The following is a 56,029-nucleotide window of genomic DNA, read 5'->3' on the forward strand; positions in this document are numbered from 1 at the left end:
CAGCTCAACCAACTCGGCTACCAAGTGACCCTCCAAACAGAAGGAGCTGCCTGACCGGCGGCTACAGACACGAGACCGGGGGATTTTCGAATCAGCCGATGGCGATGCGGGGCTGCGCGCCGGGCTTGATCCAGCCCATGATCCGGTCCATCGTGGCGCGCGGCACAGACACGCAACCCGCCGTCGCACCCTTGCCGTTGACGTGCAGGAAGATCCCGGCTCCGCGGCCCGGCGTGGCCGGCCAGCGGTTGAAGTTGATGACCAGGGCCTTGGCGTACTGCGTCGGGTAGTTGATGAGGTGCTCACTGCCCCGCTCGCCGCTCTCGGTGAGCGGGAAGTCGGCCCCCGCCTCGGTGTGCATCTGGTTGTAGAACTTCGACTCGGGGTCCTGGACCCACCAGTGGCTGGAGTTGACCCGCGTGTACGGCATGCTCGTGCCGCTGGACTCGACGCCGAAGCCCTCGGTGATGGTGTAGGTGCCCGACGGCGTGGTGTAGGTGCTCTGCCTGCGGGTGGCGCCGTCGACAACACCGTTCGATCCGACGCGGCCGCTGTCGGAGATGACGGACTTCCAGCCGGACGAACCCTTGGCCCAGGCGGTGACGGTGGCGTACGAGCCGCTGGCCTTCACTGTGATGAGCTGGGTCGCATTGCCCACGTCGACGCGGACGGGAAAGTTCGGCGTGTGGGCCGTCGGGGCCGCCTGAGCCGTCCCCGCACCGCCGCTCCCGGTGGCGCTGGAGCCGCTGGGCGCCGGCTTCGCGCTGCCGGACGGCTTCGCAGAGGCGGAGGCGGAGTTGGAGGGGGAAGGCGACGCCGAGGCGGAGGCTGAACCGCTCGGCGAGGCGGGCGCGTCCGACGTCACGCTCGTGGCGGTGGCCGCGGCAGCATCCGCAGCCGGGGCGTCCTGGCCCTGGTGCCCGCAGGCCGTGGCCAGGAATATCGCGCCGGTGGCAGCCAGAGCGGCGGAGAAGTTACGGGACGAGGGCAGCACGAAGTAACCCTTCAGGGTGATGGGGAAGACGCGACGGCCGATGTCGGCACGGCGAGGTGGGCCGGTTCTATATCAGAACGACGCCGAAACGCGAGCCGCCGGACCTTTCGGACGAATCCCCCTGGCGGCCTCGCCGTCGGGGCGGCCGGGCATGTCAGGACGGCTCCGGATCCATTGTCGAAGCCAGGTGTTACCGTCCAAGTCGTTATGACCGGTCTGAGAGCCTTTGAGATCCCGCGGTCCAAGAGGGGTGGGATGGGAAGGTCCCGTGTCCGCATCGGGACTGGAGTTGGTCGGCCGTGCCCCACCCCCCTCCCAAGCGTCGACCACGCACCAACGCGTAGCGCCCCGCCCCGGGTTGAAGCCCGGGGCGGGGCGTGTGGCGTCAGGCAGGGGCTCAGTCACAGAGTCACCGCCACGCAGACCCGTGGGCGGCCCGGCATGCCCCTAGTCACCCGAGAAGCCGAAGATGCCCACGTGGGTCGGCTCCTTCCCGGCGTACAGCAGGACATACAGCCCGGTCCACCTCATGCGGCACTCCCCGAGCAGACTCTGCTCGTACTCCTGGTGGTCGGTCGCCCCGTGCGCAGCGGCGAGGACCTTCTCGTACTGCCGCACAGTCGGCCGATTCGTGCCGAAGTGATGGACGATGCGATCGGCGGCCAATGGGCGCAGGGTGCCGTAGTCGCTGGCCTTGCCTCGTTGCGGGGCATCGGTCGTGTGGACCACGCGGTCGATGTCCAGTATCGAATGCGTGCCTTCCTGTCCCATGAACTCGTGGTCGGCGTGCAGGTCCGCCAGGCTCCGGTACGTGGCTCCGTCTCCGTACTCCTCCTGGAAGACCTGTGCGTGCAAGGCATCCAACGACGCCTGAATGCCGCCTTTGTGCTCCGTTACGTAGTCCCATCCGCTGGCACCCATCGCGCCGCCCTCCCTTTGCGTGATCCAAGGTCGGCGTCACCCTAGGCGAGGAGTCTGACAGCGCGACCGCCTCAGAAGTGCGCCCCATCTGCCAGGAGTTTCACCGCTTCCTGAGCGTCAGCTTCCGATCGCGCCGACGACCATTCCTCGTGAACCGTCATGAATGCTCTGCATCTCGCACCACACCGTCTTGCTGCCGGGACCCTGCTCCACGCCCCACCGCAGCGTCACGGCGTCGAGCAGGGCGAGGCCGCGGCCGGTCTCGTCGTCGTCAGCGGCCTTGCGCAGGAGAGGCAGGGCCCGGGGGTCGGGGTCCGTGACCTCCAGTCGCGTACGGCCCTGCTCACAGACCACACGGACGGTCACGGGGACGCCCTCCCCGAGATGGCGGACCACGTTCGTGAGCAGCTCGCTGGCGCACAGCTGGAGGTCGGCGCAGGGACCGCCCATGTACGTACACAGGGCCCGGCGGACCTCGGGCACAGCCTTCGGGGTGGCGAGCAGTTCCAGGGTGAGCGGTGGTCGCATCACGCAACTCCCTTGCGCAGGGCGGCGACCAGGGCGCGGGCGGTGGCCAGGTTGCAGTTGCCCAGCGCGATGAGGGGCGGGGTGCGGTAGCGGGCGGCGAAGGTCGGCAGGTCGACGCCCAGGGATGGCAGCGTGATGCCGTGGGCGGCGAGGGCGGCCCGCAGCTCCTCGGCGCAGTCCTGTACGTCAGGGTGGTCGTGCATGGGTGTCACACCTTCCAGTGCGCTCTGTGATGAACTGCTCACACCCTGACGCGGTGCCGCGTACCGTGAAAGAGGTTCGGGCTCCCCGCCGTGAACTGCGGTAATGCGCACCGGGGTTGGTATCGGCCGGGGATACGCCGGGAAACGGGCGGTAACGGCACCAGGAGCGGTGAACGATGGGACAGCGCAAGGACATCGACGGGTCGGCAAGCGTCCCCACCTTCTACGGCAAGGAGTTGCGCTGGAAGCGGGAGGAGGCCGGGCTCACCCTCCAGCAGCTGGTCGATGGCAGCTTCTACGGCCCCAGCCACCTCAGCGAGATCGAACGCGGCGAGCGCCGCATGCCGGCGGAACTGGCCGATCACGTGGACAAGGCGCTGGGGACGGACGGCTTCTTCAAGCGCCGCTGCGAGGACGTACGGAAGGCGAAGAGGCGAGGTCACGCCAGTTACTTCGAGCGGGTACTGGAGGCGGAGAAGCACGCGGAGACCATCGACGAGTGGTGTCCGACGCTGATTCCGGGCCTGTTGCAGACGGACGCGTACGCACGGGCGGTCGTACGGTCGGCGCACCCGCTGGCGCCCGAGGATGAGGTGGAGGAGAAGGTCAGCGCGCGGATGGCCCGTGCCCGGCTCTTCGAGGACGACCACAAGACCCCGGAGTATTGGGCGATCCTTCCCGAGTCGCTGCTTCGTCAGCCCATCCTTCCGCCGGAGCAGACGGCCGAACAGTTGGAGCGGATCGCTGCCCTGGCGAGGCGCCGCCGGATCGTTCCACAGATCCTGCCGTGGAACCGCAGAGCACATCCCCTCATGCTCGGCACGGCCAAGATCATGACCTTCCCGGATGCCCCGCCCCTGGTCTACACGGAGGCGCAGTACAGCGGTGACACCATCGACGATCCGGCCCTCGTGAAGCAGTACCGCAAGGCATACGATCGGCTGAGGGCCGCCGCACTTCCGCCGGAGGCGTCCCTCGCCATGATCGAGGAAGCGGCTGAGGATGACCGAAATGGCAAGCAACGGGATTGACTTGAGCACCGCCGTCTGGCGCAAGAGCACCTACAGCAACGGCGACGGCGGCGACTGCGTCGAGGTCGCCGAGGCCTTCCCCGGCGCGGCCGCCTGGCGCAAGAGCAGCCACAGCAACGGCGACGGCGGCAACTGCGTCGAGGTCTGCGACGCCCACACGGGCATCGTCCCGGTCCGCGACTCCAAGCTCCCCCACGGCCCGATCCTCACCCTCACGGCCCCCGCCTGGACGTCGTTCGTCGTCTCCCTCAAGGACGCCCCAGCGGGCCGCGCTTCATAACGGCCCCGCACGCACTCACCGGCCGGGCGGCTGTGTGCCGCCCCTCCCGTGGTGGGCCGGGTTCGCGGTCACACGAACTCGCATCGCCTGGCGTCCGGAGCCACATGCTGGCTCAAGGTCGTCCGCTTGGAACCATGTACCGAAGTCGGGGCAGCCGGAGAGAGTGCTCGTCCGTGGCGGTCGGTGCGGGGGCGTGTGACAGATTCGGGGTTCTGCGCGCTGGAACCAGCGTGATCACTGACGCGAGGTACGAAGAAGACAGAGACGCCGAGTCCCGCGCTGCCTTGGACTTGCAGCAGCCTGTGACCCGGCATGCTCGAGATGGACGCCCCGTGTACGTATGGGCGTTGAAGACGGTGGCCTGCATCGCCCTGCTCACACCGGCCTTGGGATGCGTCCCGGCAACGGATGAAGTCGCGCCCGCTGCCTCATCCCTATCCTCGCCCTCCTTGTCGGACGATGCCAAAACTGCCAAGGAGATGCCTTCGATAGAACCGAGCTCCATAACGGTCCTCATAACTTTTGTCGGTGGACCAGCCGACGGCCGCACCCAGCACATTCCGCTAACCCGGCTCAAGGATGAGATAACTGTTGCAGGGGTGCCGTATCGAACGAAGAGGGGAGGTATGCCGGAGGTGACGACCACCCCCGAGGGGGCAGCGCAGATCTTCCGCCCTGTCTGATGCTGCCTGGACGGCATGCCTGAGCGACGTGCGGAAGAGCGCCGCCACCATGGGCGGATACTCCGACGCCCCCCGCCGTTCTGACCTCGATCAGCCGTACACGCGCTTGGTCACCGCATGCCCCGCGGCCGACGCGTCGCGGTAGAACGTCCTCATCGCGTCGATGTGCCCCACCAGCTGGCTGACCATCCAGTCCGGAGCGCCGCCGACGACGCGCAGCTTGCCCTTGTTCCGTTCCAGCAGCTCGTCGGTGTCCACTCTCTGGAGGAATTCGGCCGCGGCCCGTACCAACTCGGGCTTGAGGACCAGCAGGACGTCGAAAGGACCGCCCAGCGTCGCCACATGCTCGCCGCCGAGGACGGGCAGACACTCGGCGCCCGTCGCCGGGAAGTCCTCGCCGGTGAGGAGCACATTGACCATCTGCCAGTCCTCACCCGGATTGCAGAGGATTCCGGTCTCCAACTCCTGAAGGAATGTCTCGTCCTCCAGGGTTTCCGTGAACTGGCTCTCCAGATATTCCGCGCCCTTCGCCACCTCGTCGGAAGTAACGCGACGCATTCTCAGTGACGTTCCCACAACTAAACTCCTGACTCGCCCGAATCGGCCACCCGGTCCACCATATGCCGTGGCCCGGACGGCCCCCGGAAGGGGGCCGCCCGGGCCACAAACGTTCCTACGCTAGCCGAAGGCCAAGGCACCTCCGGTGATCAGTCCGCCGGCCACCGGGAACAGAATCGGGTCGTCGGCGATACCGATTCCGGTGACATCGTCCGCGGCCGCGACGGCTCCGACCACGACGCCCGCACCGATCATCAGCGCACCGGTCAGCCAGCTCGGTCTGGTCGCGGGCTCCTTCTCCGCTGCCGGCTCCGGGAGCTTCCTCGTCTCGATCTTCTTCATCGAGTAGGCGATCACGGAGGACGACCTGGCGGACGGCCAGGCAGTCACCCATTCGGCACCGTTCTTCCAGTTCACACCGGACTGCTGGGGGAACGAGAATCCGGCCTTGACCGTGCGATTGTCGCCATTGGCCTTCAGCTGCTTCTGAAGGGCGTTGACCTTCTTCTCGACATCCTTCTTGCCGCCCGCTTCCGCGGATCCTCCGGCGTGCTTGGCGTCCCAGACGTACACGGTCGTATCGGTCCAGTAGAGAAGGTCCGCGTAACCAGTGTTCAGGCCCGGGTTCGCGGCCGATCCGCCGCTGATCGCGTTCCGCGGATTCCGCAGTCCTCCGGACTGCAGGAGGTCCATCGTCACCTCGCCGCCGCCCTCGGGCTGCGTCGACCTCAGCCAGCCGGCCACCAGCAGGATCGCGGTGTCGTGGGCGTTGTTGTAGATGCCGAAGTTGCACGCGGCGCACATGTCGAACGGGTTGTACAGGAACGTGTTCTCACGGGAGCAGAGGGAGCAGGTACCTCCACCGCTGCCGTCGTCGACCCGGTGACCGTCGAGCTCGACCATGCTGGTCGGGTTGCCGCCGGTGAACGCGTACCGGTTCCCGGTGAAGGGGTCCGCGCCGAGCTTCATGTCGGCCAGGGCACCGTTGTACATGTCCCGGCTGGTGAAGCGGTTCAGGCCCGGGTTGTAGTCCCGGAAGCCCATGTCGTACGTGCCGGCCTGGGCGTCCCACCGCTTGGCGTTGTAGCGGTAGGGGTTGTACGCCTCCTGGGAGGGATCGGCGGCGTCGGGCTTGTCGATGCCGGTGAACTCGGCCTCGTCGTCCTTGCCGTAGGCGGTGTAGCCGTAGGTCGCCTTGGTGTCGCCGTTGCCGTCGGTCAGCGTCTCGACGTCGGTGTGGCTGTTGTAGCCGTAGTAGCCGTCCTCCGTCGAGCCGTCCGTGTTGTGCTTGACCTGCGACAGCCGCTCGCCCCAGGGGCTGTACTGGTACGACTTGGTCAGCTCACCGGCGACCTTCTCGTCCAGCACCTCCTTGGAGAGGCCCAGGTACTGGAACTCGGTGGTCTTGCCGTCGGTCGTCTTGGTGGCGGTCCGGTCCAGCGGGTCGAAGGTGTACGTGGTGGCCTTCAGCACGCCCGCGTCGTCCATCTTCTCGGACTTCACGACGTGGTCGAAGCCGTCGTACTCACTCCTCTCGATGACCTCGCCGCCCGCGGTGACCGATTGCTGGCGGCCGAACGGGTCGTAGTTGTAGTTGACGGCCGTGCCGGAGACCGCTGCCTTCAACAGGCGGTTGCGGTCGTAGGTGAAGCCGGTCGTGGTGCCCTTGACCGTTTGGTTGACGACGTTGGCGTTGTCGTCGTGGACGTAGGTCTCGGTGCCCGCGCCGTTGCCCGTCTTGACCGACTTGGCGAGGCGGTTGACCGGGTCGTACGAGTAGTCCGTGGTGGAGTCGAGGTACGCCGCGTGGTTGTCGGCGTTCATCTTCTTCGCCACGTCCTGCGCCTTGTTGCCGTTGGCGTCGTAGGCGTAGGTGTGGGACGAGACCAGCGTCCCGTTCGGCTTCTTCTCCGAGGAGGACTTCAGCGAACGGTCGAGGTGGTAGGCGTAGTCGACCGTGTTGCCGTTGGCCTTCGTCTCCTTCAGCTTCAGGCGCCGGTCGGTGTAGGTGTAGGACGTCACCTTCGGTGCTGCGTCCGTCGCCGACTTGCCGATCGAGACCGTCTTGACCAGTTCCCGCAGGTCGTAGGTGTACTCGGAGTACTGGTCGGGGTGGCCGATCGTCTCCGTCTGACCGTTGGGGTCGTAGGTGAGGGTGGTGGCCTTCTTCTCCTGGCCGGCAAGCGCCTCGCTGATCTTCGCGACCTGGTTGAGGCCGGTGTAGCTGATCGTGTAGGCGTCGACCCGGGCACCGGAGGAGGTGTCGTCGATCGAGGTGAGGTTGCCGTTGACGTCGTAGCCGTAGGTGAAGGTGTGCTTCTCGGCGTCCGTGTCGGCGGAGTTGTCGCGGACCAGCCTGACGCCGTCGGCGACGACCGCGCCCGCGCTGTTCTGGGACAGCTGGAGCTTGGCCTTGTTGCCCTGGGTGAGGGCGTACGAGCCGAGGCTGACCCAGGTGCCGGCGCCGGCGTTCTGGTCACGGGTGACGTCCGTCGTGGTGCCGTCGGACTTGGTGACCGTGTACTTCGCCGCCGTGGCGGCCCCGGTGACCTTCGGGTACTTGACGTAGGCGGTGTAGGTGCCGTCCTTCGGGACGTTGAGAGTCCAGGTGAAGGCGTCGGTACCGGCGCCGGCGGCGTGGACCTGGTGGTCGTAGCCCTGCTGGTCGCTGATGTCGCCCTTGGTCCAGGTACCCGTGGCGGAGGTGTTCTGACTGTCGGAGTTGTCGACGAGCACGACGGCGCTGCCGACCGGGACACCGTCGTCGGACTTCGACTTCAGCTTCCCGTCCGGGAAGTACGACCACGTCATCGTGCGGTTGGACGAACCGGCCGCCGAGGTCAGCGTCCGGGTGGTCTGCTTGCCCAGATCGTCGTAGTCGTACGAGGTGACGACGTCCCACGGGTCCGTGGACGACTTGGTCCAGCCGTTGTCGAAGTACGCGTAGGTGGTGTCGTTGCGGACCGTCTGGCCCTCGGACGGCGGCGCCGAGGTCTTGGCGACCCGGCCCACGTCGTCGTAGGACGTCTGGGTGTAGACGTCCGCCTTGTTGTAGCGGGTGTCCGCCGGGTCGTAGGGCTGGAACTGCTTGACCGGGCGGTTCAGCGCGTCGTACTCGGTACGCGCGGCGAAGTCGTCCGCGGCCGCCGAGTCGACACCGCGCGGAGTGATCGTCTTGGTGGTGTTGCCGACCTGGTCGTACTCGTACTTGGTCGTCCGGTAGGTGATCGGCGAGGTACCCGTGTGCGGCACCTTGACCTGGGTTTTCTGGCCCCGCTCGTCATAGGTGACCAGCGTGGTGTTGTTCTCGGCGTCCGTGCTGGCGACGACCAGCGAGTCCTTGTCGTAGGACGTCTTGGTCGTCTTGCCCGCCGCGTCCATGACCTGCGTGACGCGGTGGTTCAGGTCGTAGACGGTCTTGTTGGTGTAGTCGGTGGTGTCGCCGGTTGCGTTCTTCTTGGGGTCGACAACCGTGACGACGTTGCCGACGTTGTCGTACGCGTAGCTGACCTTGTCACCGAGCGCGTTGACGACGGACGTCAGCTGGTAGTTCTCGTCGTAGCCGTTTGTGGTCACGTAGTCGTTCACGTCGGCTGTGGTCAGCGTTCCCTTCGGCTCCACCGTCGTCAGGACGTTGCCGACCTTGTCGTACGTGAACGTCGACTTCCGCTCGTCTGAGGTGGCCGTGAACTTCGGTGCCGTGGCTTCCTTGAGCTGGTCCGCGGCGTCGTACACGGCCGTGGACACCGCGCCGTTGGGCGCCGTCGAGGTCGTGACGTTGTCGTTGGCGTCGTAGACCGGGGCGGGGGTGCTGATCAGGTCGCCCGCGCTCTGGTCCTTCGGCACCGTCTTGACCAGCGGACGCCCGTAGACGTCGTAGGTCTGCGTGGTCTTCTTGCCGAGGGCGTCGGTCACCTCGGTGACCTGGCCGCGCTCGTCGTAGACGAACAAGGACGTCTTGCTCAGCGCGTCGGTGATCTTGGCCGGGTAGCCGTTCGGGCCGAAGTCGCTGTTGGTGGTCGGGTTGCCGTTGGCGTCGACGACCTTGGCCACCTGGCCGTACGCGTCGTACTCGTACGAGGTGGTGTAGTCACCGGCGACGGACGGGGTGGCGACACCCTTGGGGTCGGTGACCGTCTTGAGGTTGCCGAAGCCGTCGTAGACGAACTCCCACCTGCGGCCCTCGGGAGACGTCTTAGCCGACAGGTCGGCCGAGAATCCGTCCAGACGCAGTTGGTACTCGTACTTCTGCGCGTTGGCCGGGTAGACGCCCGGAGCGCAGTCGCTCTGGGCCGGGATGCCGGCCTTGTTCTGCTCGGCATCGCGCTGCCAGAGCGGGTAGCCCGTCTTCTGGTCGTAGCAGTACGCCGTCTTGGCCCCGTTCGCCTCCTCCATGTAGGTGACGTTGTTGTCCGCGTCCCAGCTGACCTTGCTGGTCTGCAACTTGGCGTTGGTGTTCTGCACCGGACGGCCGAAGTCGTCCGCCACGTAGTCCGTCACGTGGTTCTCGGCGTCGGTGACCTTGGCCGCGACGAAAGTCGGGTTGGCCGGGTCGGGCTTGTACGCGAAGGTCGTGGTGCCCTGCAGACGGTCGGTGATCGTCTTTGTCCACCAGTGGTACTTCGGGTCGTCGCCCGCCTGCGGCGCGTAGTACGCGAGCTGCGTGTTGTTGCCCCGCGGGTCGGTGGCCTTGACCAGCTTGACGTTCTTGTTCCCCTGCGTGGCGTCGTAGGTGAACTTGAAGTCCTTGGGCTGGCTTGAGCCGACACCGTCGGTGAACTGTCCGAGCAGGCCCTTGTCGGTGTAATAGAAGTTGATCTTGCGGCCCGAGATGTCCGTCATGGACTTCACGTGATCGTAGATCTTGGAGTTGTTCAGGCTGGTGCCGGTGACCTTGGCGCCGGTGGCGTCGATGTACTCGTAGGACGCGTCACCCTTGTTGAAGTAGGTCACGGTCAGCGACTGCCGACCGGCCGGGTCGGTGATGTACTTGAGGAACTTCGTCGGCTTGTTGTTGGACTTGCGCTCCTCGTACGTGAACGTCTGGGTGTTGCCGTTCTTGTCGACCGTGGAGGTCATGTAGCCGTCGCAGCCGAACAGGAACCGCGTACCGTCGGGGCGGGTGAGCGTCCAGGCGTCAGGGACCGGGTCCTTGGTCGGCTTGCAGTCCAGGCCCGACTTCATCGTGACCTTGTAGTGGACACCCGCCGGGGCCTTCCACGAGCCGTCGGGCTGCTTGCTGAAGACGTGCGTGGTGCCGTCACCGTCCGGGAGACGGATCTCCGTCGGGTTCGGGTTGGGGTGGAAGTCCAGCGGCGCGCCGAGCCGGATCGGCCCCGCAGCCTGGAACGACCAGCCGTGACCGGCGACAGTGTCGCTGGTGTCCAGCGAGTTGTACGCGAACCTGGCGAAGGTGCTCAGGCCCCGGCCCGGATTGGTGAAGGCGTTGTACGACCAGACGCTGTTGCCCGAGGCCAGGTTGTTCATGACCGTCGACCCGGCGCCGGTGTTCTTGCCGGTGTAGGAGTAGAACTTCTCCATTCCGAGCGAGTTGGAGGTCGGGTCCTCGACCGCCACGTTCTGCTTCAGCGAGGGAATGCCGCCCGTCCCCGCCGACAGCCAGCTGCCGTCCGAGATCTTGCGGACGTCCCACCCGAGCACGTACTCGTTGCGCTTGTTGCCCGAGTCCGAGTTGATGGGGGTCTTGACCTGCGCCTGGATCGTCGCGGACTTGCCCGGCAGCAGCGCCGGGATCGCGGTCGAGAGCTGGTTGCCGCCGGTGGTGACGTCCGTGCCGTCGGGGAGCTTCCAGGTGTACGACAGCTGCCGCTCACCCGCCGCCCAAGCGGTCGCGGTCGTGTTGGTGACCGTGAACTCGACCGTGTACTGCGAGTTCGGGGTCATCCGGGCCGGAGTGGTCGGCGCGTAGTACGTGTCCTCAGTCGTCGAGTCCACGTAGATGACCTGCATGTACGGGCGCAGCTGCGGGTCGGAGGCCTCCGCCGACAGGAACAGCGTGCGCTCCTGCGGGCCGGTGGTGGTCTCGTCCTTCAGCTTGACCGCGACACCCTTGTTGCCCGTGGGCGTCTTGACCCAGGACTGCATCAGGCTGGTCGCGTCCCACCAGTGCCGTCCCACCTCGTCGGTGATCTGCGGAACGGTGTCCGAGACGGTGGCGGACATGTCGCCGCCGGGCGTGGTCCACGGCGTGGTGGCGTTGGCGTTGTTCCACGTCGCCGTGGTCTCGGTGAAGTCCCGTGTCAGCGCGTGGAGTTCGTAGATCGCACCGTTGGTGGTGCTGGTGGTCTCCGCTCCCCACATGTACATCTTGTTCTCCAGCACCGTGGCGGTGGTGGGGATGCCTGTAGTGGGGAACTTCAGCACCGCGCGCGTCTTGCCGTACGTGGTGGAGTTGTTGCCGACGCTCAGCCAGGTCTGGCCCACGTTGAAGGACTGGATGGCGTCCTGGTTGGTGGTCGGCTGCTGCGAGGACAGCGTGGTGTCGGTCTGACCCGCCTGGATGATCTTCATCGTGCGGCCGGCCTTGGGGATGCCCACCACCCGGGTCGGCGACCCGAGCAGTTCACCGCCCTTGGTCTTGACCGCCAGCTGGTAGAAGTACGACTTGCCGATCTCCGCAGAGCTGGAGTCCGGGGTCGGTACCGCGGTGGTGTCCGTGTAGGCGGTCGTCGTCGACGCGATCGGGGCGATCAGCGTCGCCGCGGACGGCGTGAAGACCTGCTGCGTGGAACGGTGCAGCTGGTACTCGGCGATCGCGTCGTTCGCCGCGCCGCCGGTGTTGACGTACGCCGGCCAGGACAGCTCCGGACCGGTGCCGTGCACCACGGTCGGCGAGTTCAGCGCGGTGCCGACCTTGCCGTAGGTGACGGTCAGCCGCGGGATGGTCGACGTCTCGCCGCCGTAGCTGTTGCCGTCGCCCGCCTCGTAGCGCGGGCCGCCGGTCGGTGCGGTGCCCGACTCGTCGGTGGCCTTGAGCACGAAGCCGTGGTTCGTGGCGGTGCCGGACACCCACTTCTGGACGGTGTCGGTGACCGGGAACTTGTGCCACAGGTTGTACTTGCCGACCGGCTTCACGATCTGCGCCGGGTTCACCAGCCGGACCGAGTCCGCCAGCGTGCGCGTGGTGGAACTGCCGGTGTCACCGAGCACGATCTTGCCGGCGTTGCCCTTGGCGAAGCTCAGCTCGGCGGCGTCCAGCGTCTTCCAGACCCCGCCGGTCCCGGTCTGGTTGACCGTGTAGTTCTTCGTGCCGCCGTTGTGGTTCACCGTGTACGGGGCGGCCGTGGCGGCGTCCGACGCGGCCGGGTAGTGCACATCCACCCGGTAGCTGTCGGTCTCCGCGACCTGCGGCTGCCAGGTGTAGGACTCGCCCGTGAGCGCGTTCTTGTTGTACGCGAAGTCGTCGTTGGTCGCGGCCCCACCGGTAGTGGTGCCGCCGGGCCACTCGCCGACCTTGGCCGTACCCGTATCGCCGTCGTCCTGCTGGACGGTGGTGCCGGACAGCTCACCGAGCAGCGCACTGGTGTTGGTCCAGGTCGCCGTCGACTCGTCCCAGGCGCCGGTGGCCCGGTGCGCCTCGATGGTGACCTGGTTGCCGTTGGTGGTGTGCGACTGGTCGTAGTACATCTCCAGCCGCGCGGCGTCGACCTTCACGCCCGCCGGGATCTCGGTCAGCGGGAACTTGATCAGCGAGCGGGCGATACCGGTGTCGGTCTTGCCGGCCGACAGCTTCCAGGTGGAGTTGAAGTTCACCCCGGCCTGGTCGGACAGGACCATCGTGTCCTGCGAGGCCGACGGCGACGGCGCGACGGTGATCGTCGGGTCGATCACCACCGGATACTGACGCTCCTTCGCCGCAAGCCACTTGGCGTCCGGCGCGAGGGTCAGCTTCCAGTTCTTCCCGTCACGGGTGAGCTTCTGGCTGACCTTGGTGGAGTACGTACCACCGGTCGGCGACAGCGCGTCCTTCTTGGCGTCCGTCATATACGGCGCCGGAATCACCAGCACCGGAGTACCGGGCGCCTCACCGAACAGGGCGACCGAGCCGTCCTTGCGCGCCTTCGGCGTCAGGCCCTCGGTGTTCAGGGTGAACGTGAAGGACACCGGGCCGGCCGGAGCAGCGTCCAGGACGATGTTCTCCTTGACCTGCCCCCGGCCCACCTTGTACTGCAGATCCGCACCGGAGACCGCGTCCGGGTAGGTGACCGTGTCACCCTTGGCCGCGGGCTTCAGCGCCTTCGCGCCCACGAGCCCCAGACTGACCGACCGGCCGTCCGGCGCCTCGAAACGCATCAGCTTCCTGGCGTCCGAACCGAACCAGCTCCGCCCGGTGTTGGCGGTGTTGGCGAAGTCGAAGCCCTTGTCCTCGGTGGCGCGCACCGCGGTGTCGATCGGCTTCCACGTCTTGCCGGACCTGTATGAGACCGGCACGGCCGACAGCTCGGCCTCCACCCTGCCGTCCGACAGCTCCCAGAACCGGGCCTGCGAAGTGCGGCGGTCCGTCAGCTCCTTGACCCGCTTGGCCTTTGGGAGCTTCTTGCCCTTCGGCAGCTTCTCCCGGCTGGCTATCTCCAGCTTTCCGCCGACGGGCGGCTTGGCCGACGCCCTGTCGTCGTCGTCCGAGAACCAGCCCTTGACGGTGTCGACAATCCCCTTGTCGTCGTCACCCTTTGCCGCCGAAGGCGGCGCCGCATAAGCGACCTGCGGCAGCAGCGTTCCCGCCACCGCCGATACCACCAGACAGGAGATATATCTCCCGTACGGAACTTTCACCTCGATGCCTTTCCGCATCGACGCCCCATTCGCCGTACGCGAAATGGGCACGCCGAATGAGCCCGCGCGGAGGTTTCCGGCTGGCTTGACTCACTGCGCCACGACCGAAAACCGGAAGGTCACGGGCGTGGCGGTGTGATTTCTAATCACTCGACTGACCCCACGTCAACCGCCGGGACATTCAGGACAGTTGACTCCTGAAAGCGGCACCGATTCGCCCGTTTCATCCGCTAGCTCGCGCGCGGCGGGTCGCATGGGGTATAACCGCCCGGTTCCACACCGAGTCAATTCATCGAAAGCCGGGCCGTCATGCCATCCACTGAATCCACCGAAGCCAGCGAATCCACGGAACCGACCGAAAACGCGGAGCCGACGGAAAGCGCGGGGGCGACCGAAAACGCGGGGGCGACGGAAGGCGCGGGGCCGGACAACACCGGGCCGGACAACGCCGGGAAGCGCGTGCTGGACCGGGGCGGCCTGGCCATCGCGGCCGCGGTGCTGCTCGCCTGCGGCGGGCTCATCGGCTACGGAATCTTCAGCACCCCCGACACGCCGAAGGCCCGCGCCGTCCCGACCGCCGAGGTGACCTACGAGGTCACAGGGACCGGCACGGCCGAGCTCTCGTACCTCGCGCGCAGCGAGTCCGGCAAGGCGACCGTGGAGAAGAGCGTCGCGCTGCCCTGGAAGAAGTCGGTCCAGGTACCGCTCGGCAAGGCACCGACCATCGCCATCGTCCTGGGCGAGAAGGGCGGCCAGGCCAGCTGCACGCTCGCCATCCGCGGCAAGCACGTACAACTCGCCACCGCGTCCGGCAGCTACGGCCGAGCAACCTGCACCGGCGAGCTGCCGGCGGGCGAACTGGCCGACGAGCTTTCGGCCGGCGAGCCTTCAGCCGGCGAGCGCGGCGAGAACTGATACCCGCTCTTCTCATATCCGGCACACCGGGCGGGGTTCGTGCCGGGCACCGAGACAGGGCGCGGAGAACTCACGCCCGGCACCACCGAGCATGCTCAGCTTGAGAACGGACGCCCCGGACTCGCAGTCCGGGGACACGATCACCGTGGCGGCCGCTCACCGGCTGTGGAGTGCTCCGGGCCGACGGACACGGCCCGCCCGCCGCTCTCGGCGAGCTCGGTCTCGGCGAACGCATTCTCGGCGAACGCGGCCCCGTGGCCCAGCCGTCCGCGGTGACCCCGAATCTGCCGCGCCGACGCCGAACTCCAGCGCCCGACCCTCAGCGCTGGACGCGCGCCCGGCGGGAGACCACCGCGCGCAGGACCCGCTGCCCCTCGGTCGACACGTCCAGCGCCTGACGCAGCCCGACGCCGCCCTCCGCGTCCGCCAGGATCTCCAGGATCTGCACCTGGCGGCGGAGTTCACCGGAGACGAGCGGGCCCGCGCCGTCCGGCTCGCCCTCCCGACAGCGCTTGAGCACCTCGACGACATCAGCGGCGGCGGGCTCGTCGGCCCCTGGGCCCGCGTCGAAGCGGTGGTGCAGTTCGAGCGCGGCGACGGAGCAGTCGTCCGCCCACTCCCGCAGCGGGTCCGCCTCCCATTCCGAGGGCGCAGCGCCGAGCATCTGACGTACGAGCGCCGCCGCTTCGTCCTCGACGGCCGCGCCCTCCATCGTCTCGCGGGCCTCGGCGAGGCGAGCTGACCAGTCCTCCTCGCCCTCCACCAGACCGGCCCACAGCGGACGCAGCACGTCGGCTTCGGACGCGAGCAGCGGCAGACAGCGGTCCAGGCAGGCGAGCCCGCTCGCGGCCAGGCCTCGCTCATCCGCCTGTGCGATCAGTTCCCTCAGGCTCTTCGAAGCCACGGACGCCTCCCATCGCGGACGCAGTACTTCCTCTTACTGCGCCCCGTGGCTCAAATGCGTCACTCCGACGAGCCGGAAATCCCCAGATCCTTCCGGAAATCCTCAGATCCTTCCGGCAGTCGGAAGCGGAGTCCGCCGGCTCGGGCCTCGGGCCGCATGGCGCAAAGTACCCCCTTCGGCACCGGGCCGCCACCGTTGCGCCGCGTCCGACCGAGCAACAATCTCGAGCCACTCGCACACATTTAAGCCACAGCTCTGTTACATTCTGCGCACCCGGAACTCGGCCTGCAGAGCGCCCCGTTGGGACCGCCGCGGCCATGGACCCGCGGTGTGAGCCCGCACACCCCCGGGCAGGCTCGCACCGCGACTTTCTCCGCTCTCCGCATCGCCTTGGTGCACTGCATTCGCTGCCCCGGTCCAGCGCGAATCCGCAGCTCAGGCCAAGCCCAGCGTCCGCGCCAGTTGCTGGAAGCTCTGCCAGCTGCGGGTCGGCTTGCGCGGGTCCCACAGTTTCTGGGACGTCGCCGCCAGCGGCATGGCGATGCCGCGCGCCACCTGCTCCGGGGTCTGCGACTGGGACAGGTCGCACCAGACCGCGAAACGGCCACCCAGGATCTGGTCCGAGTACTTCCGCGGCACCGGCTGGGTGCCGCGGATCACGAACGGATTCCACTGCTCGTATATCCGCCGACCGGTCGGATATACGAAGGTCTGCGGCTGGCCCAGCACGTAATAGAGGTACTCGTCGTTGACGTTCACCAGCCGTCGGCCCTCGCGCAGATACTCCACCGGGGGGCGCGCGCCGATCTCCTTGCCGGTCCAGTACTCGACCTCGATGTCCTTGTCCACGGTGACCACACCGCCGCGGAAGAAGCCGTCGTTCCATGCCTTGAGCTTCTTGCCCTTGGGCCGCAGCACCGCCGCGCGGTCGTTCACCCAGGCCGTCGCCAGGTCCTGGACCCGCCCCTGCGGTCCGTACTTCTGCCGGGCCAGGGCCGCCAGCTGCGGAAAGGACGCCTCCGGGTTCTGCCGGACCAGCGCCTGGTACTCGTCGCCGCCCAGATGCCAGTACGCGCCGGGGAACAGTTCCGCGTACTCGCGCAGCAACTCGTCCACGATCCGCGCGGACTCGTCCTGCCCAATGTCGATCGCGCCCCGCACCGGCCGGCCGGCCACGTCCTTCAGCTGGAGCTGGGGATGCGCGGCGAGCACCGCGCCCAGATGGCCGGGAGAATCGATCTCGGGGATGACGGTGATGTGCAGCCGGGCCGCGAGCGAAACGATCCTGCGTACCTCGTCCTTGGTCAGGTGCTGACTCGAGACCATCTCGGGATGCGAGTCCGATGCGATACGGAAACCCTGGTCGTCGGAGAAGTGCAGGCCGAGCTGGTTGAGCTTGAGATCGGCCATCTCGCGCAGCCGGTCCTCGATCCAGCCCGCGGTGAAGTGCTTGCGTGCGATGTCGATCATCAGCCCGCGCTGCGGCCGGTCCGGCCCGTCCCGTACGACGCCTTCCGGCATCGCACCGCCGGACTTCACGGCCTGCTTCAGGGTCCGTGTCCCGTAGAAGGCTCCGGCCTCGCCGGCGCCGGTTATTCGCACCCGGCCGCCGGAGGTGAGGACGGTGTACGACTCGCGCCCGCCCTTGCCCGCGAGTGCCAGTTCCACGTCGCCCGCGCGGGCCGGGACCGCCCCGCGGTAGCCCAGTTTCAGTTCGCCGGCTATCAGCCGGCCCTCGTCGGCGAGCGCCTCGCTGCCCTTGGCGACGACGACTCCGCCGCCGGGCCCGGGCCGCCAGCCTGGACCGCGGGCCGGCTCGTGCGTGCGTACGGAGGGGATGGTGGCGGGCGCCTTGGAGAGGGCGTACGTCCGCGACGGCGACGGGCTCGCGGTGGTGGGGGCCTTCACGTCGCCCCGCGCACCACCTCCGCCCGCCCTGTCGGGCTCACCGGTCGAGCAGCCGGTCAGCGTCATCGAGAACGCCGCGGCTGCGGCGAGGACCGTGCCGGTGAACCGCGTGCGCCCAAAGTGCCGTATCACTCGGATACCTCCCATATATTGCGGAACTACGGTGAAGCACCCCCGTCCATCGTCCATCACATGATCGAAACTCTCTCGTCCGGGTGAAAATTACGCATCCGTCGGACAGCTGCTGTCAGGCGCGGATAGCGTTGTGGTCAATCCCCTGCGCCGCAGCCGTCCAGCTGTCCTTTTCGAGGAGCCCACGCTGTCCAGCGAATCCCACGCCGGCCTCCCGAAGCGACCGCCGACACTCCACCACACGCCCCGTGCCCTCACACCATCGGCCATACCGTCCCAGCTGGCCTCCCAGGCATCGCAGGCCTCCCAGGGCTCGCGCCCTGCCTCACCACCGGCCGCGACGCCGGACCGCCGCCGCCGCACTCCCGGCCTCGAGCGCTTCAACACCGCCCCCGCCGGCGCCGCCGAAACCACCCTCCTCGCCTGCTGCGGCAGCAGGCGCTGGGCCCAGCGACTCGTCGCCCACCGCCCCTACCCCGACCTCGACGCGCTCCTCGCCGCCGCCGACGAGGCCAGCTACGACCTCTCCCCCGCCGACCTCTGCGAGGCCCTCGCCGACGAGTCGTCCGCCGGAGTGCACCCGGGCGCGCCCCAGGCCGCCCACACCGCGCTCGGCGCCGCCCACGCCGCGTACGAGAGCCGCTTCGGTCACGCCTTCGTGATCTGCCTCGACGGATACCACCCCGAGGAGTACCTCGACCAGGTGCTGGCCGGCATTCGCGCCCGCCTCGGCCACGAACCCGACGAGGAGCGGGCCGTCTCCGCCGAGCAACTGCGCGGTCTCGCTCGCTCCCGACTGGCACATGTAGTCGCCAACCATCCGGAATCAGACGTCGCAGGGGCTTCCCGATAGCCCGTACGAGGCTGTTTGATTGCCTGTTTGATCACACCAGTGGACCCCGGGCTATCGAACCGACAAGTCGTCGCTACGATGGCCGGGGCCGGTGGACCGTACCCGGCCGGGCCAGACCGACCACCCAAGCCGGCAGGCCCCAATCCCCGCTTTCGGAGGGTTCTTCCGTGCCGGCTGGAACGCTGTACCGCGGCCGGGAAGGAATGTGGTCCTGGGTGGCTCATCGAGTCACCGGCGTCCTCATCTTCTTCTTCCTGTTCGTACACGTGCTGGACACCGCTCTCGTCCGCGTCTCGCCCGAGGCCTATGACGATGTCGTTGCCACGTACAAGACGCCGATCGTGGCGCTCCTCGAATACGGCCTGGTGGCCGCGATTCTCTTCCACGCGCTCAACGGCCTGCGTGTCATCGCCGTGGACTTCTGGTCCAAGGGCCCTCGCTACCAGAAGCAGATGTTCTGGACCGTGATGGCCATCTGGTTCGTGCTGATGGTGGGCGCCCTGTACCCGGTGCTCGGCCACGCCGTACGTGAACTGTTCGGGAGCTGACGTCAGACCATGTCTTCGAACAACACAGTTGCTGACACCCCTTCCGCCGTCGGTCCCGTCGAGGGCGAGAGCCTGTACGACGCCGAGAACCCGGCTCCGTACATCGAGGCAGCGCGCCTGCGCACCAGGAAGACCCCGAAGGCGACCCGCGGCAACTTCGAGATGGCCGCATGGCTCTTCATGCGCCTGTCCGGCGTCGTCCTCGTCGTCCTCGTCATCGGCCACCTGCTGATCCAGCTCGTGCTCGACGGCGGCGTCTCCAAGATCGGCTTCGCCTTCGTGGCCGGCCGCTGGGCGTCCCCGTTCTGGCAGACCTGGGACCTGCTGATGCTGTGGCTCGCCATGCTGCACGGCGCCAACGGCCTCCGTACAGTCATCAATGACTACGCGGAGCGCGCCAACACGCGCCTGTGGCTCAAGGGCCTGCTGTACACCGCCACGGTGTTCACCATCCTTCTGGGCACGCTGGTGATCTTCACCTTCGACCCGAACATCCGCTAAAGCCGGGGCTGACGAGACCAATGAAGATCCATAAGTACGACACCGTCATCGTCGGCGCCGGTGGCGCCGGTATGCGCGCGGCCATCGAGTCGACCAAGCGCAGCCGTACCGCCGTGCTGACGAAGCTCTACCCGACCCGCTCCCACACGGGCGCGGCGCAGGGCGGCATGGCCGCCGCGCTCGCCAACGTGGAGGAGGACAACTGGGAGTGGCACACCTTCGACACGATCAAGGGCGGTGACTACCTGGTCGACCAGGACGCCGCCGAGATCCTGGCGAAGGAGGCCATCGACGCGGTCCTGGACCTCGAGAAGATGGGCCTGCCGTTCAACCGCACCCCGAACGGCACCATCGACCAGCGCCGCTTCGGCGGCCACTCGCGCAACCACGGCGAGGCGCCGGTCCGCCGGTCCTGCTACGCCGCGGACCGCACCGGCCACATGATCCTCCAGACGCTGTACCAGAACTGCGTCAAGGAGGGCGTGGAGTTCTTCAACGAGTTCTACGTCCTGGACCAGCTGATCACCGAGGTCGACGGCGTCAAGAAGTCGGCGGGCGTGGTCGCGTTCGAGCTGGCCACCGGCGAGATCCACATCTTCCAGGCGAAGGCCGTGATCTACGCCTCTGGCGGCACCGGCAAGTTCTTCAAGGTGACCTCCAACGCGCACACCCTGACCGGTGACGGGCAGGCCGCCTGCTACCGGCGCGGACTGCCGCTGGAGGACATGGAGTTCTTCCAGTTCCACCCGACGGGCATCTGGCGCATGGGCATCCTGCTCACGGAGGGCGCCCGCGGTGAGGGCGGCATCCTGCGCAACAAGGACGGCGAGCGCTTCATGGAGAAGTACGCGCCCGTCATGAAGGACCTCGCCTCGCGTGACGTCGTCTCGCGCTCCATCTACACGGAGATCCGCGAGGGCCGCGGCTGCGGTCCCGAGGGCGACCACGTCTACCTGGACCTGACCCACCTGCCGCCGGAGCAGCTGGACGCCAAGCTCCCGGACATCACCGAGTTCGCGCGTACGTACCTCGGTATCGAGCCCTACACGGACCCGATCCCGATCCAGCCGACCGCGCACTACGCCATGGGCGGCATCCCGACGAACGTCCAGGGCGAGGTCCTGCGGGACAACACCACCGTCGTTCCGGGTCTGTACGCCGCCGGTGAGGTCGCCTGTGTCTCGGTGCACGGCGCCAACCGCCTGGGCACCAACTCGCTGCTGGACATCAACGTCTTCGGCAAACGGGCCGGCATCGCCGCCGCCGAGTACGCCGCGAAGACCGACTTCGTCGATCTGCCCGAGGACCCGGGGACGTTCGTCCAGGAGCAGGTCGAGCGGCTGCGCAGCGCCACGGGCAAGGAGCGGGTCGCGGACATCCGCCGCGAGCTGCAGGAGTGCATGGACGCCAATGTGATGGTGTTCCGTACCGAGCAGACGATCAAGACCGCGGTCGAGAAGATCGGCGAGCTGCGCGAGCGCTACCTGAACGTCTCGGTCCAGGACAAGGGCAAGCGGTTCAACACCGACCTGCTGGAGGCCATCGAGCTGGGGAACCTGCTCGACCTGGCCGAGGTCATGGCAGTCTCCGCGCTCGCCCGCAAGGAGTCCCGCGGCGGTCACTACCGCGAGGACTACCCCAACCGCGACGACGTCAACTTCATGCGCCACACCATGGCGTACCGCGAGGTGGGCGACGACGGCATCGAGTCGATCCGGCTCGACTACAAGCCGGTCGTCCAGACCCGCTACCAGCCGATGGAGCGTAAGTACTGATGGCTACCCCCACTCTGGACAAGGTCGACGCGGATTCCGCCGCCTCTCCCTACATCACGGTCACCTTCCGGATCCGCCGCTTCAACCCCGAGGTCTCGGCCGAGGCGCAGTGGCAGGACTTCGAGATCGAGATCGACCCGAAGGAGCGTGTGCTCGACGCCCTCCACAAGATCAAGTGGGACGTCGACGGCTCACTCACCTTCCGGCGCTCCTGCGCGCACGGCATCTGCGGCTCCGACGCGATGCGGATCAACGGCAAGAACAGGCTCGCCTGCAAGACGCTGATCAAGGACATCAACCCGGAGAAGCCGATCACGGTCGAGGCCATAAAGGGCCTGACGGTCCTCAAGGACCTGGTCGTGGACATGGAGCCGTTCTTCCAGGCGTTCCGCGACGTGATGCCGTTCCTCGTCACGTCCGGCAACGAGCCGACGCGTGAGCGTCTGCAGTCCGCCGAGGACCGCGAGCGCTTCGACGACACCACCAAGTGCATTCTGTGCGCCGCGTGCACGTCCTCGTGCCCGGTGTTCTGGAACGACGGGCAGTACTTCGGCCCGGCGGCGATCGTCAACGCGCACCGCTTCATCTTCGACTCGCGTGACGAGGCCGGGGAGCAGCGCCTGGAGATCCTCAACGACAAGGACGGCGTGTGGCGTTGCCGTACGACGTTCAACTGCACGGACGCCTGCCCGCGCGGTATCGAGGTCACCAAGGCGATCCAGGAAGTGAAGCGCGCGCTGATCACGCGTCGCTTCTGACCTTTCCGGCTGAATCTCTACGAGGGCCCCGCTCCCAGGACTTGGGAGGCGGGGCCCTTCGCCGTACCCGCTTCGCTTCACCGACCGGGGCGATACCTGGCAGGATCGATTACCGTCTGACATGACACAGCAGGAAGCGGGGACGAGACCATGAGCGAGCCCAATCCGTACGCGGACGGCGAGTACAAGTGGGGGCCGACACAGCCTCCGGGGACGCCGGCGTACGGCTACCCCAATCCGGCGCCGGGGTACGGCTATCCGGGCCAGGGACAGGACTACAGCCAGACCATGCCGGCCGGGGTTCCGGTTCCGATGGGTGCGCCCGCTCCGACGGGCGGTGCGCCGCTGGTGTCGATCGGTGACATCACCGTGATGGGCGACTCGATCGTGACGCCGGCCGGCACGCTCCCGTTGCGGGGATCGGTGTGGAACGCGACCGACATGTCGCACACGGAGGAGAAGATCCCGACGCACGCCATCGTGCTCGCGATCGTCTTCTTCATCTTCTGTCTGCTGGGTCTGCTCTTCCTGCTGATGAAGGAGAAGAAGACCACGGGCTTCATCCAGGTCACGGTGACCAGCGGCGGCAAGCACCACTCGACGATGATCCCGGCGCAAGGTCCGCAGACCTTCCAGATGGTGATGGGCCAGATCAACTACGCGCGGTCGCTGAGCAGCATGTAGGGCGCGCTGAGGGCCCGTTCATCACGGCGACGACGATGGGCGACGACGAGTCGGCGGTCGGGGCCTCGGCGGCCGGCATGACGCGGCGGAGATCCAGGAGGTCGAGCACATCCTGGCCGCGCAGGCCGGCGCGGCCTCAGAGATGCTCGGCGAGGAAGCCGCGCAGCAGCGCGGTGGTCTCGTCGGGCCGCTCCAGCGACGGCAGATGACCGGCCCAGTCCAGTTCGATGTGGCGGGCGCCGGGGAGCAACTGCGGCAGCCTGGCGGCAATCCGGCGGAAGTCGCCGACGTCGTGCGCGCCGCCGACGGCGAGGCAGGGCGCCTCGATCGCCGCGAGGCCGGGCTCCGAAGCGGGCGCGGGCGCCGGTGACACCGGCCCTTCGCCGGCCGCCTCGTCCGCCCCCGCCCGCGCCGCCTCGTCCGCAGCCGCCCGCGCCGCCTCCTCCGCAGCCAGCTGGATCTCGAACGCATGGCGCTGCATCACCCGGACCTTCTCGCGGACCCGCTCGTCCGCCTGCGGGCCCAGCCAGGTATCCAGGTTGAGCTCGACCGCGGCCGACACGTCACCGGCGTCGAGGAACGCATCCTCGCGCGCGCAGAAAGCCCTTAGTTCCGAGCTCGGTTCATGGCCCGGCATGCCCGCGCAGAGCAGGGCCATCGCGGTCACCCGGTCCGGCCTGCGGGCCGCCGCCTCCAGCGCGACGCGTCCACCGAAGGAGGAGGCGACCAGGGCCGCCCGCTCGATGCCGAGTTCGTCCAGCAACTCCAGTACGTCCTCGGCGTCGCTGTACTCACCCGCGTCCGCGGGTGTCTGCCCATGCCCTCGGAAGTCGCAGCGCACCACCTGGTATCCGGCATCCGCCAGCGCCTGCCACTGCGGGTCCCACATCCGCCGGTCGCACACCGACGAGTGCAGCAGTACCACCGCGGGTCCCTGGCCGGCCATGTCGTAAGAGAGCGTCATCCGGCCGAGGTTAGAGCCGGCACACCAGTCGCGCCCCTCGTTTTCCGCCCCACCCTCCATCCCGCTTGAACATGTTCAAAAGTAGGTCTACAGTCCATGACACCAGCTTTTGAACGCGTTCAAGGGAGGGTGGGGGATGGACCTCACTGTTGTTGCGTATGTCGTCTACCTGCTGATCAGCGTGGCGCTCACCATCTGGGTGGCGCGGACTCTGAGCCGCAACGGGCGCATCTTCATCGCCAGCGTCCTGCGGGGGGACGAGAAGCTGGCCGACGCCGTCAACCACCTGCTGGTGGTCGGCTTCTACCTCGTGAACCTCGGCTTCGTGGCCCTCTACCTCAAGGCGGCGGACTCGGTCGAGGACGCCCGCGGCCTCTTCGAGGCACTCTCGGTCAAGCTCGGCGTCGTGCTCCTCGTCCTCGGCTTCATGCACCTCGGCAACGTCTGGGTCCTCAACAAGATCCGCCGGCGCGGAGTGATGGAGCGCGAGCAGGTGCCGCCGGTCGGGCCGCAGGGCTGGACGAGCCAGGCCGGCCGGGGCACGGGCCCGTGGGACGCACCCGCCCCCGGTCCCGCCGGAGCGTGAGCGCGATGGGCACCCCGGTCCGGAGACTGACCGTCCTGTACGACGCCCAGTGCTCTCTCTGTGTCCACCTGCGCAGCTGGCTGTTGCGGCAGCGGCAGCTCGTACCGCTGGACCTGGTGCCCGCGGGATCGGACGAGGCACGGCGCAGGTACCCGCGCCTCGACCACGCCACGACCCTGCGGGAGATCACCGTCATCGGCGACAGGGGCCAGATCTACACCGGACCCGCCGCCTGGATCATCTGCCTCTGGGCCCTGGCCGAGTACCGGCCCAAGGCCCACTGGCTCGCCACCCCGGCCGGACTGCCGTTCGTACGGGTGACGATGCTCGCGGCGGCCAGGTACCGCGAGGCGACCGCGGCGGGAGGGGCCGCCGGTACGCCCTGCGACGACCGGTGTTCCGTCCCCGGTTAGGCTCGGGCACCGTGACTGAAGTGAAGGCCCCCAAGAGCGAGCAGACCCGCACGCTCATCCTCGAGACCGCGCTCCGGCTCTTCCAGGAGCGCGGTTACGACAAGACGACGATGCGGGCCATCGCCAAGGAGGCAGGGGTCTCGGTAGGGAACGCGTACTACTACTTCTCCTCCAAGGAACACCTCGTCCAGGGCTTCTACGACCGGATCGCCGCCGAGCACCAGGCGGCGGTCCGGCCCCTGCTGGACCGGGAGACCGATCTGGATGCCCGGCTCGCCGGGGTGATGACGGCATGGCTGGACATCGCGGCGCCGTACCACGAGTTCGCGGCCCAGTTCTTCAAGAACGCGGCCGACCCGGAGAGCCCGCTCAGCCCCTTCTCCCCCGAGTCGGAACACGCCCGCGAGGCTGCCATCGCCGTCCACCGGGAAGTCCTGGCGGGCGCCAGGGCGAAAGTGCCGGACGAACTGGCCGACGTCCTGCCCGAGTTGATGTGGCTGTCCCAGATGGGACTTGTCCTGTTCTGGGTCTTCGACCGCTCGGAGGGCCGTGAGCGCAGCAGGCGCCTCGCCGAACGCGGGGCGCGGCTCACCACACGCGGTATCGCGCTCGCCCGCTTCCGGGTGCTGCGGCCGCTCGTACGTGATGTGCATGAGCTGTTCACGGACTTCCTGCCGGGGATGGCGGAGACTGTCGCCGCCCGCAAGAAGTAGCCGGAACACCAAATCCACGAACACCCCGGCCGCGGCCGGGGTGTTCGTGGATCTGGCCGTCAGCGGCTGACTCCCACGTCCGAGAGCACCACGTCGTGGACCAGCGGATCGCCGCCGATCATGATGTGGCCGGCCCAGGGTTCATGAACGTCCGCAGTCACGGCCAGCAGATACGACCCGCCGGCCGGCGCGGACAGGATGTAGGAGCCGTCGGCCAGCGACTCCACCCGGTCGACCTGGCGGCCGCCCGGCGAGACGAGGGTGAGGATCGCGTCGCCGAGCGGCTCGCCCTCCTGCGTACGGACGAATCCGTGGACGACGGACCCTCCCATCGCGGCGGGCGCCCCGGACCGCGGCCCGGGAACGGCGCCGGAAGGGGCAGACCCCACCGGCTCCGGCGCGTCCTCCCGCGGCTCCACCGCCAGATGCGGCAGCCGCTTCTCAAGACCCGCCGGCAGCCACCAGTTGGACTTCCCCAGCAGATGCATCGCCGCCGGCACCAGCGCCGTACGCAGGATGAACGCATCCAGCGCCACCGCCGCCGCAAGCCCGATGCCCGCCATCGCGCCCTCCATGTCGCCGCTCAGCACAAAGGCGCTGAAGACGCAGATCATGATCAGGGCGGCGCAGTTGATGACCCGGCTGGTCTCGGCGAGGCCGACCCGGACGGCCCGGGCGTTGTCCTTCGTGTGCACCCACTCCTCGTGCATCCGGCTGACCAGGAAGACCTGGTAGTCCATCGAGAGCCCGAAGAGCAGGGACAACATGATGACCGGCAGGAACGCCGTGATGGGGCCCTCCTTGCCCAGGCCCAGCGCCTCCGCTCCCCAGCCCCACTGGAAGATCGCGACGAGTACGCCGAAGGAGGCCGCTGCCGCGATCAGGTTCATCAGGGCGGCGGTCAGCGGGACGACCAGCGAGCGGAACGCGATCAGCAGCAGCAGGAAGCCCAGCGCGATGATCGTCCCGACGAAGTACGGCAGCCGGTCGCCCGTCACCTCCGCGAAGTCCTTGAAGATCGCGGTCACTCCACCGACATGGACCTCTTCGCCCGACTGCGGGATGACCTCGCCGCGCAGAACGTCGATCAGCTGGTCCGTCTCCTCCGACTGCGGCGAGGTGGTGGGGACGACCTGGATCACCGTGACGCCGGAGTCCGGCGGCGAGGGCAGCGCGACCGCCTGAGCGACGCCGTCCGTGGCGCGCACTGTGCTCACCAGCGCCTGGACGGCCGCCGGTTCCGCGTCCCGCGCGACCAGTTGCAGCGGCCCGTTGAAGCCGGGCCCGAAGCCCTCGGCGAGCAGGTCGTACGCCTGCCGGGTGGTGGTGTCCTCCTTGTGGTTGCCCTGGTCGTTCGCGCCGAGCCGCAGCGAGAGCAGCGGGATCGCCAGCGCGGCCATCACCACGACCGCGACCAGCGCGATCGACTTGGGCCGACTCTGCACGGTCGCGGACCAGCGGGCGGCGGCGCCGCTCGCCTCCGCCGTGTCAGGACCGTCGGCGGCAAGCCTGCGGCGCTGGCGACGGCTGAGCACCCGCGGGCCGAGGACGCCGAGGAGCGCGGGCAGCAGGGTGATCGCGGCCAGCACGCTCAGTACGACGGTCAGCGAGGTGGCGATCACCACGCCGTCGAGGAAACGCATGTTCATCACGAGCATGCCGGCGAGCGCGATGCACACGGTGCCCCCCGCGAACAGCACCGCGCGCCCCGAGGTGTTCAGCGCGGTGACCGCGGCGTCCTCGGGCGCCATGCCCCGCAGAATGCCCTTGCGGTGCCGTGTGACGATGAACAGCGCGTAGTCGATGCCGACGCCGAGGCCGATCAGCGAGCCCAGCAGCGGTGCCACTTCGGGCACATCCGTCGCATGGCTGAGCAGCATGGTCGACAGCATTCCGGTGCCGACGCCGAAGATGGCCACCACCAGCGGCAGCACCATCGCGAAGACCGAGCCGAAGGCCAGGAAGAGGACGACCGCGGCTGCCGCGATGCCGACCAGCTCGGCCGTGCCGGTCGGCGGCTCCTGGATACGGGCGATCGCCTGCCCGCCGAGCTCGACCTGCAGACCCGCCCGCTCCGCGTCCTGCGCGGTGTCCACGACGTCCTCGACCAGCTCCTTCGGCACGGCGTTGGCCTGCTCGGCGAAGGTGACCTGGGCGTAGGCGATCCGCCCGTCCTTGCTGATCTGCGCCGCGCCCGCCTGCGAGTACGGGCTCGCGACCTCGCCGACCCCCTTCATGCCCGCGATCTCCTTGAGCGCGGGCTCCACCCGCTCCCGTACCGCCGTATCGCGCACGGATCCTTCCCTGACCCGCCACACCACCGTGTCGGTGTCGCCGGAACGCTCCGGGAACGCCTCGACCATCAGGTCGTACGCATGTGTGGAGTCGGTGTCCGGAAGGCTGAAGCTGTTGGAGTAGTTGGTGCCTGACGCGCTGCCGGCGGCCCCTAGACCGAACAGCGCCCCCACCCACAGCACCAGGACCACCAGCCGGTGCCGATAGCACCAGCGTGCCAATGCCGCCACGATTCCTGCCCCTTCGTCGATCCGTTTCCCCCGGGCCGGTCACCAGAATCGGCTGCGGATACGGTCCGTGGCGCGGCGCGGCCATGACTCTCAAGGAACTCCAAGACAGTGACCCGCCCCGCGCACCGGGAACACGCCGATACTGAGGGCATGAACCACGAGGGAGCGACCGTGCTGGTCGTCGAGGACGAGCCGAGCATCGCGGACGTTCTCGCCATCGCACTGCGCTATCACCGTTTTCAGGTGATTACGGCCGGAAGCGTACGGCAGGCACAGCAGCTGGCCGGGCAGACGCGCCCCGATGTGGCGCTGCTCGATGTGATGCTGCCGGACGGCGACGGGCGGGCGCTGGGGCGTGCACTGCGCGACCTGCATCCCGATACGGCCGTCGTCTTCGTCACCGCGCGCGACGCGCCCGCCGAGATCGTGGGCGCGCTCGGCTTCGGCGACGACTACATCACCAAGCCGTTCAACGTCGACGAGGTGGTGGCCCGCATCAGGGCCGTACTGCGCCGCACCAGGCCCGCGGACGTGCTGCCGGTGCGCCCGCCGCTGCGGTACGGGGATCTGGAGCTGGACGACGCGACGTACGCGGCGCGGCGCGCGGGCCGCTCGGTGCAGCTCACACCCACCGAATACGCGCTGCTGCGTTTCCTCGTACGCAACGGCGGGCGGATCGTCCCCAAGGAGCAACTGCTGCGCCATGTCTGGCAGTACGAGCACCAGGCCGAGTCGACCGTCGTCGAGACCTACATCAGCTATCTGCGGCGCAAGCTGGACCCCTTGGGCCCGCCGCTGATAACCACCCGCAGGGGCGTCGGATACGGACTCGCATGAGGTGCAACCACCGCGGCATCCACTCGCTGCGCGCCCGCCTCACCCTGGTGAATGTGGCGCTGCTGGCCCTCGGCATCGTCGCGGCCACCGCGGTCAGCCTGATGGGTATGCGGCACTACCTGCTGGACAACGTCGACTCCGAGCTGCTCGGGTCCCGCAACGCGCTGCAGGGCGCCGGCCTCACCCAGAAGCAGATCGACTCGCTGAGCGCGATAGGGGCCTTGCGGGACAAGTACGACCCCGAGAGGGCGGCGGCGAGGACCCTTCCCCGGGCGGACACGATCTTCGTCGCCCTCGACGCGAAGGGGCAGCCCATCGCCTTCGCGGGAGTCGCGCCCACGGAGCGGCAGCACGCGCTCTCATCGGCCGCGGGCGATCTGGCCGTGTTCACCGGGTCCGCTCAGGCGCACGATCTGAAGCTCGACGGCGACGCGTACCGCGCCGTCGGGGCGCGGCTCGCCGACGGCACGTTCGTACTGATGGCGACCTCCACCGAGTCCGTGCACGGAGCCATCCAGAAGGCGCTCAAGCTCGATCTCGCGCTGGGCACGGTCCTGTTGACGTGCCTCGCCGTGGCGACGGTGCGCGGCACGCGCCATCGGCTGCGGCCGCTGGAGGACATGGTGGAGACGGCCTCCGCGATCGCCGAGGGCGACCTCACGAGACGGGTGCCCGGCAGTCGCGATCCGGTCACCGAGATCGAGCAGTTGCGCGTCGCCCTCAACTCGATGCTCCACCAGGTCGAGTCGGCCTTCGAGACGCGCGAGCACAGCGCGGCCCAGCTGCGGCAGTTCGTCGCGGACGCCTCGCACGAGCTGCGTACGCCGCTGTCCGCGATCCGCGGCTATCTGCAGCTGTACGACAAGGGGATGCTGCGCGAGCCCGCCGAGCGGACCAGGGCGCTGGCCCGGATGACCGCCGAGGCCGACCGGATGGGGCGGCTCGTCGAGGAGCTGCTGACCCTGGCCCGGCTGGACCAGCAGCCCCAGCTGCGGGTGTCCTGGGTCGACTTGAGTGCTCTGGTGCGGGACGCGGCGGACGATCTGCGGGCCCAGCAGCCGCAGCGTCCGCTCGACGTACGGGCCGACGGCGCGATGGTCGTGCACGGCGACGAGTCGGGGCTGCGGCAGGTCGTCGGCAATCTGCTGGCCAATGTACGGGCCCACACCCCCGCCGACGCGCCGGTACGGGTGGAGCTGGCGCGCGAGGACGGCGCGGGCCACGGCCCCGGAGCGGTGCGGCTGCGGATCGCGGACGAGGGGCCCGGCATGGCCCGCGAGGACGCGGACCGCATCTTCGACCGCTTCTTCCGGGCGGCCGGCGGCGGGAGTCAGCCCGCGGGCTGCGGACTGGGCATGGCGATCGTGCGGGCGGTGGTGGCTTCGCACGGCGGCGAGGTGACGGTCCAGACCGCGCCGGGCAAGGGCCTGGCGGTGACGGTGGCGCTGCCGGCGTCGGCTCCCCCCTAGTGTCCCGGTCTTGAGGTCTCAGGCCGGCGCGTTCGCTGTACTGCTGCGTCGAGAACTTCGGCCTCGGCTACGCCTGCCGGGAAGCGAGCTGTACGACGGTGATGTCGGAGCTGGCCCCCACGCGCACGGGCGGGCCCCACGCGCCCGCTCCCCGGGTCACGTAGAGCTGGGTGTCGCCGTACTGTTCGAGACCTGCGACGGTGGGGTTGGCGAGGGCGGCGAGGTAGTTGCCCGGCCACAGCTGACCGCCGTGAGTGTGCCCGGAGAGCTGGAGATCCACCCCCTGCTTCACCGCGTCATGGATGACGACGGGCTGGTGCGCGAGCAGCACGGAGGCGCGGGCCCGGTCCCGGTCGCCGAGGGCCTTGCCGAAGTCGGGGCCGTCGCCCTCGCTCTCGCCCGCGACGTCGTTGACGCCGGCGAGGTCGAAACCGGCGATCTCGACGCGCTCGTTCTGCAGCGGGCGGAGCCCGAGCTCGCGGACGTGGTCGACCCACTCCTCAGCGCCGGAGAAGTACTCGTGATTGCCGGTCACGAAGAAGGCCCCGTGCCGCGCCCGCAACTGCGCGAGCGGCTCGGCGGCGGCTCCGAGGTCGGCGACGCTGCCGTCGACGAGGTCGCCGACGACGGCGACGAGGTCGGGCGAGGTGGCGTTGATGGTGTCGACGATGCGCTGGGAGTGCGCGCGGCCGAGGATCGGCCCGAGATGAATGTCGCTGACGACGGCGATCCGGAACCCGTGGGCTGCGCGCGGAAGTTTGCCGAGGGGCACGGTGACCCGCTTCACCCGGGGCCCACGGAGGACGCCGTACGTCCCGTACCCAACGGTCCCGAGAGCGACGGCGGCGGCGCTTCCGCCGACGACACGGGACACGAACAGCCGCCGGGACAGGACTGCACCCGGTTCGGCGGCCGCGCCCGGGTCGGCGGCTTCGGTGAGCTGGGTGGGGTCGACGGGCTCGGCCCGAGCCGGGACCGGGTCGGCAGCGTGCGTATCCACCGCCGCAGCCGCCGGGGGTGCGGCGGCCGTACCTGGGTCTCCGGGCTCCGGGGTGCCGAACGCGCCCGCGCACGCGGCCGGCGCGGCCGCAACCGCAGCCGGGTCAGCGGACTCGGCCCCAGCCGGGACGGCAGCGTGCGTATCCACCGCCGCAGCGACCGTCGCCGCGGCGAAGCCCGCGGCGGGCTCGGGGGGCTGGGGGGCCTGCCCCCCGGTTTCGGGATAGGGCGGGGTGGGGGAATTCCGCTCCAGCACCCGCCGCAGCAGCGGCCGCACACCCTCCCCCACCACCAGCCCCAGCGTCAGATACAGCAGCACCGCCAGCCACAGGTACCCCGGCCACGCCAGCACCCGCTCCAGCCAGAACGGCGCCCCCGCGCGCCCCGACACCAGCGCCCCCACCGTCAGCACCGGCAGGCCCCACGCCGCCGCCGTGCCCACCCGACGGGCCACCCCGCCGGGCGCCGTCGTGTCGCGGACCAGCCGCCGCCACACGTACCAGTGCACGCCCCCGAGCAGGGCGACGACCACAACCACCACGAGCAGAACAACCACCAGCACGGTCCGTTCCCCTAATCCCTGTCAGCCTCGGCGCGCGCGTCGCGCGTGTCGCGCCCGTCGCGCGCCTCGCGCCGCAATGCCCGCACCCCGCGCAACCCGATCACTCCAACGGCCGTCCCCAGAAGAAAGGACGTAATGGCGAGCAGAAGATGGACCCAGAAATAGCCCGTCGGGTCACCCGCGTCGTCGAATGCGAGCCCGCTGCCGTCCTTCCACAGGTTCTTGACGAAAGTGATCCAGATGAACCAGCTCCACACCCCGAAGGCGAGCAGGAACCAGGAGACGGGGCGGCTGAGCTTCATGGACTCAGTATCGCGGCCGTCCTCCGACCGGGCCCTCCGGGGTGGGCTGTCCTGGCGTTGCCCCCGGCGGGTCACCGGGCTGATAACCATATTTTCTGCAAAGGGATGTACGTTCTCGTCCGTGTCTGCTTTGAAGAAGACCGCGTTGACGGTCGCCGCCGCCGCGTTGTTGCCTGCCCTCGCCGTCGCCCCCGCGTCGGCGGACACCTACGAGGACGTGGCAGACGAGAAGCACCCCAACCCCCCGGCCTCCATGTCCACCGTAGGCGGCGCCCAACTCGGCAAGGCAGGCACCCAGGTCAGCCTCGGCCCCGGCGCGCCCGTCCTGCCCAAAGAGGTGACCGGCCGTTCCTGGATCGTCGCGGACGCGGAGAGCGGCGACGTACTGGCGGCGCACAACGCCCACTGGCGGCTCCCCCCGGCGTCGACGCTCAAGATGCTGTTCGCGGACACCGTGCTCCCCCGGCTGCCCAAGACCGAGATCCACAAGGTGACCACCGACGAGCTCGCGGACATGGGCGACGGCAGCAGCCTGGTCGGGGTCAAGGAGAACCAGACCTACTCCGTGCACGATCTGTGGCTCGGAGTCTTCCTGCGCTCGGGCAACGACGCCGTACATGTGCTGTCCTCGATGAACGGCGGCATTTCCAAGACCGTCCAGGACATGCAGGAGCACGCCGACGAACTGCAGGCGCTCGACACTCATGTCGTCTCGCCCGACGGCTACGACGCGAACGGCCAGGTCTCCTCCGCCTACGACCTGACCCTCATCGCCCGCAGCGGCATGCAGAAGAAGGACTTCCGCGAATACTGCTCGACGGCGAGCGCCAAGTTCCCCGGCGAGAAGGTCAAGGGCGAGGAGCGTGGGACGTTCGAGATCCAGAACACCAACCGGCTCCTCACCGGCGCCTACGGCATCACCCCGTACAAGGGCATCGCGGGCGTCAAGAACGGCAACACCACGCACGCGGGCGCGACCTTCACCGCAGTCGCCGAGCGGAACGGCAAGGTGCTGCTCGTCACCGTGATGAACCCGGACTCCCACGAGAGCCAGGCGGTCTACAAGGAAGCGGGGCGGCTGCTCGACTGGGGCTTCGCGGCGGCCGGGAAGGTCAAGCCCGTCGGCGAGCTGGTGCCGCCGAAGTCCGCCAGCACTTCGTCACAGGACGCGGAACCGGCCAACAACGGCGCTCCGGCAAAGATCGCCGCCGAGAACCGCGGCTCCGGCGGCATCGGCATCGCGCTCGCCGTCATCGGCGGGGTGCTGGTGCTGCTGACCGGCGCCGTGTTCCTGGTCAACCGCCGCTGGCCGATGCGCCGCCGCTAGCCCTGGCGGCCGCCGACTCTTCGGCCTCCTTGCTGCCCGTCGCCGTCCAGGCGGCGCAGAACAGCATCAGCTTCGCGGTGAAGTTGATCCACAGCAGCAGGGCGATCGGGACGCCGAACGCCCCGTACATGCTTCTCGCGGCGACGCCCCTGATGTAGCCGCCGAGCAGCAGCTTGAGCAGTTCGAAGCCGACCGCGCCGATCAGCGCCGCCACCACCAGGCGGCGGCGCGGCGGCTGCACGCCCGGCAGCAGCGTCAGGACGTAGAGCAGCAGCAGGAAGTCGGCCAGTACGGCGATCGCGATTGCCGCGACCTGAAGCAGTACGCCACTGGCTCCGCCCTCGTCGATGCCGAGGCGGTCGGCGCTCCAGCCGAGGGCGGTGGAGCCGAATGCGGAAGCGGCGAGCGAGACGAGCACGGTCACGCCGAGCCCGAGCAGTACGACCCCGTCCTTGAGCTTGCGCAGGACCGGGTTGCCCTCGTCCTCGTCGTCCAGCCCCCAGACGGCGCGCAGGCAGTCCCTTATCGAGCCGACCCAGCCGATGCCGGTGAAGAGCAGCAGCGCGCCCGCGACGAGCCCGACCGTACCCGCGTTGGCGACCAGGGAGTTGATGTCGAGCTGGTCGGAGATGCCGGGCACCTGCTCGGCGATCGTGTCCTCGAGCTTCTTCAGCTGGTCCTTGTCGAGCAGTGCGGCGCCGGCCGCCACGGCGACGGTGATCAGCGGGAAGAGGGCGAGAAAGCTGATGAAGGTGATCGCGGCGGCGAGCCGGGACCAGTGCACCCGGTCGAGCGTCTCGTAGGAACGCCAGGCGTGAGTCGTCATCAGCCGGGCGACGAGCGGGCCGATGACGGGGAGCTTGGTCAGCCATTCCATGTCGTACGCGTACCCCCCGCACCGGATACCAGCGTCAGGGTGCCGCAGAATCGCAGGCAGGCGGCGAGGAACTCGGGCCACGGGAGGCGCGCCGCCGCTGCCCGCCCCGGCGCGGGCCGCACGCGGCCCCCCGGCCGCAGACCGCTCACAGATCGGCGACCGCCGGTCCGTACATCGCCGCCCACATCAGGCCGTTGACGGCGAAGGCCGGGTCGCGCAGCACCACGTCCTCGGGTGCGCCGGCCGCGCCCCGGTCCGCGAACACCGCGTACCGCGGCACCGCAGCACCGTCAGGATGAACGCGATCACCGACAGCTGCCGCCGGGACAGCAGCGCCTGGTCGCCCGGCCGCTCGATCAGCGCGGAGCCGCGCTCAGCCATCCCGTCCGCCTCCCGCTGCCAACGGAGCCAGGGGGCGTGTCATCCAGGCCGCGCCCATGCCCGCGGTCAGACCGCCGAGTACGGCACCGGCCGCGATGTCCGTCGGGTAGTGGACGCCGACGACGAGACGGGACACGCACATCGCGGCGGCCAGGGGCGGTGCGAGACGACGGCCGGCCGGGCGCAGCGCGCCGAAGGCCACGGCGGCCGCGCCCGCCGCCGTGGCGTGTGAGCTGGGGAAGGAGTGGCGGCTCGCGGTGCGGACGAGGGGCTCGCCGTGCGGGAGTCGGGGGCGGGGGCGGCGTACCGCCCGCTTGACGCCCATGCTCGCCAGATGCGCCGCGCCCACGAGGGCGGTGGCGCGCAGCCAGGCGCCGCGCCGCTCACGGTCGATCGCCATGCCGACGAGCCCGGTGGCGATCCAGAGTGCGCCGTGCTCGCCGCTGAGGGAGAGCGCGCGGGCGGCCGCGGCGATCCGCGGCTGACTGCCGCAGTCGCGCATCGCCGCCAGCAGCCGCCGGTCGGCGGCGGCACAGTCGACGTATCTCATCTGCCACCCCTTCTCATGAGTCAGGGGCGACTCTTCTTGGCGACCGGCGGACTTTCGCCGTCATTCTTAGATGACACTCGTTTAATCACCCATTTCGGCGAGTCCCCGGAGTACCGCAAAATGCGGGCATAGGTGGCGATACGGTCACGGTCATGGCTGCCGACACCCTCATCAGCGACGCACGTGGCAGTGCTGGTGCCAGTGCTGGTGCTGACGCCGGTCCTGAGTTCGTGTCCGTAACCGGATGGGGCCGGACGGCTCCGACGACGGCCCGTCTGCTGCGTCCTCGTACCCACGAGGAGGCCGCAGCAGCGGTACGGGAGTGGGCGCGCGCGGCGGCATCGCGCGCGGGCTCGGGCGGGCGTACGGCGACGCGGCGCAGAACGCGGGCGGAGCCGTGCTCGACATGACCTCTCCAGCCACTGACTTTCCAGCCATCCGACTTTCCAGGAGAACCGACCGATGAAGGACGCCTTCGGCAGCCCTCAGTCCCTGCTCGTCCTCGGCGGCACGTCGGAGATCGGCATGGCCACCGCCCGTCGGCTGATCGCACGCCGCACCCGCACGGTCTGGCTGGCGGGCCGTCCCTCCCCGGCCTCGACGGCGCCGCCGCCGAGCTCCGCAGGCTCGGGGCCGACGTCCGCACCGTCGCCTTCGACGCCCTGGACTGCGCCTCGCACGAGGAGGTGCTGAGCAAGGTCTTCGCGGAGGGCGACATCGACATGGTGCTGCTCGCCTTCGGCGTCCTCGGCGACCAGGCGACCGACGAGGCCGATCCGCCCGCCGCGGTCCGGGTCGCGCAGACCAACTACACGGGCGCGGTCTCGGCCGGTCTGGTGTGCGCCGGCGCACTGCAGGGCCAGGGGCACGGCTCGCTGGTGGTGCTCTCCTCGGTCGCCGGCGAACGCGCCCGCCGCGCCAACTTCATCTACGGCTCCAGCAAGGCGGGCCTGGACGCCTTCGCCCAGGGTCTGGGCGACGCGCTGCACGGGACCGGCGTGCACGTGATGGTCGTACGCCCAGGGTTCGTCGTTACGAAGATGACGGCGGGGCGCCCTCAGGCACCGCTCGCCACTACGCCAGAAGCGGTCGCCACGGCCGTCGAACTGGGGCTGCGACGCAGGTCAGAGACGGTATGGGTGCCGGGGGCACTGCGCGTGGTGATGTCGGCGCTGCGGCATGTGCCGCGACCGCTGTTCCGCAGACTGCCGCTCTGACGGTCCCGGACCGGGGGTCAGGGGTGGTGGCGGTCAGAGGGTGGTGGCAGGCTCGTCGACCGGGGATCCCTGGGCGGGAACAGCCGTGATGCCGCCGCCGAAGGCGTACTCGTGGAGCTTGCGCCACACGCCGTCCGCGCCCTGCTCGTACAGCGCGAAGGCGGCACAGGTCCAGGCTGCCTCGTACTCGGACAGCTCTTCGTACGCCCGGTCCATCGCCTCCTCGGCGATGCCGTGCGCAACGGTCACATGCGGGTGGTACGGGAACTGCAGCTCACGCACGAGCGGCCCGGACGCGTCCCGCACCCGCTTCTGCAGCCAGGAGCAGGCCGCCGCGCCCTCGACGACCTGGACGAAGACGACGGGCGAGAGCGGGCGGAAGGTCCCGGTGCCGGAGAGCCGCATCGGGAAGGGCCGGCCGGCCGCCGCGACCGCGGCGAGATGCGTCTCGATCGCGGGCAGAGCCTCGGCGCCGACCTCGGTGGGCGGGAGCAGGGTGACGTGCGTGGGGATTCCGTGCGCGGCGGGATCCCCGAAGCCCGCGCGCCGCTCCTGGAGCAGGCTGCCATAGGGCTCCGGGACCGCGATCGAAACGCCGAGCGTTACGGTCCCCACGTCGTTCTCCTCAGTCCTCGGTAGCTAGGTGTGCAGCCGCCAGTGTGGCGGCTGCACCACGTGTGTGGCCAGAGCCCTTGGACACGGTGATGATTCGGTGCCGATGCATCACGGACTCGGTTCTTCTGTCCTTCTCAGTCCCTCTCAGAAGGGACTCTCAGTCCCTCTCAGAACGGACTCAGTGCTTCGCGGGCAGGAAGCCCACCTTGTCGTATGCGGCGGCCAGCGTCTCGGCGGCGACCGCCCGGGCCTTCTCCGCGCCCTTGGCCAGGATCGAGTCCAGCGTCTCCGGATCGTCCAGGTATTCCTGCGTACGGGTGCGGAACGGAGTGACGAATTCCACCATGATGTCGGCCAGGTCGGTCTTCAGCGCGCCGTACATCTTGCCCTCGTACTCCGCCTCGAGCTCGGCGATCGTCTTGCCGGTGAGGGTGGAGTGGATGGTGAGGAGGTTGGAGACGCCGGGCTTCTCGACGGGGTCGAAGCGGATCACGGTTTCGGCGTCGGTGACGGCGCTCTTGACCTTCTTGGCGGTCGCCTTGGGCTCGTCGAGCAGATTGATCAGGCCCTTCGGCGTGGAGGCCGACTTGCTCATCTTGATCGACGGGTCCTGGAGGTCGTAGATCTTCGCGACCTCCTTGACGATGTGCGGCGCCGGGACGGTGAAGGTGTCGCCGAAGCGGGTGTTGAAGCGCTCGGCGAGATCACGGGTGAGCTCGATGTGCTGGCGCTGGTCCTCGCCGACGGGGACGGCGTTGGCCTGGTAGAGCAGGATGTCCGCGACCTGCAGGATCGGATACGTGAAGAGCCCGACGGTGGCGCGGTCGGTGCCCTGCTTGGCGGACTTGTCCTTGAACTGCGTCATCCGGGAGGCCTCGCCGAAGCCGGTGAGGCAGTTCATGATCCAGCCGAGCTGCGCGTGCTCGGGGACGTGGCTCTGGATGAAGAGGGTGCAGCGCTCGGGGTCGAGACCGGCGGCGAGCAGCTGGGCGGCGGCGAGCCGGGTGTTGGCACGCAGCTCGGCCGGATCCTGCGGCACGGTGATCGCGTGCAGGTCCACGACCATGTAGAACGCGTCGTGGGTCTCTTGCAGCGCCACGTACTGGCGGATCGCGCCGAGGTAGTTCCCGAGGTGGAACGAGCCTGCGGTGGGCTGGATACCGGAGAGCGCGCGGGGTCGGTCTGAGGCCATGTTCATCATTCTCTCAGGTGTGGAACCGATCCCCGGCCGCCGGTGTATGAAAGGTGTGAGGACGCGGGAGGGGACCCTGGAAGCGGGTCCGGAGGGGGGCCGCATCGTCGACGACGCCGCGGTGATCGCGCGGGTGCGCGCCGGAGAGCCGGAGGCGTACGCGGAGCTGGTGCGCGCCCACACGCATGTCGCGCTGCGGGCGGCCGTGGCCTTCGGGGCCGGTGCGGACGCGGAGGACGTGGTGCAGAGCGCCTTCCTCAAGGCGTACCAGGCGCTGGGGCGGTTTCGGGACGGTGCCGCGTTCCGTCCCTGGCTGTTGCGGATCGTGGTCAATGAGACGAGGAACACAGTGCGCTCGGCTGTGCGGCTGCGGGCGCTCGCCGGACGGGAGGCACTCCTGACCGGCTCCGAGCCGCTGATACCGGAGTCGGCGGACCCGGCGGTGGCGGCCCTGGCCCAGGAGCGGCGGACGGTGCTGCTGGCGGCGCTGGAGGAGCTGAGCGAGGAGCAGCGGCAGGTCGTCACCTACCGCTATCTGCTCGAGATGGACGAGGCGGAGACGGCCGAGGCGCTGGGCTGGCCTCGCGGCACGGTGAAGTCCCGGCTGAACCGCGCGCTGGCGAAGCTGGGACAGCTCATTCCTGGGAAGGGAGGTGAGGAGCATGAGTGACGAGGAGCCGCACGAGGCACTGGCTGGGGCGCTGCACGGTGAGGATCCGCACGAGGCCTTGCGCCAGGAGCTGCGCGGGCTGGGGCGCGGGATCACGATTCCGGACGTCGACGGCGAGACGATGGCCGAGCGGGTGCTGGCCCAGCTCCTCGCCGAGGCGGTGCCCCCGCCCGCTGTGCCGCGGCGGGCCGAGCGGTTCAGGCGGTGGACGCGCCGGCGATGGCGCGCACTGACGGTCGCCCTGTCCGGGGTCCTGGTCGTGCTGGTGCTCACGCCTCCGGTGCGGGCGGCGGTGGCCGACTGGTTCGGGTTCGGCGGGGTCGAGGTGCGGTACGACCCCACGATGCCGCCGCGGCCGGGGACCCAGCCGCCGTGGTGCCACGCGCCGGTGCCGCTGGCCGAGGCGGAGCGGCGCGCGGGATTCCGGGCGCGGGTGCCGGGCGGGCTGGGCGACCCGGACGCGGTCTCGGTGACCGAGGGGCCCGCGGGCCGGTCGGTGGTGAGCCTGTGCTGGAGCGAGCGGGGGCGGACGATCCGGCTGGACCAGTTCCCGGCGAGGCTGGACCTCGGCTTCGCCAAGCAGGCGCGGCTCATCCCGGAGTGGGTGACGCTGAGCGGCGGGACGGGGCTGTGGTTCGCCGAGCCGCATCTGCTGCGGTTCGGCATGACCGACGCCCGCGGCGAGGCGTGGACGCAGTCCGAGCGGACGGCGGGCCCGACGCTGCTGTGGATGGCGGCGGACGAACGGACGACGCTGCGGCTGGAGGGTGTGGCTCAGTTGCCGCGCGCGAAGGAGATCGCGGAATCAACGCGCTGAAACTGGGCGCGGGCGGGGTGGAACCTGAAGAGGGCGGGCGGTGTACCAGAGGTGACGCGGTACGGACGGGCCGTACCGGACGTCGGCTGGGGGAAGTATGCGACGGCGAAGTATGCGGCTGCTGGGTCGACTTGCCGCACTGGTGACGGTGCTCGCGTTGACGTGGGCCCTGGCCCCGGGCGCGGTGGCCGGAGGGCCGACCAGTGTGCTGATGACCTCTCCGGAGAGCGGCGCGACCGCCTCTCTCTACTACTCCGACAAGGACTACACGACCCTGCTGACGCTGCTGGGCGACGCTCCGGCCGAGGGACGGACGGAGCGGCCGCGGTCGCTGGACATGGCGGTTGAGGCCCGGCAGATCAATGTGACCTGGATGGTCCATGACGTTCAGCCGTGGCGCGTGGACCAGGTGTATCCGAGCGATCGGGCGGGCGTCGTCTGGATACACACGGCGAGGGAAATGGAGTCGCAGACGGGCTCCTGGCACCAGGCGCGGCAGCCCGCGAAGCTGAGCGGACTCTTCAAGAAGCTGGGCCTGATGGACAAGAAGACGTCCGGCGGGGCCGGGGTGGCGGAGTACCCGCCCGTCCAGGACGACGGGCAGGCCCAGGAGCAGGCCCAGGGGCAGAGCCAGAACGAGGCTGAGCCCGCGACAGCACCTGCCGCCGCGCCTGCGTCCGACACCACCACCGGCTGGTGGTGGGCGATACCCGGGCTGGCGGCCGGGGCGGCGCTGACCCTGGTGCTGCGGCCGCTGGCCTCACGGCTGCCCCGCCCGCCGTTCGGGCGGGGCGGCGGCACACCGGAGCCGGGACCGCGCCAGCAGCTGCTGGACGGCTAGGCGGAAGGGCCTGTTTCACGCGAACGCTTGTTCTCCGTCGCCGGACGGGCTGGATTTCTAGCCTGTCCGGCGACGGAGGACGGACCTGCGGGTCAGACCGCTGCCGGCCGGACCAGGTCAGCCATCGTGGTCATCGGCCACCGGTCACCGGTCACCGCACTAGGCGGTCAGCCCGGGCGCGGGGTACGTGGCCATCAGCTCGGCGACCTCGGCGCGAATCGCGGCCAGCGCGTCCTCGTCGCCCGCGCCGGCCGCGGTCACGCCCCGGTCGATCCAGGCTGCGACGGCGGCCATGTGCTCAGTACCGAGGCCGCGGGAGGTGAGGGAGGGGGTGCCGATGCGGACGCCCGAGGGGTCGAAGGGCTTCCTCGGGTCGTAGGGGACGGTGTTGTAGTTGACGACGATCCCGGCCCGGTCGAGGGCCTTGGCCGCCACCTTGCCGGGCACGTCCTTGGGGGTGAGATCCATCAGGATCAGGTGGTTGTCGGTGCCGCCGGAGACAAGGTCGAAGCCGCGGGCGAGGAGCTCGTCGGCGAGCGCCTTGGCGTTGGCGACGACCGACTGGGCGTAGGTGCGGAAGGAGGGCTGGGACGCCTCGTGCAGGGCGACCGCGATGGCGGCCGTGGTCTGGTTGTGCGGGCCGCCCTGGAGGCCGGGGAACACCGCCTTGTCGATGGCCTTGGCGTGCTCCTCGCGGGACATCAGCATCGCGCCGCGCGGCCCGCGCAGGGTCTTGTGGGTGGTCGTGGAGATCACGTCCGCGTGCGGCACCGGCGAGGGGTGCGCGCCGCCCGCGATCAGGCCGGCGATGTGCGCGACATCGGCGACCAGGACGGCGCCGGACTCGCGGGCGATCTCCGCGAAGGCCGGGAAGTCGATGGTGCGGGGCAGCGCGGTGCCGCCACAGAAGATGATCTTCGGCCGCTCCTTGAGGGCGAGTTCGCGCACCTCGTCGAAGTCGATGAGGCCGGTGTCCTGGCGTACGCCGTACTGGACGCCGCGGAACCACTTGCCGGTGGCGGAGACGCCCCAGCCGTGGGTGAGGTGGCCGCCCATCGGCAGGGCCATGCCCATCACGGTGTCGCCGGGTTCAGCGAAGGCGAGATAGACGGCGAGGTTGGCCGGGGAGCCGGAGTAGGGCTGGACATTGGCGTGCTCGACGCCGAAGAGGGCCTTGGCGCGGGCGATGGCGAGCCGCTCGATCTGGTCGATGTTCTGCTGGCCCTCGTAGTAGCGGCGGCCTGCGTAGCCCTCGCTGTACTTGTTCTGCAGCACGGTGCCGGAGGCTTCCAGGACGGCCCTGGAGACGTAGTTCTCGCTGGGAATCAGCCGAAGCGTGTCGGCCTGAAGCTGTTCCTCGGCGCCGATGAGGGCCGCCAGTTCGGGGTCGGCGGCAAAGAGTGCGGGGTGCTGCGGGGGAAGAGTCATAGTGTCCTCCGGGGCGATCCGTTGCTCGGTCGTGGTCCCGGGGTACGGCTCGGCATCCCCCGCCGGAGGCGGAGGGCGCGGGCCGCACCACACGGGACGTGTCCCGGGGTGCAACTCGGGGGTCCTCCCGCCCAAGGCAGAGGGCGAGCGGCACCACACGGGACGGGTCCCGGGGTGCCCAGGCGGGCGGCACCTCGTGTGATCTTCCGCGCGCGGTTCCCTCGGGGTCACTTCCCCGTACGCCAGTCGCCGTGCGTAGTGTCCAGCCTAGCGGCCACGCCCCACAGCAAGGTTTCTTCGTCCACCATCCGAGCGACGATAGAAACAGGGGCACGACCCCGCCCCAGCCGGATGCCTTGTCTCTACTTGAACGGAGATCCCGTGTCTGCAACGGAGAGTGCCATTGCCTCCGCGGAGGCGCACAGCGCGCACAACTACCACCCGCTCCCCGTCGTCGTCGCCTCGGCCGACGGCGCGTGGATGACCGATGTCGAGGGGCGTCGCTACCTCGACATGCTCGCCGGGTACTCGGCGCTCAATTTCGGCCACGGAAACCGCCGGCTGATCGACGCCGCCAAGGCGCAGCTGGAGAGAGTCACCCTCACCTCCCGCGCGTTCCACCACGACCGGTTCGCCGACTTCTGTACACAGCTCGCCGAGTTGTGCGGCATGGAGATGGTGCTGCCGATGAACACCGGGGCGGAGGCGGTCGAGACCGCCGTGAAGACCGCCCGGAAATGGGGTTACCGGGTCAAGGGCGTCCCGGACAACATGGCGAAGATCGTCGTCGCGGCCAACAACTTCCACGGCCGTACGACGACAGTGATCAGCTTCTCCACGGACCAGGAGGCGCGGGCGGACTTCGGTCCGTACACCCCGGGCTTCGAGATCGTTCCGTACGGGGACCTGACCGCGATGGACGCCGCACTCACCGAGAACACCGTGGCCGTGCTGCTGGAGCCGATCCAGGGCGAGGCCGGGGTGCTGGTGCCGCCGGCCGGGTATCTGGCTGGCGTACGGCAGATGACCCGCGAGCGGAACGTCCTCTTCATCGCGGACGAGATCCAGTCGGGCCTCGGGCGGACCGGGAAGACCTTCGCCTGCGAGCACGAGGGCGTCGTGCCGGACATGTATGTGCTGGGCAAGGCGCTGGGCGGCGGCGTCGTTCCGGTGTCGGCGATCGTCTCCTCCAATGCGGTGCTCGGCGTCTACCGTCCCGGTGAGCACGGCTCGACGTTCGGCGGCAATCCGCTCGCGTGCGCGGTCGCCCTGGAGGTCATCGCGATGCTGCGCACCGGCGAGTTCCAGCAGCGCGCCACCGAGTTGGGTGAGCACCTCCACCACGAACTGGGCCTGCTGACCGGCGGCGGCGCGGTGGAGACGGTACGCGGGCGCGGGCTGTGGGCGGGAGTCGACATCGCGCCGAGCCACGGCACCGGCCGGGAGATCTCGGAGAAGCTGATGGACCGCGGGGTCCTGGTCAAGGACACCCACGGTTCCACCATCCGGATCGCCCCGCCGCTAGTGATCAGCAAGGAGGATCTGGACTGGGGCCTGGACCAGCTGAGGGCAGTCCTGGGCGCGTAGATCGCGCTCCCGGACCGCCGCCGGGTCACCCCGGTTCGCCGCCGGTCACCCCGGTTCGCCGCCAGTCAGAGGATGACGTGGGGCAGGAAACGGGCGTACTCGTCCGTGACCAGCCCCGCCGATTCCCGGATGCCGAGCCCCGCCGCCTCGCCTTCGACGACCCAGGCGCCGAGCACCACGCGGTTGCCGTCGAAGTCGGGCAGCGGGGCCAACTCCTGGTAGCAGCACGCCTCTTCACGCAATACGGGACCGGCGCCCGGCTCGTGGACCGTGACACCCGCGCCCTCGCGGCCGAGCAGGGGCTTGGCGACATAGCCTCGCTCGGCGGCGAGTTCGCGCGGGCCGTCGAGATAGGCGGGGAGCAGATTCGGGTGGCCCGGGTTCAGCTCCCAGAGGATCGCCAGCAGCGCCTTGTTGGAGAGCAGCATCTTCCAGGCGGGCTCGATCCAGCAGGTCGTGCCGGTGCCGCCACCGTTGTCCAGGGTGTCGACGACGTGCGGCCCGAAGCGGTCGGTGACCAGCCACTCCCACGGATAGAGCTTGAAGCAGCTGCGTATGAATCGCAGCCGGTCGTCCACGAAGCGTCCGGAAAGCCGGTCCCAGCCGATGCGTTCCACCGAGAGCGCCTCGGTGGCGATACCCGCCTGCTGGGCCGTTTCGCGCAGATACGCGACGGTCATCAGGTCCTCGCCCAGCTCGTCCCCGTCGGAGTGAACGAAGTGCAGCGGCCCCGGCGGCAGCAGCGGGGCCTGCCGCTTCCAGGCATCGATGAGGCGTTCGTGGAGGGAGTTCCACTGGTCCGCGCCGGGGAAACGATCCTCCATCCAGAACCACTGCGGGCTGGCGGCCTCCACCAGGGAGGTGGGCGTATCGGCGTTGTACTCCAGCATTGCGGCCGGGCCGGTGCCGTCGTAGCGGAGGTCGAACCGCCCGTAGAGAGAAGGGAGTTCCTCCCTGCGCCGCCAGGACTCGGCCACCCGTCCGGCCAGCCGCCGGTCGGTGATGCCGAGGTCGGCGAAGCGGTTGTGCTCGACGATGTGCGCAGCCGCGGCCAGGCACATGGCGTGCAGTTCCTCGACGACCTCTTCCAGCGCCTCGATTTCGGGCAGCGAGAATTCGTAGTACGCGCTCTCGTCCCAGTACGGGCGCAGCGAGCCGTCCGGGTAGCGGGTCAGCGGGTAGATGAGGCCCTGTTCCTCGACGATCTGCTGCCAGCCGGGGCGGGGCTCGATGACGTGACGCTTCATGCTGTGTGCGCCCCGTACTCAGCCGCCGCCGGAGCTGGAGCCGCCGAAGCCCCCACTGTCGACGGCGGTCCTGTCGAAGCTGCCGCCGTCGACCCGGCCGCCGCTGACCCTGCCGCCGTAGTAGTACCTGGCGCTGCTGCCGTTCCCGTTCCCGTTCCCGTCGCCGTCGCACTCGTAGTCCGGCAGCACTTCATAGGTCACCGGGTCGACACACCGCTCGTCCGGCTCGGAGCCGCACGCCGTGAGCGTCGCGGCGAGCACCCCCATGCCGCCGAGCACAACCGTGCTCGACCTCAGCCTGCGTAGCGCCATCAGTCGGTCGCCCCCGTTCGAATCAAGCCATTGCCAGGCGACTGCCCGGCCTGTGAGCCGCCGGTCAGACTAGAGGGCCGCCTCGCGCGCTCGTAAACCCGGTCCGCCAACCCGCCTCATCTACAGTCGCTTTGTGCTCATTGGGATGATCTGTGCGCTCGGTTCCGCGGTCTGCTACGGCACGGCCTCCGTCCTCCAGGCCGTCGCCGCCCGCGCCGTGCAGCCGGGCACCGGCTCCGGCGTCGACCCGGCGCTGCTGCTCCGCGCGCTGCGGCAGTGGCGTTATGCCGCCGGACTCGCCCTGGACGGCCTCGGTTTCGTCCTCCAGATCGTCGCCCTGCGCTCCATCCCGATCTACGCGGTCGGCGCGGCGCTCGCCGCCAGCCTCGCGGTGACCGCCGTGGTCGCCTCGCGCCTGCTCCCTGTCCGCCTGAGCGGGACGGAGTGGGGCGCGGTTGCAGTGGTCTGCGCGGGGCTCGCGATGCTGGGCCTCGCCTCGGGCGCGGAGGGCGACCGCGCCGGATCCACCGCCCTGCGCTGGGCCATGCTCGGCGTCGCGCTCGCCGTCCTGATCGTCGGCGCGGCCGCGGGCCGCCTCCCCGACAAACCGCGCGCCCTGGTGCTGGGCCTCGGCGCGGGCTTCGGCTTCGGCGTGGTCGAGGTCTCGGTCCGGCTGATCGACTCGGTCGCGCTGCCCGATGTGCTGGCCAACCCGGCGTTGTATGCGCTGCTGCTCGGCGGCGGTGCGGCGTTCCTGCTGCTCACCTCCGCCCTTCAGCGTGGCTCGGTGACGACGGCCACGGCGGGATTGGTGCTCGGCGAGACGATCGGCCCGGCGCTGGTGGGCGTGGTGTGGCTGGGCGACCGGACCCGCGAGGGCCTGGCGTGGCTCGCTGTGGCGGGCTTCGCGGTGGCGGTGGCGGGTGCGCTGGCACTGGCCCGGTTCGGCGAGCCGCCCGCGGCGTCTGAGGTGCCCGAAGGTGCGGCTCCCTGAGCGGGGCTGTTCCCCACCCGGAGCCCGTCCGGCGATTGAGGACAACGCCCGAAGGGCGCTCGGGGGTCTGGGGGCTTGCCCCCAGACCCGCCCCCGGGCAAGCCGCCGCAGGCTCACGGCAGCGCCCGGCAGAGCGCGTCCAGCGCCCCCGCCCAGCTGCTGTCCGCGGGCGTCGCATACCCCACCACCAGCGCGTCCCTCCCGCGCGGCGCGTCCTTGTGCCGGAACCGCGAGACCCCCACCACAGCCAGGCCGTGCCACGCCGCCGCCTGGATCACGGAGTGCTCGGTGCCGGGCGGGAGTTCGAGCACCGCGTGCAGTCCCGCCGCGATCCCGCTGACCCGGATCTCCGGCGCGCGCTCCGCCAGCTCCCGCACCAGTTGGTCACGCCGTCGGCGGTAGCGCAGCCGCATCCCCCGTACATGACGGTCGTACGCGCCCGACGCGATGAACTCCGCGAGCGTCAGCTGGTCCAGCGCGCTCGACACCCAGTCGACTGAGCCCTTCGCCTCGAGCGCCTGGCCCACGAGGTCCTCGGGCAGCACCATCCAGCCGAGCCGCAGCCCCGGCGCCAGCGACTTGCTCGCCGTGCCCAGATAGACCACCCGGTCCGGGTCGAGGCCCTGGAGCGCGCCCACCGGCTGGCGGTCGTAGCGGAACTCCCCGTCGTAGTCGTCCTCCAGGATCAGCCCGCCCGTCCCGCGGGCCCAGTCGACGGCGGCCGCGCGCCGGTCGGGATGCAGCGCGGCCCCCATCGGAAACTGGTGCGCGGGCGTCAGCAGCACAGCGCCCACGCCGCGCAGGGCCCCCAACTCGCCTGTCTGCGAGCCGAGTTCGTCGAAGGGCAGGGCCGGGGTCCGCATCCCTGCCTCGGTCAGCAGGTTCCAGTGCACATCGAGGCCGTACGACTCGACGGCCACCTCGCGCACCCGCCGCCGCCTCAGCATCTTCCCCAGCAGCGTCAGCCCGTGCACAAAGCCGGAACAGATCACGATCCGCTCGGGGGCCGCATAGACGCCCCGCGCCCGCGCCAGATAGTCGGCCAGCACGGTACGCAGCTCGATGCGCCCGCGCGGATCGCCGTATCCGAATGCCTCGTGCGGCGCGGCGGTCAGCGCCCGGCGGGCCGCCTTGAGCCACTGCGCGCGCGGGAAGGACGCGAGGTCGGGGCTGCCGGCCAGCAGGCTGTACTGGGGGCCGCGCCGGGCCGGCGTCGCCTTGACCGAACCCGTCGCCGCTTTCCTCGGCGCGGCCCGCCGGGCGACCCGCGTACCCGAGCCCTGCTGCGCGGTGAGCCATCCCTCCGCGACGAGCTCGGCGTACGCGTCGGCGACCGTATTGCGGGCGATCCCCAGGTCGGCGGCGAGCGAACGCGAGGACGGCAGCCGCGTCCCGGGGGCCAGCCGCCCGCCGCGCACGGCCTCCCGCAGGGCGTCCATCAGTCCCGTGCGCAGGCCGGAACCGCGCAGTTCCAGATGGAGGTCGGCACCAAAAGTGGCCCAGGGATCCGTCATGGGAATGGACCATACTCGTGCGCCACCACTCACATACGGTCGTACCCATGACGACGAACGAGAAGCGGGACGCGAACGAGAAGCCGGATGCGAACGAGGCATACGCCCCCGAGCACAACCCCCGCCTCCCCTGGGCGAAGCTCGCTCCCGAGGTCTACAAGGCCATGGTCAAGCTGGACGCGGCCGCCAGCCAGGGCCTCGACCCGACCCTCCTCGGACTGGTCAAGATCCGCGCCTCGCAGGTCAACCACTGCGCCTTCTGCCTCGACATGCACACCAAGGACGCCCTCGCGGCGGGCGAGTCGGTGGAGCGGCTCATCCAGCTCAGCGCGTGGGAGGAGTCGCAGCACTTCTACACCGGGAAGGAGATCGCGGCGATCGAGCTGACGGAGGCCGTCACCGTCCTCACCGACGGCTTTGTGCCCGACGAGGTGTACGAGAGGGCCGCCAAGCACTTCGACGAGGCGGAGCTCGCCCAGCTGATCTCGGCGATCACGGTCATCAACGCCTGGAACCGCTTCGGCGTGAGCACCCGCATGGTCCCCGGCCACTACACGCCCGGCCAGTACCAGCACTGACGGGACATCAGAGATGACTGTCGAAACCTTCCGCTCCCTCCACCACGGTCGCGCCCCCGGCGATCCCCTCGTCCTCCCGGGCCCGTGGGACGCGGCGAGCGCCCGTGCCTTCGCCGAGGCGGGTTTCCCCGCGCTGGCGACGCCGAGCGCCGGTGTCGCGTCCGCTCTCGGGTACGAGGACGGGCAGACGCCCGCCGACGAGATGTTCGCGGCCGTCACCCGTATCGCCCGCTCGGTGGACCTCCCGGTCTCCGCCGATGTCGAGGCGGGCTACGGCCTGCCCCCGAAGGAGCTGGTCGCCCGGATCCTCGACACCGGCGCGATCGGCTGCAACCTGGAGGACTCCGACTCCGCGACCAAGGCACTCAAGGACCCGCAACGGCACGCCGACTGGCTGGCGGAGGTCCGCGCGGAGGCGGGCGACCGGCTGTTCATCAATGCCCGCGTCGACTCGTTCCTGCGCGGAGTGAGAGACCCGGCGGAGGCGATCGCCCGGGCACGGCTGTATGTCGCGGCCGGCGCGGACTGCGTCTACCCGTTCGCCGTACCGCCGGGGCAACTCCCTCTGTTGCGCGAGGAGATCGAAGGCCCGATCAACGTCGCCCCGCTGCCGGGCGGTCCGACCGTCGCCGAACTGGGCCGCCTGGGCGCAACCCGCATCACCTTCGGGCCTTTCCTGCAGCAGACGGCCGTGGCGGCGGCACGGAAGGCCGCCGAGACCCTGCGCGGAAACTAGCTGCCTCCCGGTCCAGGATTCGAGGGCGTTCCTTCGGCCGGGGCACCCCTCAGCCGGCGTGGTCGGTCGGCTCCGCCCCCGGCCGGGTCGCCTCCGCGTCCTTCGCCAGGCCCACCGCCCCGAGAAGGCTCAGCCGCGGCTCCGCCTTGCGCAGGGCTTTGATCGCGGTCACGGAATCAGCCGGGCCTTCGACGCCGGCCGCGGCCAGATGCTCCCGCACCCAGCGGCCGCGCAGCTCCGCGTCCGTGGCTGCCGCGGCCTCGGCGACGAGGGCGGCGGCGCGCTCCAGGCCGGGGCGTTCCTCCGGCGGCGCCGTCGTCAACGCGGCGCGGACGGCATCGGCGATGCCGTCCGCGTCACGCAGTACGAGTACGGAGAGTTCCTGCTTGCCGGATCCGAAGAACATGTACGGATCCTCGGCCTCAGGGCCGCACTCCTCAAGCGAGTTGAGGTACTTCAGAGGTGCGGGTGCAGCCGCAGGCTACTTCTTCGGGAGCCAAGCCTTCCACGTCGCCTCGTTGGCCTTGACCCACTTCTCGGCCGCGGCTTCCGGCGACATCTTCTCGCCGGCGATCATCAGCGCGACCTCGTTCTGCTGCTCGGTCGTCCACTTGAAGTTCTTCAGGAACTCCGCCGCCTCGCCGCCGTTCTTGGCGAAGTCCGCGTTGAGGAACTTCTGCAGCGGCGTGTTCGGGTACGCGCAGGCGACAGCCTTCGGGTCGGCGTCACAACCCTCCTTGTACTCCGGCAGCTTGACCTCGACCATGTCGATCTGGGCGTTCAGCCACTGCGGGGTCCACCAGTACGTCAGGAAGGGCTTCTTCTCCTGCGCGTACTTCTTGATCGCGGTGATCTGCGCGGCCTCGGAACCCGAGTAGTTGGTCTTGAGGTTGAGCTTCAGGTTCTTGATGATCGCGTCGTCGTTGGTGACGTAGTCCGGGGAGCCCTCAAGGATCTCGCCCTTGTCACCGCTCTCCGCGGTCTTGAAGTCCTTGGCGTACTTGTTGAGGTTCTTGTAGTCCGTGACGTCGGGGTGCGCGTCCGCGAAGTACTTCGGCACGTACCAGCCGATGTGCCCGGTCACGCCGAGGTCGCCGCCCTTGACGACGGTCTTCTTCGTCGTGACGTACTGCTTCTCCTCCTTGGGGTGACCCCAGTCCTCCATGATCGCGTCTATGTCGCCCTTGGAGAGCGCGTCCCAGGCGAGGACCTCGCCCATCTGCTGGGTCTTGACGGTGTAGCCCAGCTCCTTCTTCAGGAGGTAGCCGGCGACGGCTGTATTGGCCTGGGCGCCGACCCAGGAGGGGACGGTCAGTTTCACCGTCTTGGCGCCGCCGGCCTCGTCCTTCTTGCCGGTCTCTGCGGCGCTGCAGGCGCTGAGGGTGAGGATGCCGAGGGCGCTGATGACAGCCGTGGTGGTACGAAGGGTGCGCATGGTGCTCCTGTTAATGGAAGGAAGGTTTAGTCGGTCTTGCGGGTGGCGGGCTGGGTGATCCGGTCCAGTACGAGACCGAGGCAGACGATCGCGACTCCGGCCGTCATGCCGATGCCCATCTCGCCGCGAGAGAGGCCCTTCACGACGTCGTAGCCGAGCGCCCCGCCGCCGACCAGGCCGCCGACGACGACCACCGCGAGCACCAGCACGACGCCCTGGTTGACGGCGAGCTGCAGTGCCGGGCGGGCCAGCGGCAACTGGACCTGGAGGAGTTGCTGACGGGTCGACGCGCCCAGCGAACGGGATGCCTCGAGCGCGGCCGGGTCGACCTCGCGCAGGCCCTGGGTGGTGATGCGTACGACAGCGGGCAGCGCGTACACGACGGCGGCGATGATCGCGGATGCCCGGGTGACGCCGAACAGCGCGACCACCGGGATGAGATACACGAACTGCGGCATCGTCTGCATGGCGTCCAGGACCGGCCGCATCCAGCGCTCCAGACGCCCGGCCCGCGCGCTCAGGATGCCCGCGAGGACGCCGAGCGCCAGCGTGAGCACGAGGGCCGCGAGCACCTGGGAGAGCGTGTCGAGGGACTTGCCCCAGACCCCGAGTACGCCGATCGCCGCCATCGAGAGCGTTGCGGTCAGGGCGGTCGCCCAGGTGCCGACCAGCCAGGCGAGTGCCGCGACGAGCAGCAGCACCGACCACCAAGGGAGCCAGATCAGCATGTCACGCAGGGGGTTGAGGATCCACAGCGTGAACTCGCGCGACCAGGCCTCGGTGAAGGTGAGGTTCTCGGTGATCCACTCCTGCGCCTTGTTGACGGGCGTGGAGATTTCGTACGTCCAGCCCTCCGGCCACGCCTTGCCGATGGCCAGCCGGCCGAAGGCCGCGGCCACGACGCCTGCGAACACCAGCGCCCAGGCGGAGCGGCCGTGCAGCAGCCCGCCGCCGGGTGAGCTCTCGCCGATACGGTCGCCGGCCGCCGCGGTCGTACGGTCCAGCCAGACGGCGATCAGCACGATCGGGATGCCCGCGGCGAGGGCCTTGCCCACGTCGACGGTGGAGAGCGCCGAGTAGACCTCCTCGCCGAGTCCGCCGGCTCCGACCAGGGCAGCGATGACGACCATCGAGAGCGCCATCATGATCGTCTGGTTGAGGCCGAGGAGCATCTGCTTGCGGGCGAGCGGCAGCCGGGCCGTCCGCAGCCGCTGCCATGCGCTCGCGCCGAGTGAGGCGGACGCTTCGAGCACGGCGGGGTCGGCGCCGCGCAGCCCCAGGGCCGTGAGGCGGGCCATGGGCGGGGCGGCGTAGATGACCGTGCAGAACAGGGCGGCGGGCGTGCCGGTGCCGAAGACCAGCACGAACGGCAGCAGATACGCGAACGCGGGCAGCACCTGCATGGTGTCGAGCACCGGGCGCAGCGCCCGGTCGACCCGGCGGGACAGCCCGGCCGCGAGCCCGATCAGCACGCCGAGCAGCGCGGCGACGGTGACCGCGACGACCATCAGCGCAATGGTCAGCAGCGTGGCGTCCCACATCCCGAGCAGTCCGCACACGGCGAAGGCGCCGAAGGCGGTAGCCGCGACCTTGACCCCGCTCCGTCCGAGCCCGGCGGCCCGCCAGGCGAACAGCACACCGGCGGCGAGTACGCCCAGCCAGCCCATGGCGTCCAGGAACTGGTAGACGCCGTCGACCGCGTCGGTGGCGGTGTTGGAGAGGTGGAGGAGGAAGTAGAGGAAGAGGGGGTGGGTGTCGCGGTTGTCGACGACCCATTTGTTGGCGTCGTCGAGGGGCCCGGACACGTCGACGGTCAGCTGAGCGGGCCAGCTGCCGCTGCCCCACAGGGCGACCCCGACGGGTATGAGCACCAGCGCCGCGACGCCGAGCAGCAGCAGCTTGCGGTGGACGCGGTGGCGCAGCAGGGCGCGCAGCCCGGGTTCGGGTGCGGCCGCTTCCTTGGCGGGGGCGGTGACGACGGCCGTCATGCGACGACTGCCTTGTCCGTCGCCCCGTCCGTATCGGCGCCCCGGTCCACGCCGGCCACCACAGCCAGCAGCCCCACATGGTCGACCACCCCCACGCAGTGGCCGTCCTGCATCACACGCGCCGGGCCGCCGCTGCGGGCCACCGCCTCGATCGCCTCGAAGACCGTCGCGCCGGGGGCGATCGCCGCGCCCGATTCCGTCTCGGTCGCGTCCACGGCCGGGCGCATCGCCGTACGCACCGTCATCACCTGCTCGCGCGGCACGTCGCGGACGAAGTCGCGTACATACTCGTCGGCGGGCGAGCCCACGATCTCCTCCGGCGTGCCCAGCTGCACGATCCGGCCGTCCCGCATCAGCGCGATACGGTCGCCCAGCTTCAGCGCCTCGCTCAGATCGTGCGTGATGAAGATCATCGTGCGGCCCTCCTCGCGGTGCAGCCTGATGACCTCCTCCTGCATATCGCGGCGGATCAGCGGGTCCAGCGCGCTGAACGGCTCGTCGAAGAGCATCACTTCGGGGTCGACTGCGAGCGCCCGCGCAAGGCCGACGCGCTGCTGCTGACCACCGGACAACTGGCCGGGCCTGCGGTGCTCGAGGCCCTCCAGGCCGACCTTCGCGACGACCTCCGCCGCCCGGGAGCGGCGCGCGGCCTTGCCCAGGCCCTGGATCTCGAGTCCGTACGCGACGTTGTCGATCACCGAGCGGTGCGGCAGCAGGCCGAAGTGCTGGAAGACCATGGAGGCACGGTGGCGGCGCAGTTCGCGCAGTCGCGCCGTGTCCATGGAGAGCACGTCCTCGCCGTCGATGGCGATCGCCCCGGACGTCGGCTCGATGAGCCGGGTCAGACAGCGTACGAGCGTCGACTTGCCGGAGCCGGACAGGCCCATGACGACGAAGACCTCGCCCTTGCGCACATCGAAGGAGACATCGCGCACGGCTGCCGTGCAGCCGGTGCGCTCACGCAGCTCGGCCGGGGTGAGCGCGCCAAGTTCGGCGTCGCCGGGAACGCGGTCGGCCTTCGGGCCGAAGACCTTCCACAGGTTTCGTACGGAGAAGACGGGCGGTGCGGCACCGTCGTCCACTGCATTGTGGGCAGTGTCAAGAGTTTCGGTCTCGGACTTCAACGGGCCAGGCCCCTCTCTTCGGAAGCCGCGGACAGCAGCTCCGCGCACTTCTCGCCCACCATCAGGACCCCGATCATCGGGTTGACGGCGGGCATCGTCGGAAAGACGGACGCGTCGGCAATGCGGATGCCGTCGAGGCCACGGATTTTCAAGTCCGGTGACACTACGGCACGTTCATCTGCCCAGGCGCCCATTCGGCAGGTTCCGGCGGGGTGGTAGACGGTGTGCGCGACCTTGCGCGCGTACTCGCCGATCTCCTCGTCCGAGGTGATCTCCGGCCCCGGGCATACCTCCCTTTTCAGCCAGCCCGCCAGCGGCTGAGCGGTCGCGATCTCACGGGCGAGCTTGATCCCGTCGACGAGCGTACGGCCGTCGTAGTCGTCCTCGTCCGTGAAGTAACGGAAGTCCAACGCAGGCTTTACTTCCGGATCCGCGCTGGTCAGGTAGAGGCGGCCACGGCTGCGCGGCTTGGGGATGTTCGGCGTCATCGACACTCCGTGCGCGGGCCGCTCGTAGCCGAGGCGCTCCGGGTTGTCGGTGAACGGGATTTGGTAGAAGTGGAACATCAGATCGGGCCCTTGGGCGTCCGGATCGCGCCGTACGAACAGGCCCGCGTCGCTGTCCATCGCGGAGTTTTCGGGGATCGGCTCGTGCGTCTCCCAGACGATCACCGACTCCGGGTGGTCCAGGAGGTTCTCCCCGACGCCCGGCAGATCGTGTACGACGGGAATGCCGAGCTCTTCCAGGTCGGCGCGCGGCCCGATGCCGGAGTGCAGCAGCAGCCGGGGCGTGTCCACCGCGCCCGCGCAGACGAGGACTTCGCGCCGTGCCTGTACGAGCAGCTCCTCGCCGTCCTTCGTACGGACGTGCACGCCTGTCGCCCTGGGGTTCCCCCTGCCTGCGGTGAGGGGATCGTCCAGCTCCAGCTTGTACGCCCAGGTCTCCAGCGCGATGTGGAGGTTCGGCCGGTCCAGGAAGGGGTGGAGATACGCGACCGAGGCGGAGGACCGCTTGTTGTTCTCCGGGTGGTACGCGAGGTCGAAGAAGCCGACGCCCTCATGGAACGGCTTCTTGTTGAAGCCCTCGACGCGCGGGACCGCGAGCGCGGCCTGGGCGGCGTCGACGAAGTCGCGGGCGATGGCGTTACGGTCCGCCTCGTCGACCGGCACGATGTTGTTCCGCAGCCGGTCGAAGTACGGGTCCATCGCGGCCGCGTGCCAGCCTTCGGCCCCCGCGGCCGCCCACTCGTCCCAGTCGGACGGCAGCGGCCGGAAGGCGATGAGGGTGTTGTGGGACGAGCAGCCGCCGAGCACCCGGGCACGGCTGTGCCGGATGTGGGAGTTGCCGCGCGGCTGTTCGGTGGTGGGGTAGTCGTAGTCGAGTTCGCCGCCGAGCAGCCCCATCCAGCGCCGCAGGGTCAGCACGTCGTCCCGGCCGACGTCGCTCGGCCCGCCTTCGATGACGGCGACGGTGACGTCCGGGTTCTCGGTGAGCCGGGAAGCGATGACCGATCCGGCGGTGCCGCCCCCGACGACGACATAGTCGTACGTAGTCATGTGTTCGTTCTCCTGCTCCTGCTCAGCCTGCGAACCAGCGCACGGGGCGGGGGGCGAGGTTCTGGTAGATGTGCTTGGCCTCGCGGTACTCGGCGAGTCCGGCGGGTCCCAGCTCGCGCCCGATGCCGCTCTTCCCGAATCCGCCCCACTCGGCCTGCGGGAGGTAGGGGTGGAAGTCATTGATCCAGACGGTCCCGTGCCGCAGCCGGCCGGCGACGCGCCGCGCCCGCCCGGGATCGCCGGTCCACACCGCGCCTGCCAGCCCGTACTCGGTGTCGTTGGCGAGGGCGACGGCCTCGTCCTCCGTACGGAACGTCTCGACGGTCAGGACGGGTCCGAAGATCTCTTCGCGTACGACGCGCATCCCGCGGTGGCACTGGTCGAGGACGGTGGGCCGGTAGAAGTACCCCTCGTATCCCTCACCTTCGGGCCTGCGCCCGCCGGCCCGCAGCACCGCGCCCTCGGCCAGGGCGGAGGCGACGTATCCCTCGGTCTTCGCGAGCTGCTGCTGCGATACGAGGGGCCCGCACTCCACGCCGGTGTCGGTGCCGCGGCCGAGGCGGATGTTCTCGGCGCGGCGGGCGAGTTCACCTACGAAGCGCTCGCGCAGCGACTCCTCGATGATGAGTCGCGACCCAGCTGAGCAGACCTGCCCGCTGTGAATGAAGGCGGCGTTGAGAGCCTGGTCCACAGCGGTGTCGAAG

At 69.5% G+C, this 56,029-nt stretch carries 49 protein-coding genes, 3 pseudogenes and 1 riboswitch (1 of these 53 cut by a window edge); of the genes and pseudogenes, 25 read left to right on the top strand and 27 right to left on the bottom strand.

All coding sequences use genetic code 11. The features are described from left to right. Window positions 1–91: 91 nt before the first annotated feature. Window positions 92–658: a L,D-transpeptidase gene (locus ACFYWY_RS06625; protein WP_389180727.1), complete on the bottom strand. Its 567-nt coding sequence runs from the start codon at window positions 656–658 to the stop codon at window positions 92–94. 73 nt (window positions 659–731) lie between these two features. Between ACFYWY_RS06625 and ACFYWY_RS06630 the strand changes: the two genes are divergently transcribed. Continuing rightward, complete coding sequence (locus tag ACFYWY_RS06630; protein WP_389180730.1) at window positions 732–1,001, top strand: hypothetical protein; 270 nt, start codon at window positions 732–734, stop codon at window positions 999–1,001. A gap of 440 nt (window positions 1,002–1,441) precedes the next feature. On the opposite strand, the gene ACFYWY_RS06635 is transcribed toward ACFYWY_RS06630, so the two are convergent. From ACFYWY_RS06635 to ACFYWY_RS06645, 3 genes are all read right to left on the bottom strand, one after another. Beyond that, the gene (locus ACFYWY_RS06635; protein WP_389180733.1) at window positions 1,442–1,915 is read right to left on the bottom strand and encodes a hypothetical protein; all 474 of its coding nucleotides are present in this window, start codon (window positions 1,913–1,915) and stop codon (window positions 1,442–1,444) included. 117 nt (window positions 1,916–2,032) lie between these two features. Then, on the bottom strand, window positions 2,033–2,443 hold the full coding sequence (locus ACFYWY_RS06640; protein WP_389180736.1) for an ATP-binding protein: 411 nt from the start codon (window positions 2,441–2,443) through the stop codon (window positions 2,033–2,035). After that, window positions 2,443–2,646, bottom strand: a complete 204-nt coding sequence (locus tag ACFYWY_RS06645; protein ID WP_389180739.1) for a hypothetical protein — start codon at window positions 2,644–2,646, stop codon at window positions 2,443–2,445. The genes ACFYWY_RS06640 and ACFYWY_RS06645 overlap by 1 nt, the downstream gene beginning before the upstream one ends. A gap of 176 nt (window positions 2,647–2,822) precedes the next feature. Between ACFYWY_RS06645 and ACFYWY_RS06650 the strand changes: the two genes are divergently transcribed. After that, complete coding sequence (locus ACFYWY_RS06650; protein WP_389180742.1) at window positions 2,823–3,677, top strand: helix-turn-helix domain-containing protein; 855 nt, start codon at window positions 2,823–2,825, stop codon at window positions 3,675–3,677. Continuing rightward, window positions 3,658–3,957: a DUF397 domain-containing protein gene (locus ACFYWY_RS06655; protein WP_389180745.1), complete on the top strand. Its 300-nt coding sequence runs from the start codon at window positions 3,658–3,660 to the stop codon at window positions 3,955–3,957. Before ACFYWY_RS06650 ends, ACFYWY_RS06655 begins: the two co-directional genes overlap by 20 nt. A 773-nt stretch (window positions 3,958–4,730) precedes the next feature. On the opposite strand, the gene ACFYWY_RS06660 is transcribed toward ACFYWY_RS06655, so the two are convergent. Together ACFYWY_RS06660 and ACFYWY_RS06665 are read right to left on the bottom strand one after the other, a co-directional pair. Beyond that, on the bottom strand, window positions 4,731–5,198 hold the full coding sequence (locus ACFYWY_RS06660; protein WP_389180747.1) for a DUF1877 family protein: 468 nt from the start codon (window positions 5,196–5,198) through the stop codon (window positions 4,731–4,733). Between the two features lie 120 nt (window positions 5,199–5,318). Beyond that, on the bottom strand, window positions 5,319–14,009 hold the full coding sequence (locus ACFYWY_RS06665) for a DNRLRE domain-containing protein (RefSeq protein ID WP_389180750.1): 8,691 nt from the start codon (window positions 14,007–14,009) through the stop codon (window positions 5,319–5,321). A 291-nt stretch (window positions 14,010–14,300) separates the two neighbouring features. Between ACFYWY_RS06665 and ACFYWY_RS06670 the strand changes: the two genes are divergently transcribed. Next, window positions 14,301–14,906, top strand: a complete 606-nt coding sequence (locus ACFYWY_RS06670; RefSeq protein WP_389180753.1) for a hypothetical protein — start codon at window positions 14,301–14,303, stop codon at window positions 14,904–14,906. 319 nt (window positions 14,907–15,225) lie between these two features. Here the strand turns inward: ACFYWY_RS06670 and ACFYWY_RS06675 are convergent, their stop codons facing one another. Both ACFYWY_RS06675 and ACFYWY_RS06680 read right to left on the bottom strand, forming a co-directional pair. Further along, complete coding sequence (locus ACFYWY_RS06675) at window positions 15,226–15,810, bottom strand: hypothetical protein (protein WP_389180757.1); 585 nt, start codon at window positions 15,808–15,810, stop codon at window positions 15,226–15,228. Window positions 15,811–16,245: 435 nt separating this feature from the next. Beyond that, complete coding sequence (locus tag ACFYWY_RS06680; RefSeq protein WP_389181506.1) at window positions 16,246–17,784, bottom strand: glycoside hydrolase family 20 protein; 1,539 nt, start codon at window positions 17,782–17,784, stop codon at window positions 16,246–16,248. A gap of 334 nt (window positions 17,785–18,118) precedes the next feature. Between ACFYWY_RS06680 and ACFYWY_RS06685 the strand changes: the two genes are divergently transcribed. The 6 genes from ACFYWY_RS06685 (at window position 18,119) to ACFYWY_RS06710 (ending at window position 22,969) form a co-directional block, all read left to right on the top strand. After that, window positions 18,119–18,703: a 2-oxo-4-hydroxy-4-carboxy-5-ureidoimidazoline decarboxylase gene (locus ACFYWY_RS06685; RefSeq protein ID WP_389181509.1), complete on the top strand. Its 585-nt coding sequence runs from the start codon at window positions 18,119–18,121 to the stop codon at window positions 18,701–18,703. A 167-nt stretch (window positions 18,704–18,870) separates the two neighbouring features. Beyond that, window positions 18,871–19,251: a succinate dehydrogenase, cytochrome b556 subunit gene (gene sdhC, locus ACFYWY_RS06690; protein ID WP_360871672.1), complete on the top strand. Its 381-nt coding sequence runs from the start codon at window positions 18,871–18,873 to the stop codon at window positions 19,249–19,251. A gap of 9 nt (window positions 19,252–19,260) precedes the next feature. Next, window positions 19,261–19,752: a succinate dehydrogenase hydrophobic membrane anchor subunit gene (locus ACFYWY_RS06695; RefSeq protein WP_389180761.1), complete on the top strand. Its 492-nt coding sequence runs from the start codon at window positions 19,261–19,263 to the stop codon at window positions 19,750–19,752. A gap of 20 nt (window positions 19,753–19,772) precedes the next feature. Then, entirely contained in the window at window positions 19,773–21,527 is a 1,755-nt protein-coding gene (sdhA, locus tag ACFYWY_RS06700; RefSeq protein ID WP_389180764.1) for a succinate dehydrogenase flavoprotein subunit, read from the top strand. After that, a complete protein-coding gene (locus ACFYWY_RS06705) occupies window positions 21,527–22,285 on the top strand; it encodes a succinate dehydrogenase iron-sulfur subunit (protein WP_389180767.1) in 759 nt (252 codons plus the stop codon). Before sdhA ends, ACFYWY_RS06705 begins: the two co-directional genes overlap by 1 nt. A gap of 150 nt (window positions 22,286–22,435) precedes the next feature. Further along, window positions 22,436–22,969 (top strand): hypothetical protein, encoded by a 534-nt coding sequence (locus tag ACFYWY_RS06710; protein WP_389180770.1) that lies wholly within the window; start codon window positions 22,436–22,438, stop codon window positions 22,967–22,969. 136 nt (window positions 22,970–23,105) lie between these two features. Here the strand turns inward: ACFYWY_RS06710 and ACFYWY_RS06715 are convergent, their stop codons facing one another. Then, window positions 23,106–23,933: an alpha/beta fold hydrolase gene (locus tag ACFYWY_RS06715; RefSeq protein WP_389180773.1), complete on the bottom strand. Its 828-nt coding sequence runs from the start codon at window positions 23,931–23,933 to the stop codon at window positions 23,106–23,108. Window positions 23,934–24,069: 136 nt separating this feature from the next. Here ACFYWY_RS06715 and ACFYWY_RS06720 point away from each other — a divergent pair, with 136 nt between their 5' ends. Genes ACFYWY_RS06720 through ACFYWY_RS06730 form a run of 3 tightly spaced genes read left to right on the top strand, consistent with a single transcriptional unit; the run spans window position 24,070 to window position 25,645 of the window. After that, on the top strand, window positions 24,070–24,519 hold the full coding sequence (locus ACFYWY_RS06720; protein WP_389180776.1) for a hypothetical protein: 450 nt from the start codon (window positions 24,070–24,072) through the stop codon (window positions 24,517–24,519). A 5-nt stretch (window positions 24,520–24,524) separates the two neighbouring features. Then, window positions 24,525–24,932, top strand: coding sequence for a thiol-disulfide oxidoreductase DCC family protein (locus ACFYWY_RS06725; protein WP_389180779.1), 408 nt, complete (start codon window positions 24,525–24,527; stop codon window positions 24,930–24,932). An 11-nt stretch (window positions 24,933–24,943) separates the two neighbouring features. Beyond that, window positions 24,944–25,645 (top strand): TetR family transcriptional regulator, encoded by a 702-nt coding sequence (locus ACFYWY_RS06730; RefSeq protein ID WP_389180782.1) that lies wholly within the window; start codon window positions 24,944–24,946, stop codon window positions 25,643–25,645. A gap of 59 nt (window positions 25,646–25,704) precedes the next feature. On the opposite strand, the gene ACFYWY_RS06735 is transcribed toward ACFYWY_RS06730, so the two are convergent. Then, a complete protein-coding gene (locus ACFYWY_RS06735) occupies window positions 25,705–28,161 on the bottom strand; it encodes an MMPL family transporter (RefSeq protein WP_389181512.1) in 2,457 nt (818 codons plus the stop codon). 159 nt (window positions 28,162–28,320) lie between these two features. On the opposite strand from ACFYWY_RS06735, the gene ACFYWY_RS06740 reads away from it, so the two are divergent. Both ACFYWY_RS06740 and ACFYWY_RS06745 read left to right on the top strand, forming a co-directional pair. Next, window positions 28,321–29,007: a response regulator transcription factor gene (locus ACFYWY_RS06740; RefSeq protein WP_389180785.1), complete on the top strand. Its 687-nt coding sequence runs from the start codon at window positions 28,321–28,323 to the stop codon at window positions 29,005–29,007. Beyond that, complete coding sequence (locus ACFYWY_RS06745; RefSeq protein WP_389180788.1) at window positions 29,004–30,476, top strand: sensor histidine kinase; 1,473 nt, start codon at window positions 29,004–29,006, stop codon at window positions 30,474–30,476. Before ACFYWY_RS06740 ends, ACFYWY_RS06745 begins: the two co-directional genes overlap by 4 nt. A 67-nt stretch (window positions 30,477–30,543) precedes the next feature. On the opposite strand, the gene ACFYWY_RS06750 is transcribed toward ACFYWY_RS06745, so the two are convergent. Beyond that, window positions 30,544–32,037, bottom strand: a complete 1,494-nt coding sequence (locus tag ACFYWY_RS06750) for a metallophosphoesterase (protein WP_389180791.1) — start codon at window positions 32,035–32,037, stop codon at window positions 30,544–30,546. Window positions 32,038–32,048: 11 nt separating this feature from the next. Then, window positions 32,049–32,339: an SCO4848 family membrane protein gene (locus tag ACFYWY_RS06755; RefSeq protein WP_389180794.1), complete on the bottom strand. Its 291-nt coding sequence runs from the start codon at window positions 32,337–32,339 to the stop codon at window positions 32,049–32,051. A 121-nt stretch (window positions 32,340–32,460) separates the two neighbouring features. Here ACFYWY_RS06755 and ACFYWY_RS06760 point away from each other — a divergent pair, with 121 nt between their 5' ends. Continuing rightward, a complete protein-coding gene (locus ACFYWY_RS06760; protein WP_389180796.1) occupies window positions 32,461–33,666 on the top strand; it encodes a D-alanyl-D-alanine carboxypeptidase family protein in 1,206 nt (401 codons plus the stop codon). Here the strand turns inward: ACFYWY_RS06760 and ACFYWY_RS06765 are convergent. The 3 genes and pseudogenes from ACFYWY_RS06765 to ACFYWY_RS06775 form a co-directional block, all read right to left on the bottom strand. Continuing rightward, window positions 33,635–34,543 carry a YihY/virulence factor BrkB family protein gene (locus ACFYWY_RS06765; protein WP_389180799.1) on the bottom strand — a complete coding sequence of 303 codons (909 nt, stop codon included), beginning with the start codon at window positions 34,541–34,543 and terminating at the stop codon, window positions 33,635–33,637. The genes ACFYWY_RS06760 and ACFYWY_RS06765 overlap by 32 nt on opposite strands. A 145-nt stretch (window positions 34,544–34,688) precedes the next feature. Beyond that, window positions 34,689–34,945, bottom strand: a pseudogene (locus ACFYWY_RS06770) (decaprenyl-phosphate phosphoribosyltransferase); the annotation flags it as partial. Further along, window positions 34,917–35,474: a phosphatase PAP2 family protein gene (locus ACFYWY_RS06775; protein WP_389180802.1), complete on the bottom strand. Its 558-nt coding sequence runs from the start codon at window positions 35,472–35,474 to the stop codon at window positions 34,917–34,919. The gene ACFYWY_RS06775 and the pseudogene ACFYWY_RS06770, both read right to left, overlap by 29 nt. 152 nt (window positions 35,475–35,626) lie before the next feature. Between ACFYWY_RS06775 and ACFYWY_RS06780 the strand changes: the two are divergent. Beyond that, window positions 35,627–35,886: pseudogene (locus ACFYWY_RS06780) on the top strand (decaprenylphosphoryl-beta-D-ribose oxidase); the annotation flags it as partial. 50 nt (window positions 35,887–35,936) lie between these two features. Next, window positions 35,937–36,691: pseudogene (locus tag ACFYWY_RS06785) on the top strand (decaprenylphospho-beta-D-erythro-pentofuranosid-2-ulose 2-reductase). A gap of 33 nt (window positions 36,692–36,724) precedes the next feature. Here the strand turns inward: ACFYWY_RS06785 and ACFYWY_RS06790 are convergent. Beyond that, window positions 36,725–37,306, bottom strand: a complete 582-nt coding sequence (locus ACFYWY_RS06790) for a 2'-5' RNA ligase family protein (RefSeq protein WP_389180805.1) — start codon at window positions 37,304–37,306, stop codon at window positions 36,725–36,727. A 178-nt stretch (window positions 37,307–37,484) separates the two neighbouring features. Then, the gene (trpS, locus tag ACFYWY_RS06795) at window positions 37,485–38,498 is read right to left on the bottom strand and encodes a tryptophan--tRNA ligase (protein WP_389180808.1); all 1,014 of its coding nucleotides are present in this window, start codon (window positions 38,496–38,498) and stop codon (window positions 37,485–37,487) included. Window positions 38,499–38,544: 46 nt separating this feature from the next. Here trpS and ACFYWY_RS06800 point away from each other — a divergent pair, with 46 nt between their 5' ends. The 3 genes from ACFYWY_RS06800 to ACFYWY_RS06810 all read left to right on the top strand — a co-directional run bounded on the left by ACFYWY_RS06800 (window position 38,545) and on the right by ACFYWY_RS06810 (window position 40,826). Then, a complete protein-coding gene (locus ACFYWY_RS06800) occupies window positions 38,545–39,168 on the top strand; it encodes an RNA polymerase sigma factor (protein ID WP_389180811.1) in 624 nt (207 codons plus the stop codon). Continuing rightward, window positions 39,161–39,985, top strand: a complete 825-nt coding sequence (locus ACFYWY_RS06805) for a hypothetical protein (RefSeq protein WP_389180813.1) — start codon at window positions 39,161–39,163, stop codon at window positions 39,983–39,985. The genes ACFYWY_RS06800 and ACFYWY_RS06805 overlap by 8 nt, the downstream gene beginning before the upstream one ends. Window positions 39,986–40,082: 97 nt before the next feature. Then, window positions 40,083–40,826, top strand: coding sequence for a hypothetical protein (locus ACFYWY_RS06810; RefSeq protein WP_389180816.1), 744 nt, complete (start codon window positions 40,083–40,085; stop codon window positions 40,824–40,826). Between the two features lie 159 nt (window positions 40,827–40,985). Here ACFYWY_RS06810 and glyA read toward each other — a convergent pair whose 3' ends face one another. Then, complete coding sequence (gene glyA, locus ACFYWY_RS06815) at window positions 40,986–42,254, bottom strand: serine hydroxymethyltransferase (RefSeq protein ID WP_389180819.1); 1,269 nt, start codon at window positions 42,252–42,254, stop codon at window positions 40,986–40,988. A gap of 169 nt (window positions 42,255–42,423) precedes the next feature. After that, window positions 42,424–42,514, bottom strand: a riboswitch (ZMP/ZTP riboswitch). Window positions 42,515–42,635: 121 nt separating this feature from the next. On the opposite strand from glyA, the gene rocD reads away from it, so the two are divergent. After that, the gene (gene rocD / locus ACFYWY_RS06820) at window positions 42,636–43,841 is read left to right on the top strand and encodes an ornithine--oxo-acid transaminase (RefSeq protein ID WP_389180822.1); all 1,206 of its coding nucleotides are present in this window, start codon (window positions 42,636–42,638) and stop codon (window positions 43,839–43,841) included. A 65-nt stretch (window positions 43,842–43,906) separates the two neighbouring features. On the opposite strand, the gene ACFYWY_RS06825 is transcribed toward rocD, so the two are convergent. Further along, on the bottom strand, window positions 43,907–45,088 hold the full coding sequence (locus ACFYWY_RS06825) for a glutathionylspermidine synthase family protein (RefSeq protein WP_389180825.1): 1,182 nt from the start codon (window positions 45,086–45,088) through the stop codon (window positions 43,907–43,909). 18 nt (window positions 45,089–45,106) lie between these two features. Further along, window positions 45,107–45,400, bottom strand: coding sequence for a hypothetical protein (locus ACFYWY_RS06830; protein WP_389180828.1), 294 nt, complete (start codon window positions 45,398–45,400; stop codon window positions 45,107–45,109). 145 nt (window positions 45,401–45,545) lie between these two features. Here ACFYWY_RS06830 and ACFYWY_RS06835 point away from each other — a divergent pair, with 145 nt between their 5' ends. Then, window positions 45,546–46,394 carry a hypothetical protein gene (locus tag ACFYWY_RS06835; protein WP_389181515.1) on the top strand — a complete coding sequence of 283 codons (849 nt, stop codon included), beginning with the start codon at window positions 45,546–45,548 and terminating at the stop codon, window positions 46,392–46,394. A 113-nt stretch (window positions 46,395–46,507) separates the two neighbouring features. Here the strand turns inward: ACFYWY_RS06835 and ACFYWY_RS06840 are convergent, their stop codons facing one another. Continuing rightward, the gene (locus ACFYWY_RS06840; RefSeq protein WP_389180831.1) at window positions 46,508–47,908 is read right to left on the bottom strand and encodes a PLP-dependent aminotransferase family protein; all 1,401 of its coding nucleotides are present in this window, start codon (window positions 47,906–47,908) and stop codon (window positions 46,508–46,510) included. A gap of 47 nt (window positions 47,909–47,955) precedes the next feature. On the opposite strand from ACFYWY_RS06840, the gene ACFYWY_RS06845 reads away from it, so the two are divergent. Beyond that, the gene (locus tag ACFYWY_RS06845) at window positions 47,956–48,486 is read left to right on the top strand and encodes a carboxymuconolactone decarboxylase family protein (RefSeq protein WP_389180834.1); all 531 of its coding nucleotides are present in this window, start codon (window positions 47,956–47,958) and stop codon (window positions 48,484–48,486) included. Between the two features lie 13 nt (window positions 48,487–48,499). Next, window positions 48,500–49,222 (top strand): isocitrate lyase/phosphoenolpyruvate mutase family protein, encoded by a 723-nt coding sequence (locus ACFYWY_RS06850; RefSeq protein WP_389180837.1) that lies wholly within the window; start codon window positions 48,500–48,502, stop codon window positions 49,220–49,222. 49 nt (window positions 49,223–49,271) lie between these two features. Here ACFYWY_RS06850 and ACFYWY_RS06855 read toward each other — a convergent pair whose 3' ends face one another. From ACFYWY_RS06855 to ACFYWY_RS06880, 6 genes are all read right to left on the bottom strand, one after another. Further along, window positions 49,272–49,628, bottom strand: coding sequence for a hypothetical protein (locus ACFYWY_RS06855; protein ID WP_389180841.1), 357 nt, complete (start codon window positions 49,626–49,628; stop codon window positions 49,272–49,274). Between the two features lie 75 nt (window positions 49,629–49,703). Then, window positions 49,704–50,657, bottom strand: a complete 954-nt coding sequence (locus ACFYWY_RS06860) for an ABC transporter substrate-binding protein (protein WP_389180844.1) — start codon at window positions 50,655–50,657, stop codon at window positions 49,704–49,706. Between the two features lie 26 nt (window positions 50,658–50,683). Then, window positions 50,684–52,645, bottom strand: coding sequence for an ABC transporter permease subunit (locus tag ACFYWY_RS06865; RefSeq protein WP_389180847.1), 1,962 nt, complete (start codon window positions 52,643–52,645; stop codon window positions 50,684–50,686). Continuing rightward, a complete protein-coding gene (locus tag ACFYWY_RS06870; RefSeq protein WP_389180850.1) occupies window positions 52,642–53,727 on the bottom strand; it encodes a glycine betaine/L-proline ABC transporter ATP-binding protein in 1,086 nt (361 codons plus the stop codon). Before ACFYWY_RS06870 ends, ACFYWY_RS06865 begins: the two co-directional genes overlap by 4 nt. Window positions 53,728–53,765: 38 nt before the next feature. Then, complete coding sequence (locus tag ACFYWY_RS06875; protein ID WP_389180853.1) at window positions 53,766–55,325, bottom strand: GMC family oxidoreductase; 1,560 nt, start codon at window positions 55,323–55,325, stop codon at window positions 53,766–53,768. A 22-nt stretch (window positions 55,326–55,347) separates the two neighbouring features. Then, window positions 55,348–56,029 carry the final stretch of an aldehyde dehydrogenase family protein gene (locus tag ACFYWY_RS06880; RefSeq protein ID WP_389180855.1) on the bottom strand. Its footprint extends 812 nt past the window's final position, so the window shows 682 of its 1,494 coding nt (coding positions 813–1,494); the start codon falls outside the window, past its right edge; it ends in the stop codon at window positions 55,348–55,350.

Source organism: Streptomyces sp. NPDC002870 (assembly GCF_042888505.1).
Lineage (GTDB): Bacteria > Actinomycetota > Actinomycetes > Streptomycetales > Streptomycetaceae > Streptomyces.

Excerpts from the sequence above, each read along its gene's own strand:
- ACFYWY_RS06765 (WP_389180799.1), bottom strand. The coding sequence starts at position 34,543 with ATGGAATGGCTGACCAAGCTCCCCGTCATCGGCCCGCTCGTCGCCCGG.
- ACFYWY_RS06710 (WP_389180770.1), top strand. The coding sequence starts at position 22,436 with ATGAGCGAGCCCAATCCGTACGCGGACGGCGAGTACAAGTGGGGGCCG.
- ACFYWY_RS06695 (WP_389180761.1), top strand. The coding sequence starts at position 19,261 with ATGTCTTCGAACAACACAGTTGCTGACACCCCTTCCGCCGTCGGTCCC.
- ACFYWY_RS06875 (WP_389180853.1), bottom strand. The coding sequence starts at position 55,325 with ATGACTACGTACGACTATGTCGTCGTCGGGGGCGGCACCGCCGGATCG.
- ACFYWY_RS06800 (WP_389180811.1), top strand. The coding sequence starts at position 38,545 with ATGAAAGGTGTGAGGACGCGGGAGGGGACCCTGGAAGCGGGTCCGGAG.
- ACFYWY_RS06655 (WP_389180745.1), top strand. The coding sequence starts at position 3,658 with ATGGCAAGCAACGGGATTGACTTGAGCACCGCCGTCTGGCGCAAGAGC.
- ACFYWY_RS06725 (WP_389180779.1), top strand. The coding sequence starts at position 24,525 with ATGGGCACCCCGGTCCGGAGACTGACCGTCCTGTACGACGCCCAGTGC.
- ACFYWY_RS06845 (WP_389180834.1), top strand. The coding sequence starts at position 47,956 with ATGACGACGAACGAGAAGCGGGACGCGAACGAGAAGCCGGATGCGAAC.
- ACFYWY_RS06715 (WP_389180773.1), bottom strand. The coding sequence starts at position 23,933 with ATGACGCTCTCTTACGACATGGCCGGCCAGGGACCCGCGGTGGTACTG.
- ACFYWY_RS06835 (WP_389181515.1), top strand. The coding sequence starts at position 45,546 with ATGATCTGTGCGCTCGGTTCCGCGGTCTGCTACGGCACGGCCTCCGTC.
- glyA (WP_389180819.1), bottom strand. The coding sequence starts at position 42,254 with ATGACTCTTCCCCCGCAGCACCCCGCACTCTTTGCCGCCGACCCCGAA.
- ACFYWY_RS06850 (WP_389180837.1), top strand. The coding sequence starts at position 48,500 with ATGACTGTCGAAACCTTCCGCTCCCTCCACCACGGTCGCGCCCCCGGC.
- ACFYWY_RS06645 (WP_389180739.1), bottom strand. The coding sequence starts at position 2,646 with ATGCACGACCACCCTGACGTACAGGACTGCGCCGAGGAGCTGCGGGCC.
- ACFYWY_RS06810 (WP_389180816.1), top strand. The coding sequence starts at position 40,083 with ATGCGACGGCGAAGTATGCGGCTGCTGGGTCGACTTGCCGCACTGGTG.
- ACFYWY_RS06755 (WP_389180794.1), bottom strand. The coding sequence starts at position 32,339 with ATGAAGCTCAGCCGCCCCGTCTCCTGGTTCCTGCTCGCCTTCGGGGTG.
- ACFYWY_RS06860 (WP_389180844.1), bottom strand. The coding sequence starts at position 50,657 with ATGCGCACCCTTCGTACCACCACGGCTGTCATCAGCGCCCTCGGCATC.
- ACFYWY_RS06665 (WP_389180750.1), bottom strand. The coding sequence starts at position 14,009 with ATGCGGAAAGGCATCGAGGTGAAAGTTCCGTACGGGAGATATATCTCC.
- ACFYWY_RS06635 (WP_389180733.1), bottom strand. The coding sequence starts at position 1,915 with ATGGGTGCCAGCGGATGGGACTACGTAACGGAGCACAAAGGCGGCATT.
- ACFYWY_RS06705 (WP_389180767.1), top strand. The coding sequence starts at position 21,527 with ATGGCTACCCCCACTCTGGACAAGGTCGACGCGGATTCCGCCGCCTCT.
- ACFYWY_RS06680 (WP_389181506.1), bottom strand. The coding sequence starts at position 17,784 with ATGACGCTGACCGGCTGCTCGACCGGTGAGCCCGACAGGGCGGGCGGA.
- ACFYWY_RS06640 (WP_389180736.1), bottom strand. The coding sequence starts at position 2,443 with ATGCGACCACCGCTCACCCTGGAACTGCTCGCCACCCCGAAGGCTGTG.
- ACFYWY_RS06840 (WP_389180831.1), bottom strand. The coding sequence starts at position 47,908 with ATGACGGATCCCTGGGCCACTTTTGGTGCCGACCTCCATCTGGAACTG.
- ACFYWY_RS06740 (WP_389180785.1), top strand. The coding sequence starts at position 28,321 with ATGAACCACGAGGGAGCGACCGTGCTGGTCGTCGAGGACGAGCCGAGC.
- trpS (WP_389180808.1), bottom strand. The coding sequence starts at position 38,498 with ATGGCCTCAGACCGACCCCGCGCGCTCTCCGGTATCCAGCCCACCGCA.
- ACFYWY_RS06805 (WP_389180813.1), top strand. The coding sequence starts at position 39,161 with ATGAGTGACGAGGAGCCGCACGAGGCACTGGCTGGGGCGCTGCACGGT.
- ACFYWY_RS06830 (WP_389180828.1), bottom strand. The coding sequence starts at position 45,400 with ATGGCGCTACGCAGGCTGAGGTCGAGCACGGTTGTGCTCGGCGGCATG.
- ACFYWY_RS06855 (WP_389180841.1), bottom strand. The coding sequence starts at position 49,628 with ATGTTCTTCGGATCCGGCAAGCAGGAACTCTCCGTACTCGTACTGCGT.
- ACFYWY_RS06670 (WP_389180753.1), top strand. The coding sequence starts at position 14,301 with ATGCCATCCACTGAATCCACCGAAGCCAGCGAATCCACGGAACCGACC.
- ACFYWY_RS06720 (WP_389180776.1), top strand. The coding sequence starts at position 24,070 with ATGGACCTCACTGTTGTTGCGTATGTCGTCTACCTGCTGATCAGCGTG.
- ACFYWY_RS06745 (WP_389180788.1), top strand. The coding sequence starts at position 29,004 with ATGAGGTGCAACCACCGCGGCATCCACTCGCTGCGCGCCCGCCTCACC.
- ACFYWY_RS06650 (WP_389180742.1), top strand. The coding sequence starts at position 2,823 with ATGGGACAGCGCAAGGACATCGACGGGTCGGCAAGCGTCCCCACCTTC.
- sdhA (WP_389180764.1), top strand. The coding sequence starts at position 19,773 with ATGAAGATCCATAAGTACGACACCGTCATCGTCGGCGCCGGTGGCGCC.
- ACFYWY_RS06660 (WP_389180747.1), bottom strand. The coding sequence starts at position 5,198 with ATGCGTCGCGTTACTTCCGACGAGGTGGCGAAGGGCGCGGAATATCTG.
- ACFYWY_RS06825 (WP_389180825.1), bottom strand. The coding sequence starts at position 45,088 with ATGAAGCGTCACGTCATCGAGCCCCGCCCCGGCTGGCAGCAGATCGTC.
- ACFYWY_RS06865 (WP_389180847.1), bottom strand. The coding sequence starts at position 52,645 with ATGACGGCCGTCGTCACCGCCCCCGCCAAGGAAGCGGCCGCACCCGAA.
- ACFYWY_RS06775 (WP_389180802.1), bottom strand. The coding sequence starts at position 35,474 with ATGAGATACGTCGACTGTGCCGCCGCCGACCGGCGGCTGCTGGCGGCG.